Annotated in this window: 54 protein-coding genes and 1 pseudogene (2 of these 55 running past the window's edge); 24 read left to right on the top strand and 31 right to left on the bottom strand. The window is 73.0% G+C overall.

The window, feature by feature from the left end; all coding sequences use genetic code 11:
• From STRCI_RS06130 to STRCI_RS06120, 3 genes are all read left to right on the top strand, one after another.
• Positions 1-51 carry the final stretch of a beta-glucosidase family protein gene (locus STRCI_RS06130; RefSeq protein WP_269657818.1) on the top strand. Its footprint begins 2,418 nt before the window's first position, so only the last 51 of its 2,469 coding nucleotides appear in the window; the start codon falls outside the window, past its left edge; the stop codon is at positions 49-51.
• Positions 48-1,598 (top strand): carboxylesterase/lipase family protein, encoded by a 1,551-nt coding sequence (locus STRCI_RS06125; protein ID WP_269657817.1) that lies wholly within the window; start codon positions 48-50, stop codon positions 1,596-1,598. Before STRCI_RS06130 ends, STRCI_RS06125 begins: the two co-directional genes overlap by 4 nt.
• A 75-nt stretch (positions 1,599-1,673) precedes the next feature.
• Positions 1,674-2,336, top strand: a complete 663-nt coding sequence (locus STRCI_RS06120) for a DedA family protein (RefSeq protein ID WP_269657816.1) — start codon at positions 1,674-1,676, stop codon at positions 2,334-2,336.
• A gap of 3 nt (positions 2,337-2,339) precedes the next feature.
• On the opposite strand, the gene STRCI_RS06115 is transcribed toward STRCI_RS06120, so the two are convergent.
• The gene (locus STRCI_RS06115; RefSeq protein ID WP_269657815.1) at positions 2,340-2,873 is read right to left on the bottom strand and encodes a gamma carbonic anhydrase family protein; all 534 of its coding nucleotides are present in this window, start codon (positions 2,871-2,873) and stop codon (positions 2,340-2,342) included.
• A 140-nt stretch (positions 2,874-3,013) separates the two neighbouring features.
• Here STRCI_RS06115 and STRCI_RS06110 point away from each other — a divergent pair, with 140 nt between their 5' ends.
• Positions 3,014-4,309: a diacylglycerol/lipid kinase family protein gene (locus STRCI_RS06110; protein WP_269657814.1), complete on the top strand. Its 1,296-nt coding sequence runs from the start codon at positions 3,014-3,016 to the stop codon at positions 4,307-4,309.
• A 9-nt stretch (positions 4,310-4,318) separates the two neighbouring features.
• Here STRCI_RS06110 and STRCI_RS06105 read toward each other — a convergent pair whose 3' ends face one another.
• The 3 genes from STRCI_RS06105 to STRCI_RS06095 form a co-directional block, all read right to left on the bottom strand.
• Positions 4,319-6,067 carry a SulP family inorganic anion transporter gene (locus STRCI_RS06105; RefSeq protein WP_269657813.1) on the bottom strand — a complete coding sequence of 583 codons (1,749 nt, stop codon included), beginning with the start codon at positions 6,065-6,067 and terminating at the stop codon, positions 4,319-4,321.
• A 150-nt stretch (positions 6,068-6,217) separates the two neighbouring features.
• Positions 6,218-6,667 carry an RDD family protein gene (locus STRCI_RS06100; protein ID WP_269657812.1) on the bottom strand — a complete coding sequence of 150 codons (450 nt, stop codon included), beginning with the start codon at positions 6,665-6,667 and terminating at the stop codon, positions 6,218-6,220.
• The gene (locus STRCI_RS06095; RefSeq protein WP_269657811.1) at positions 6,664-7,302 is read right to left on the bottom strand and encodes a hypothetical protein; all 639 of its coding nucleotides are present in this window, start codon (positions 7,300-7,302) and stop codon (positions 6,664-6,666) included. The genes STRCI_RS06100 and STRCI_RS06095 overlap by 4 nt, the downstream gene beginning before the upstream one ends.
• Positions 7,303-7,418: 116 nt before the next feature.
• On the opposite strand from STRCI_RS06095, the gene STRCI_RS06090 reads away from it, so the two are divergent.
• Positions 7,419-8,183, top strand: a complete 765-nt coding sequence (locus STRCI_RS06090) for an acyltransferase (RefSeq protein WP_269657810.1) — start codon at positions 7,419-7,421, stop codon at positions 8,181-8,183.
• Between the two features lie 13 nt (positions 8,184-8,196).
• Here STRCI_RS06090 and STRCI_RS06085 read toward each other — a convergent pair whose 3' ends face one another.
• A complete protein-coding gene (locus STRCI_RS06085) occupies positions 8,197-9,054 on the bottom strand; it encodes a DMT family transporter (protein ID WP_269657809.1) in 858 nt (285 codons plus the stop codon).
• Positions 9,055-9,160: 106 nt separating this feature from the next.
• On the opposite strand from STRCI_RS06085, the gene STRCI_RS06080 reads away from it, so the two are divergent.
• Both STRCI_RS06080 and STRCI_RS06075 read left to right on the top strand, forming a co-directional pair.
• A complete protein-coding gene (locus STRCI_RS06080) occupies positions 9,161-9,733 on the top strand; it encodes a helix-turn-helix domain-containing protein (RefSeq protein ID WP_269657808.1) in 573 nt (190 codons plus the stop codon).
• A 30-nt stretch (positions 9,734-9,763) separates the two neighbouring features.
• Positions 9,764-10,321 carry a YbaK/EbsC family protein gene (locus STRCI_RS06075; protein WP_269657807.1) on the top strand — a complete coding sequence of 186 codons (558 nt, stop codon included), beginning with the start codon at positions 9,764-9,766 and terminating at the stop codon, positions 10,319-10,321.
• Here STRCI_RS06075 and STRCI_RS06070 read toward each other — a convergent pair.
• The gene (locus STRCI_RS06070; RefSeq protein ID WP_269657806.1) at positions 10,318-11,358 is read right to left on the bottom strand and encodes a cation diffusion facilitator family transporter; all 1,041 of its coding nucleotides are present in this window, start codon (positions 11,356-11,358) and stop codon (positions 10,318-10,320) included. The two genes, STRCI_RS06075 and STRCI_RS06070, sit on opposite strands and share 4 nt — an antisense overlap.
• A gap of 59 nt (positions 11,359-11,417) precedes the next feature.
• Here STRCI_RS06070 and STRCI_RS06065 point away from each other — a divergent pair, with 59 nt between their 5' ends.
• The gene (locus STRCI_RS06065; RefSeq protein WP_269657805.1) at positions 11,418-11,777 is read left to right on the top strand and encodes an ArsR/SmtB family transcription factor; all 360 of its coding nucleotides are present in this window, start codon (positions 11,418-11,420) and stop codon (positions 11,775-11,777) included.
• A 12-nt stretch (positions 11,778-11,789) separates the two neighbouring features.
• Here the strand turns inward: STRCI_RS06065 and STRCI_RS06060 are convergent, their stop codons facing one another.
• The 3 genes from STRCI_RS06060 to STRCI_RS06050 form a co-directional block, all read right to left on the bottom strand.
• Entirely contained in the window at positions 11,790-13,013 is a 1,224-nt protein-coding gene (locus tag STRCI_RS06060; RefSeq protein ID WP_269657804.1) for a 4-hydroxybenzoate 3-monooxygenase, read from the bottom strand.
• A gap of 7 nt (positions 13,014-13,020) precedes the next feature.
• Entirely contained in the window at positions 13,021-13,965 is a 945-nt protein-coding gene (locus STRCI_RS06055; protein ID WP_418953313.1) for a formylglycine-generating enzyme family protein, read from the bottom strand.
• A gap of 74 nt (positions 13,966-14,039) precedes the next feature.
• Complete coding sequence (locus STRCI_RS06050; RefSeq protein WP_269657803.1) at positions 14,040-14,447, bottom strand: CoA-binding protein; 408 nt, start codon at positions 14,445-14,447, stop codon at positions 14,040-14,042.
• Between the two features lie 190 nt (positions 14,448-14,637).
• Here STRCI_RS06050 and STRCI_RS06045 point away from each other — a divergent pair, with 190 nt between their 5' ends.
• From STRCI_RS06045 to STRCI_RS06025, 5 genes are all read left to right on the top strand, one after another.
• The gene (locus STRCI_RS06045; protein ID WP_269657802.1) at positions 14,638-15,363 is read left to right on the top strand and encodes a hypothetical protein; all 726 of its coding nucleotides are present in this window, start codon (positions 14,638-14,640) and stop codon (positions 15,361-15,363) included.
• Positions 15,360-15,902 (top strand): SixA phosphatase family protein, encoded by a 543-nt coding sequence (locus tag STRCI_RS06040; RefSeq protein WP_269657801.1) that lies wholly within the window; start codon positions 15,360-15,362, stop codon positions 15,900-15,902. The genes STRCI_RS06045 and STRCI_RS06040 overlap by 4 nt, the downstream gene beginning before the upstream one ends.
• Before the next feature lie 24 nt (positions 15,903-15,926).
• Positions 15,927-16,553 (top strand): YigZ family protein, encoded by a 627-nt coding sequence (locus STRCI_RS06035; RefSeq protein ID WP_269657800.1) that lies wholly within the window; start codon positions 15,927-15,929, stop codon positions 16,551-16,553.
• A 122-nt stretch (positions 16,554-16,675) separates the two neighbouring features.
• Positions 16,676-17,839: an exonuclease SbcCD subunit D gene (locus STRCI_RS06030; protein WP_269657799.1), complete on the top strand. Its 1,164-nt coding sequence runs from the start codon at positions 16,676-16,678 to the stop codon at positions 17,837-17,839.
• Positions 17,836-20,829: an AAA family ATPase gene (locus tag STRCI_RS06025; RefSeq protein WP_269657798.1), complete on the top strand. Its 2,994-nt coding sequence runs from the start codon at positions 17,836-17,838 to the stop codon at positions 20,827-20,829. Before STRCI_RS06030 ends, STRCI_RS06025 begins: the two co-directional genes overlap by 4 nt.
• Before the next feature lie 3 nt (positions 20,830-20,832).
• On the opposite strand, the gene STRCI_RS06020 is transcribed toward STRCI_RS06025, so the two are convergent.
• Positions 20,833-21,279: an Lrp/AsnC family transcriptional regulator gene (locus STRCI_RS06020; protein WP_015662012.1), complete on the bottom strand. Its 447-nt coding sequence runs from the start codon at positions 21,277-21,279 to the stop codon at positions 20,833-20,835.
• Positions 21,280-21,404: 125 nt separating this feature from the next.
• Between STRCI_RS06020 and STRCI_RS06015 the strand changes: the two genes are divergently transcribed.
• Complete coding sequence (locus STRCI_RS06015) at positions 21,405-21,887, top strand: rhodanese-like domain-containing protein (RefSeq protein WP_269657797.1); 483 nt, start codon at positions 21,405-21,407, stop codon at positions 21,885-21,887.
• A 79-nt stretch (positions 21,888-21,966) separates the two neighbouring features.
• Positions 21,967-22,470: an immunity 21 family protein gene (locus tag STRCI_RS06010; protein WP_269657796.1), complete on the top strand. Its 504-nt coding sequence runs from the start codon at positions 21,967-21,969 to the stop codon at positions 22,468-22,470.
• 11 nt (positions 22,471-22,481) lie between these two features.
• Here STRCI_RS06010 and STRCI_RS06005 read toward each other — a convergent pair whose 3' ends face one another.
• Both STRCI_RS06005 and STRCI_RS06000 read right to left on the bottom strand, forming a co-directional pair.
• Complete coding sequence (locus STRCI_RS06005) at positions 22,482-24,170, bottom strand: DUF885 domain-containing protein (protein WP_269657795.1); 1,689 nt, start codon at positions 24,168-24,170, stop codon at positions 22,482-22,484.
• 32 nt (positions 24,171-24,202) lie between these two features.
• Positions 24,203-24,694: an Lrp/AsnC family transcriptional regulator gene (locus STRCI_RS06000; RefSeq protein WP_269657794.1), complete on the bottom strand. Its 492-nt coding sequence runs from the start codon at positions 24,692-24,694 to the stop codon at positions 24,203-24,205.
• Positions 24,695-24,754: 60 nt separating this feature from the next.
• Between STRCI_RS06000 and STRCI_RS05995 the strand changes: the two genes are divergently transcribed.
• Positions 24,755-25,978, top strand: a complete 1,224-nt coding sequence (locus STRCI_RS05995) for a trans-sulfuration enzyme family protein (RefSeq protein ID WP_269657793.1) — start codon at positions 24,755-24,757, stop codon at positions 25,976-25,978.
• On the opposite strand, the gene STRCI_RS05990 is transcribed toward STRCI_RS05995, so the two are convergent.
• From STRCI_RS05990 to pdxR, 5 genes are all read right to left on the bottom strand, one after another.
• Positions 25,975-27,384: a GNAT family N-acetyltransferase gene (locus STRCI_RS05990; RefSeq protein WP_269657792.1), complete on the bottom strand. Its 1,410-nt coding sequence runs from the start codon at positions 27,382-27,384 to the stop codon at positions 25,975-25,977. The genes STRCI_RS05995 and STRCI_RS05990 overlap by 4 nt on opposite strands.
• 202 nt (positions 27,385-27,586) lie before the next feature.
• On the bottom strand, positions 27,587-30,208 hold the full coding sequence (locus STRCI_RS05985; protein ID WP_269657791.1) for a DUF7824 domain-containing protein: 2,622 nt from the start codon (positions 30,206-30,208) through the stop codon (positions 27,587-27,589).
• On the bottom strand, positions 30,205-31,629 hold the full coding sequence (locus STRCI_RS05980; protein WP_269657790.1) for an SWIM zinc finger family protein: 1,425 nt from the start codon (positions 31,627-31,629) through the stop codon (positions 30,205-30,207). The genes STRCI_RS05985 and STRCI_RS05980 overlap by 4 nt, the downstream gene beginning before the upstream one ends.
• A gap of 76 nt (positions 31,630-31,705) precedes the next feature.
• Positions 31,706-33,277, bottom strand: a complete 1,572-nt coding sequence (locus STRCI_RS05975; RefSeq protein WP_269657789.1) for an alkaline phosphatase D family protein — start codon at positions 33,275-33,277, stop codon at positions 31,706-31,708.
• A gap of 121 nt (positions 33,278-33,398) precedes the next feature.
• Positions 33,399-34,835 (bottom strand): MocR-like pyridoxine biosynthesis transcription factor PdxR, encoded by a 1,437-nt coding sequence (gene pdxR, locus STRCI_RS05970; RefSeq protein ID WP_269657788.1) that lies wholly within the window; start codon positions 34,833-34,835, stop codon positions 33,399-33,401.
• 47 nt (positions 34,836-34,882) lie between these two features.
• Between pdxR and STRCI_RS05965 the strand changes: the two are divergent.
• Positions 34,883-35,719, top strand: a pseudogene (locus STRCI_RS05965) (EamA family transporter); the annotation flags it as partial.
• Between the two features lie 96 nt (positions 35,720-35,815).
• Here the strand turns inward: STRCI_RS05965 and STRCI_RS05960 are convergent.
• Positions 35,816-36,646, bottom strand: a complete 831-nt coding sequence (locus STRCI_RS05960) for an alpha/beta fold hydrolase (protein ID WP_269657787.1) — start codon at positions 36,644-36,646, stop codon at positions 35,816-35,818.
• 210 nt (positions 36,647-36,856) lie between these two features.
• Here STRCI_RS05960 and STRCI_RS05955 point away from each other — a divergent pair, with 210 nt between their 5' ends.
• On the top strand, positions 36,857-37,741 hold the full coding sequence (locus tag STRCI_RS05955) for an RNA polymerase sigma-70 factor (RefSeq protein ID WP_269657786.1): 885 nt from the start codon (positions 36,857-36,859) through the stop codon (positions 37,739-37,741).
• Between the two features lie 236 nt (positions 37,742-37,977).
• Positions 37,978-38,742: a GntR family transcriptional regulator gene (locus STRCI_RS05950; protein WP_269657785.1), complete on the top strand. Its 765-nt coding sequence runs from the start codon at positions 37,978-37,980 to the stop codon at positions 38,740-38,742.
• A gap of 61 nt (positions 38,743-38,803) precedes the next feature.
• Here the strand turns inward: STRCI_RS05950 and STRCI_RS05945 are convergent, their stop codons facing one another.
• From STRCI_RS05945 to STRCI_RS05935, 3 genes are all read right to left on the bottom strand, one after another.
• On the bottom strand, positions 38,804-39,961 hold the full coding sequence (locus STRCI_RS05945) for an ROK family transcriptional regulator (RefSeq protein WP_269657784.1): 1,158 nt from the start codon (positions 39,959-39,961) through the stop codon (positions 38,804-38,806).
• Between the two features lie 142 nt (positions 39,962-40,103).
• The gene (locus tag STRCI_RS05940; protein ID WP_269657783.1) at positions 40,104-40,766 is read right to left on the bottom strand and encodes a response regulator; all 663 of its coding nucleotides are present in this window, start codon (positions 40,764-40,766) and stop codon (positions 40,104-40,106) included.
• Between the two features lie 14 nt (positions 40,767-40,780).
• On the bottom strand, positions 40,781-41,935 hold the full coding sequence (locus tag STRCI_RS05935) for a sensor histidine kinase (RefSeq protein WP_269657782.1): 1,155 nt from the start codon (positions 41,933-41,935) through the stop codon (positions 40,781-40,783).
• A 108-nt stretch (positions 41,936-42,043) separates the two neighbouring features.
• On the opposite strand from STRCI_RS05935, the gene STRCI_RS05930 reads away from it, so the two are divergent.
• The 3 genes from STRCI_RS05930 to STRCI_RS05920 are packed head-to-tail and all read left to right on the top strand — an operon-like array spanning position 42,044 to position 44,137.
• Positions 42,044-42,979 (top strand): ABC transporter ATP-binding protein, encoded by a 936-nt coding sequence (locus tag STRCI_RS05930; protein WP_269657781.1) that lies wholly within the window; start codon positions 42,044-42,046, stop codon positions 42,977-42,979.
• Position 42,980: 1 nt separating this feature from the next.
• Positions 42,981-43,703, top strand: a complete 723-nt coding sequence (locus STRCI_RS05925) for an ABC transporter permease (protein ID WP_269657780.1) — start codon at positions 42,981-42,983, stop codon at positions 43,701-43,703.
• Positions 43,704-43,759: 56 nt separating this feature from the next.
• A complete protein-coding gene (locus tag STRCI_RS05920; RefSeq protein WP_269657779.1) occupies positions 43,760-44,137 on the top strand; it encodes a hypothetical protein in 378 nt (125 codons plus the stop codon).
• Here STRCI_RS05920 and mug read toward each other — a convergent pair.
• The 9 genes from mug to STRCI_RS05875 form a co-directional block, all read right to left on the bottom strand.
• Entirely contained in the window at positions 44,115-44,666 is a 552-nt protein-coding gene (mug, locus tag STRCI_RS05915) for a G/U mismatch-specific DNA glycosylase (protein WP_269664496.1), read from the bottom strand. The genes STRCI_RS05920 and mug overlap by 23 nt on opposite strands.
• Positions 44,663-46,105: an adenylosuccinate lyase gene (gene purB, locus STRCI_RS05910; protein ID WP_269657778.1), complete on the bottom strand. Its 1,443-nt coding sequence runs from the start codon at positions 46,103-46,105 to the stop codon at positions 44,663-44,665. The genes mug and purB overlap by 4 nt, the downstream gene beginning before the upstream one ends.
• Before the next feature lie 111 nt (positions 46,106-46,216).
• Positions 46,217-46,408, bottom strand: a complete 192-nt coding sequence (locus tag STRCI_RS05905; protein WP_269657777.1) for a hypothetical protein — start codon at positions 46,406-46,408, stop codon at positions 46,217-46,219.
• A 738-nt stretch (positions 46,409-47,146) separates the two neighbouring features.
• Positions 47,147-47,929, bottom strand: coding sequence for an SGNH/GDSL hydrolase family protein (locus STRCI_RS05900; RefSeq protein ID WP_269657776.1), 783 nt, complete (start codon positions 47,927-47,929; stop codon positions 47,147-47,149).
• 69 nt (positions 47,930-47,998) lie between these two features.
• Positions 47,999-49,012, bottom strand: coding sequence for a hemolysin family protein (locus STRCI_RS05895; RefSeq protein ID WP_269657775.1), 1,014 nt, complete (start codon positions 49,010-49,012; stop codon positions 47,999-48,001).
• Positions 49,009-50,418 carry a hemolysin family protein gene (locus tag STRCI_RS05890; RefSeq protein ID WP_269657774.1) on the bottom strand — a complete coding sequence of 470 codons (1,410 nt, stop codon included), beginning with the start codon at positions 50,416-50,418 and terminating at the stop codon, positions 49,009-49,011. Before STRCI_RS05890 ends, STRCI_RS05895 begins: the two co-directional genes overlap by 4 nt.
• Before the next feature lie 147 nt (positions 50,419-50,565).
• Complete coding sequence (locus tag STRCI_RS05885) at positions 50,566-50,991, bottom strand: GNAT family N-acetyltransferase (RefSeq protein WP_269657773.1); 426 nt, start codon at positions 50,989-50,991, stop codon at positions 50,566-50,568.
• 57 nt (positions 50,992-51,048) lie between these two features.
• Positions 51,049-53,616: an ABC transporter permease gene (locus STRCI_RS05880; protein ID WP_269657772.1), complete on the bottom strand. Its 2,568-nt coding sequence runs from the start codon at positions 53,614-53,616 to the stop codon at positions 51,049-51,051.
• A gap of 4 nt (positions 53,617-53,620) precedes the next feature.
• The gene (locus tag STRCI_RS05875) at positions 53,621-54,436 is read right to left on the bottom strand and encodes an ABC transporter ATP-binding protein (protein WP_269657771.1); all 816 of its coding nucleotides are present in this window, start codon (positions 54,434-54,436) and stop codon (positions 53,621-53,623) included.
• Positions 54,437-54,568: 132 nt separating this feature from the next.
• Between STRCI_RS05875 and STRCI_RS05870 the strand changes: the two genes are divergently transcribed.
• Together STRCI_RS05870 and STRCI_RS05865 are read left to right on the top strand one after the other, a co-directional pair.
• Complete coding sequence (locus STRCI_RS05870) at positions 54,569-54,796, top strand: toxin-antitoxin system HicB family antitoxin (RefSeq protein WP_269657770.1); 228 nt, start codon at positions 54,569-54,571, stop codon at positions 54,794-54,796.
• 39 nt (positions 54,797-54,835) lie between these two features.
• Complete coding sequence (locus STRCI_RS05865; RefSeq protein ID WP_418953453.1) at positions 54,836-55,174, top strand: fic family toxin-antitoxin system, toxin component; 339 nt, start codon at positions 54,836-54,838, stop codon at positions 55,172-55,174.
• Between the two features lie 19 nt (positions 55,175-55,193).
• Here STRCI_RS05865 and STRCI_RS05860 read toward each other — a convergent pair whose 3' ends face one another.
• Positions 55,194-55,603, bottom strand: the 3' portion of a protein-coding gene (locus STRCI_RS05860) for a class I SAM-dependent methyltransferase (protein WP_269657768.1). The gene runs 277 nt beyond the window's last position; the window shows 410 of its 687 coding nt (coding positions 278-687); its start codon lies off the right edge, out of view; it ends in the stop codon at positions 55,194-55,196.

Here is a 55,603-nt window from a genome sequence, read left to right as displayed (position 1 = left end):
GCGTCCGCGGGTGATCTGCGGGCACGGACGAACGTGGAGGTGACGCGGTGATACGGAAGACCGTGACAGCCCTGGTGGCCCTCGCCGCCGCGATGACGCTGCCGGTTCCGGCGCAGGCTTCCTCGGCTCCGGTGGTCCGCACCGAGGCGGGCCTGATACGCGGCGAAGTCACCCCGGAGGGACGGCAGTTCCTCGGCGTCCCGTACGCCGAACCGCCGGTCGGCGGGCTCCGCTGGAAGGAGCCGCGGCCGGTCCGGGCCTGGCAAGGGGCGCGTGACGCGGGGGACTTCGGCAACAAGTGTGTGCAGGCGGTGAGTTGGGACCCCGGGTACGAGCGGCCCAGCCACACCGAGGACTGCCTGGACCTCAATGTGTACGTGCCCCACGGCTCCGCCCGGCGCGCGGTCCTCGTCTGGTTCCACGGCGGCGGCCTCACCGCGGGCGCCGGGCAGGACATCGTCCCCGACACCTTCGCCCGAACGACCGGCACCGTCGTCGTCACCGTCAACTACCGCCTCGGCGCGCTGGGTTTCCTCGCCACCGCTGGACTCGACGACGAGGCTACGGACGGCGTCTCCGGCAACTTCGGCCTCCTCGACCAGCAGGCCGCGCTGCGCTGGGTGCGGGCCAACATCGGCCGCTTCGGGGGCGACCCGGGCCGCGTCACCATCGCGGGCGAGTCCGCGGGCGGCCGCTCGGTCTGCACCCAGCTCGCCTCACCCACCGCCGAGGGACTCTTCCGCGCGGGCATCGTCCAGAGCGGCGCCTACGACGACTGCGCCGCCCGGACCCACGACACGGCGGTCGCGCAGGGCGCCGCCTTCGCCGAGCGGCTCGGCTGTCCGAGCGTGGCGTGTCTGCGCGGCAGGACCTCCGCCGAGATCCTGGCCGCCCAGGGCGGCTTCGACTGGGCGCCGGTGACCGGCGGCGCCTTCCTGCCCGAGCAGCCCACGGCCGCCTTCGGCTCCGGCGCCGCGGCCGGGGTGCCGGTGCTGAACGGCGCCAACCTGGACGAAGGGCGGCTGTTCGCCTTCGCCCGGTTCGACGGGGCGGGCGGCCCGCTCACGGCCGGGCAATACCCGGAGGTCATGCGGGCGGCCTTCGGCGACGAGGTCCTCGCCCGCTACCCCCTCACCGCCCATCCCACCCCCACGATCGCGTTCGGCACCGCCCTCGGCGACCTGCTGTTCGCCTGCCCCGCGCTCCGGCTGGACGGCACCCTCGCCGGACGCGGCCCGGTGTACACGTACGAGTTCGCCGACCGCACCTCCCCGCCCTTCGCCTCCCTGCGCGACCTCGGCACCGACTTCGACTTCGGCGCGACCCATGTGAACGAGGTGCAGTACCTCTTCAAGCACTTCGGCCTGACCAGCCCGCTGAACGCCGAGCAGCAGGCGCTCTCGCGGCAGCTGGTCCGGTACTGGGGCTCCTTCGTGCGCACCGGAGTGCCGCGCGCCGACGGACAGCCCGGCATGCCGGGCGGCGGCCCGGAGCGTGTGCTCTCGCTGCGGACCGCGTCCGCGGGCGGCATCGCCGTCAGCACGACCGTGCACCGGGACCACCAGTGCGACCTCTGGGACGCCGGGGTGTCACGGTGAGCAGGTAGGCTGCCCCGGCGCGCGCTCGCGGACGAGCGCGCGCCGGGAACGGCCCGGCTCAGGAGAGGAACGGCGTTGCACGTCCAGGAATGGCTCGAAACGGTGCCCCCGCTCGCCATCTATCTGCTGGTGGGCCTCGTCATCGGACTGGAGAGCCTGGGCATTCCGCTGCCCGGCGAGATCATCCTGGTCTCCTCGGCGCTGCTCGCCTCGCAGCACGGCGACATCGACCCCGTGATCCTCGGTGCCTGCGCCACCGCGGGCGCCATCATCGGCGACTCGATCGGCTACGCCATCGGCCGCAAGGGAGGCCGCCCACTGCTGGCCTGGCTGGGCGGCAAGTTCCCCAGGCACTTCAGCGAGGCGCACATCGCCACCGCCGAGCGCTCCTTCCAGAAGTGGGGCATGTGGGCGGTCTTCTTCGGCCGCTTCGTCGCCCTCCTCCGCATCTTCGCGGGACCCCTCGCGGGCGTCCTGCGGATGCCGTACTGGAAGTTCCTCACCGCCAACGTCCTCGGCGGCATCCTGTGGGCGGGCGGTACGACGGCGGTCATCTACTACGTCGGTGTCGTGGCCGAGTCCTGGCTGAAGCGCTTCTCGTGGCTGGGCCTGGTCGCGGCGGTGCTGATCGGCCTGACCTCGTTCCTGGTCGTCAAGCGCAAGGCGGGCAAGGCGGCCGGGGAGAGGACGGCGGAGAAGTCCGCGGCCGAGCCGGAGGCCGTCCCGGTCGCGGACTGAGCGTCATGGCGTCTCGTACAGTCCGCCGTGCGCCTTCGCGAGGTCGGCGTACAAGGTGCCGTTGAGGGTGACGCCCTGGCGCTCCTCCTCCGACAGTTCCCGCCTGATCTTCGCCGGGACGCCCGCGACGAGGGAGCCCGGCGGCACCTGCATCCCCTGCGGTACGAGCGCCTGCGCGGCCACCAGGGAGCCCGCCCCGATCACCGCGCCGTTGAGGACGGTCGCTCCCATGCCGATCAGGCAGTCGTCCTCGACGGTCGCCCCGTGCACCACCGCGTTGTGGCCGACCGACACCCGCTCGCCGATCGTCACGGGAAAGCCCGGGTCGGCGTGGAGGGTGCAGTTGTCCTGGATGTTGCTCCGGGCGCCGACGGAGATCCGCTCGACATCGCCGCGGACCACCGCGCCGTACCAGACGCTCGCGCCCGCCCGAAGCGTCACGTCCCCGATCACCGACGCGGTGGGCGCCACGAAGGCCTCCCCGTCGATCTGCGGCTCCCTGCCGCCGATGCCCGTGATCAACGCCTTGTGCGCCATTGCCGTCCCACCGTCTCTTCCGCCGTCGGTACACCGGCACCGTAGGCGATGCGCGGCGGACCGAGGCGGTCGGGGCCGCTCGGCGCACATCGCCTGCCGCGGGTGAGGCGGTCCGCGCGGCCGGGCGGGAGGGTGCCTACATGGCATCCACGACGAGACAGCAGCACTGGCTGGCCCGCGTGTCGCTGGCGGCTGCCGTGGCGTCGGTGTGCGTCCTGGCCGCTTTCGCCGGGCTGCGGACCCTCCCCCTGGTGGGCGTCGGACTCGCCGGTACGGCGCTCACCGTCGCGGCCGTCTGGTGGGCGCTGACCCGTCGGCGCCTGTCGCGTGCGCTGGCCGTCCTGCTGGCCGTCGCCGCGCCGGTGTGGGTTCTGGTGGCGTACACCAGCGCCGGTCTCGCCTGGGTCGTCGCCCTGTCCGGGGCGCTGTGGGCGCTCGCGGTGGGCTCGGGGCGGCGGGCCCTCGCCCGTGCCGATGCGCCGGTCGGCATGGTGGAGCGGGCGGCGCCGCGGGTCCACCGCCCCGTCCTGATCATGAACCCGCGCTCGGGCGGCGGAAAGGTGGACCGGTTCGGGCTGCGGGAGAAGGCCGAGGCACTGGGCGCCGAGGTGATCCTCCTGGAGGGCCCGGGCCGGATGGATGTGGCCGAGCTGGCCCGCGGGGCCGCGGCGGACGGCGCCGACCTGCTCGGCGTCGCGGGCGGGGACGGCACCCAGGCCCTGGTCGCCGAGGTCGCCGCCGCGCTCGACCTGCCCTTCCTGGTCATCCCGGCCGGGACCCGCAACCACTTCGCCCTCGACCTGGGTCTCGACCGGGACGATCCGGCGCTGGCCCTGGACGCGTTGCGCGACGGTGTGGAGCTGAGCGTCGACCTCGGCCGGGCCGGCGGGCGCACGTTCGTCAACAACGTGTCGTTCGGCGCGTATGCCGAGGTGGTGCAGAGCCCCGCCTACCGGGACGGCAAGACCCGCACCACCCTGGACCTGCTGCCGGACCTGCTGGTGCGGCACGGGGGCGCCCGGCTGACCGCCCGTGCCGGGGACACGGTCCTCAGCACCCCGCAGGCCCTGCTGATCAGCAACAACCCCTACGGGACCGGCGATATCGCGGGGCTGGGGCGGCGGGCGCGCCTGGACGGCGGGGAGCTGGGCGCCGTGGGCGTGACGGTGGCCAACGCCGCACAGGCCGCCGGGCTGCTGCGGGGCGATCGGGCGACGGGGCTCACCAGGGTGACGGCGACGGAGGTGGTCGTCGACGCCGACCGGCCCACCATCCCGGCCGGAGTCGACGGCGAGGCGTTGACGCTGAGCGTGCCCGTCCGCTGCGTGGTGGAGCCGGGCGCGCTGCGGGTGCTCGTGCCGCGCCGGCGCCCGGGGACCCGTCCGGCCCGGCCCCCGCTCGACTGGCGCGGGCTCGCCCGGCTCGCCCTCCACTGACGCGCGGGCCTACGGGTCCTGCGGGTCCCGCGGGCTGTCGGTGTCCCGCGTCCACTGGGCGCCGGTCTGCGCGCGGTACGCGGCGACCGCGGCCTCCAGCGTCGGGAAGAAGTGGGCCGGGTCGATGGTGCGGGTCAGCCCGTACCGCTCGATCTTGCGCCGCACCGGGTCCTTGAGCTCGGCGAAGACGAGGCTGATGCCGTGCGCGTTGAGGGCCTCGTCCAGTTCCTCCAGCTCGTCCGCCGCGGTGGTGTCCACGTCGGTGATCGGCTCGGCCGCGATCAGCACCCAGCGGAGCGGCGGCTCGGTGCGGGTCAGCCGCATGAGCTCGTTGCGGAAGGACTTGGCGTTGGCGAAGAACAGCGGCCCGTCGAAGCGGTGGATCACCAGGCCGGGCAGCCGTTCGGCCTCGGGGTAGGACCGCACGTCGTGGAAGCCGGGCACGTCCGGCACCCGGCCCAGCACCGTGTTGTACGGCCACCACGCCCGGCGGAAGACGTTGAGGATCGACAGTCCGACGGCGACCGCGATCCCCGGCAGCACCCCGAGCAGCGCCACCCCGAGGAACGCCGCGATCGACAGCAGGAACTCCGCCCGGCGCTGCTTCCACAGCCGCGCCGTACCGCTGAGGTCGGCCAGTGACAGCGAGGCCGTGATGACCACCGCGGCGAGTGCGGGCTGCGGCAGATTGCGGAACAGGCCCGGCAGCAGGACCAGCATCAGGATGATCAGGCCCGCGCCGATCACCCCGGTGAGCTGGCTCCTGGCGCCCGCGCGCTCGGCCACCGCGGTCCGCGACCCGCTGGTGCTGACCGGGAACCCCTGGAACAGGCCCGCTGCTGCGTTGGCCGCGCCGATCGCCGTCATCTCCTCGTTGCCGCGCACCTTCTGGCCGGTGCGGGAGGCGAACGCGGTCGCGTTGGAGATCGTGTCGGCGAGGGACACCAGGGCGATGCCCAGCGCCCCCGCGGCCAGCGGCGCGAGGTCGTCCACCCGGACCTCGGGGAAGGTCAGTGGCGGGAATCCCCGGGGAAGCTCACCGACCAGGCTCACCCCGCGCCCGCCGAGATCGAAGACCGAGGTCGCGGCGATCGACAGGACCACCATCACCAGGACCGCGGGCACCTTGGGCAGCCAGCGCTGGAGGACCAGGATCAGCACGATCCCCGCAGAGCCCACCGCCACCGCGGACGGTACCGTCTCGCCGTCGGCCAGCCCCCGCACGAAGGCGGCCGCCTCGTCGATGAGACCGTCCGCGTCCGTGCTGAAGCCGAACAGCTTGGGCAACTGGCCGATCAGGATGGTCAGCGCCAGGCCGTTCATGTAGCCGATCATGGTGGGCTTGGAGATGAGGTCGGCGATGAAACCCAGTCGGCACACCCCGGCCAGGATCGTGATGACGCCGACCATCAGCGAGAGCATCGAGGCGAGCGCCACCGCCCGCCCGCTGTCCCCTCCGGAGGCCATCAGCGGCACCAGGCTCGCCGCGATCATCGGGCCGAGCGAGGAGTCCGGGCCGAGGACCAGGATCCGCGACGGGCCGAAGACGGCGTATGCCAGCAGACAGAGCACGGACGTGTACAGGCCGGTGATCGCGGGCAGTCCCGCCAGCTCCGCGTAGGCCATGCCCTGCGGGACCAGCAGCATGGTGAGGACCACGCCCGCGACGACGTCCTTGGCGAGCCAGTCGCGCCGGTAGGCCAGGAGCGTGCGCAGGCCCGGCGGGAGGTAGCGGCCCTTCCGGTCGTCACCTGGCATCGCGGTCCTCCGCGGGGGTACGGCGTCTGCGGGACGGAGACCGGTCGTCGGCGTCCGTTCTTCGTTTCCCAGTCCTACCCCGCACGGGGCGCCCCGGCGTCACCTGGTACGGGTGATGCCCGGGAGCGGACGGCCGTCGGTGATCGTACGTCAGAACCGGTGGTGGCGGACCGAGCTGGCGACGACGAGGTCCTGGAGCGAGGCACGGCGCCGGCTGAACGGGACCCAGAACAGGCCCACGGGCAGTGCCAGGCAGAGCACGGCCCGCAGCAGGGCGCGCGGGATGCCGAGCGGCTGCCCCGCGCGTCCGGTGACCCGCAGGCCCAGCAGGCGGCAACCGAGGGTGGCACCGGTCCAGGTCCAGCTCACGACGAGATAGAGCACGGCGAGGAGCCAGCCCAGGGCCCCGGTCGTCCAGAGGGAGAGATCGGGCATCCGCAGCGGCGGACCTTCCACGAGCAGGCGCAGACCGGCGAAGACGAGCTGGGCGGTGAGGCCGATGCCCGCCACCGCCAACGCGTCGATCAGCGCCGCGAGGCACCGTGACACCAGGCCGCCGGCCTCGCCCTCCCGGGCCCGCTCCCGTACCTCCTGCGTCATGGCGCCGGCCCGGGCCCGGTGGCTCGCTCCGGTGCCGCGCCGGGGCGGTGCAGCAGACGGTCGGCCACCCGGTTCACCATCCGGTCGGCCCGCACGCTCTGGAGCCGGAGCGCGTCGACCGTCTCCTCGGCAAGACCGCCGCTCGTCTCCTTCACGATCCGGCCCACATCGATCTCCTCCAGCACGGCTCGGGCGAGGGCTACCAGGTCGACCCGGTCGATCACGGCGTCGAGGTCGAGGCGGGCGGCGATCCGGTCGATGTCGACGCGGGCCACGATCCCGTCGATGTCGACCCGCGCCACGATCTGTTCGGCGTCCACCCGCTCGGCCAGCCGGTTCACATCGACCCGGTCCGTCACCCGGCCCACGTCCACCCTGGCCGCCACCCGGTCCACATCCAGCCGGTCGGCGATCAGGTCGACGTCGACACGATCGACGACGCGCATCACGTCGATGCGGTCGGCGACCCGGTTCACGTCGATCCGCTCGGCGACGTCGTCCAGGTCGAGGCGGTCGAGGACGGCGGCCGTCACCGTGCGGATCACCCGGTCCGTGACGAACTCGGCGGTGCCCAGCGTGAGGCCCACCACGCGTCCGGCGACGTGGAACGGGTTCACGATGCCGTGCCAGCTCATCCCACCACCGCATCACGGCTCCGGCGCCGTTTCCTCACCCGTCACGGGTGAGCGTGGGGCGAAGATCACAACCCCACGACGCCATCAGGGCGCCGCACGCTCAGTACCGTGACTCCGTGCCGAAGAGCAAGAACACGTTCTCATCCTGGCGTCACCGAGTGGCGCAGCGCGCCGTCCACGCGGGCTGGGCCTGGGTGCAGCGCACCGGTTCGGTGACCGCCGAACGCCCGGGCCGCTTCGACTTCGGCTCGATCGGCGAAGCCACCCGCCTGGCCTTCCCGCTCGGCACGGTCTTCGGCGAGCCCTGGATCCATCTGGGCTCGCACTGCATCGTCGGCGAGCAGGTCACCCTGACCGCGGGCCTGATGCCCGACCTCGACCTCGGCCCCGACCCGATCCTGAGCATCGGCGACGGCGTGGTCCTCGGCCGCGGCAGCCATGTCATCGCCGACACCACGGTCACCATCGGCAGCGACTGCTACTTCGGCCCGTACGTCTACGTCACCTCCACGAACCACTCCTACGACGATCCGCACGAGCCCATCGGCAAGCAGTGGCCGCGGATGGAGCCGGTGGCGATCGGCCCGGGGTGCTGGATCGGCACCGGCGCGGTGATCCTGCCGGGCGCGCGGATCGGCCGGAACGTGGTGGTCGCGGCCGGTGCGGTGGTCCGGGGCGTGGTGCCGGACCACGCCGTCGTGGCGGGGGCGCCCGCCCGGGTCGTACGGCGCTGGACGCCCGCCGAGGGCTGGCAGCCGCCGCTCAGGACGCCCGCGCCGGTGCCGATACCGGACGGGGTGACCTCGGAGCAGCTCGCGGCACTGGCGGAGCTGGACGAGGAGTCGGTGGCGCGGCTGGCGCAACTGGACGCCGAGGCCTGAGCCGGGGGTCTGGTCAGCCGGTGGCCAGCAGCAACGTCCCGGCCAGGGCCAGGCTCGCGCCCGCCGCCTGGACTCCGCGCAGCCGTTCGTTCAGGACGAGGCGCGCGGCCAGGGCCGTCACCACCGGGTAGAGCGAGGCCAGTACGGCGGCCACGGTCACCGGGCCGTGCTGGGCGGCGACGGAGTAGGTGCCGTTCGCGGCGACGTCGGCCAGGCCCACGAAGGCGAGGGCGGGCAGCGCGCCCCAGGGGAAACCGCCCTCCGGCAGCGCGACGGAACCGCGCCGCACCGAGACGAACAGGGCCGTGCCGCCGACCACGACATTGGTCAGGCGCTGCACGAACAGGGCAAGGAAGAGGCCGGTCACCGTGGTGGACGCCTCGCTGATCAGCGCGACGCACGCGCCGAAGCCGAAGGCGCCGCCCAGCGTCAGCACGATGGTCCGCCGCTCCACCGAGCCGCCCCCGCGCTGCGGCCCGCCCGCGAGGACCACGCCCGTGACGGCGACCGCGATGCCCGCGACCTGGACCAGGCCGGGACGCTCACCGAGGAGCAGCCCCACGGAGACGGGGACGGCCACGCTGAGCGTGGTGAGCGGGGAGACGACACCCATGGGCCCGCGGGCGAGCGCTTCATAGAAGCAGAGGATCGCCATCGGGCCGATCAGGCCCGCGGCCACCGCGAACCACAGCCGGGGTCCGGCCTCGCTCCAGCCGCCGGTGGCCAGGACGACGGCACCGAGGACGACGACCGCGATCGACTGCGAGGCGACCACCACCGTGAGCGCGGGGGTGCGCCGGGTGAGCAGTCCGCCGCCGAAGTCGGCCAGGCCCCAGAGCAGGCTGGTGGCCAGGGCGAAGAGTGCTGTCACGGACGCCCTCGCAGTACAGTTCGGTGCACGATCATGTGCATCACACCGTAGTGCGGATTGTTGAACTCTTGCATCCAGAATATTGGACTCCGGAACGGGATGAATCGTGTCGGACCTAGACCTGCTGACCCAGTCCCTGGCCCGCAACGTCAAGCGCTGGCGCACCGAGCGCGGCTTCACGCTGGACACGCTCGCCGCCCGCGCCGGGGTCAGCCGCGGCATGCTCATCCAGATCGAACAGGCCCGCACCAACCCCAGCCTCGGCACGGTCGTGAAGATCGGCGACGCCCTCGGCGTCAGCATCCCCACCCTCCTCGACTACGAGCAGGGGCCGAAGGTGCGCGTGGTCCCGGCCGATCAGGTCGTGCGGATGTGGCACACCGACTCCGGCAGCTACAGCCGGCTCCTCGTCGGCACCGAGGCCCCGGGTCCGCTGGAGATGTGGAACTGGCGGCTGATGCCGGGCGAGAGCAGCGCCTCCGACCCGCACCCCGTCGGCACCGTCGAGCTGATCCATGTCACGGCCGGTGAACTGCTGCTGACCGTCGACGGTGTGGAACACCGCGTCCCGGCGGGCGCGAGCGCCTACTTCGAGGCGAGCGCGGCCCACCGCTACGGCAACGACGCTGCCGTCCCTGTCGAGTTGGTGCTGGTCGTCTCCGTGCCGCCCGTGCGCTGAGCGCACGGCCGCGGTTGCTACCGTGCGGCCATGCGCGCACCCATCGGACACTTCGGCCAGGCCGCTCCCGCCCCCGACTGCCTCGACGAGCTGACCGCCCCGGTCGCCGAGGCGGTACGCCGCTGGAGCGGCAGCGTTCCCGCCGACCAGATCATCTACGTCGAGACCGACCCGCAGTGGGCCGACACCGCCGTCTTCGTCGAGCACTACGGCCGGGAACTGCTCGAACAGTCCGCGAACTGCGTGGTGGTGGCGGGCAAGCGCGGCGGCGAGACCACGCTCGCCGCCTGTATCGCGCTCTCCACCACCCGCGTCGACGTCAACGGCGCGGTCCGCCGCCAACTCGGCGCCCGCAAGGCGTCGTTCGCCGCCATGGACACCGCGACCGGCGAGACCGGCATGGAGTACGGCGGCATCACCCCGATCGGACTGCCCGACGGCTGGCCCATCCTGGTGGACTCCGCGGTCGTCGACCTGCCGTATGTCCTTGTCGGCAGCGGCCGCCGGCGCGGCAAGCTGCTGGTACCGGGAAAGGCGTTCGCCGAGCTGCCCGGGGCCGTGGTGCTGGAGGGGCTCGGGGTCGCCTAGACCCCGGTGTGATGGGCCAGGGTCTGGTGGGGATCCGCCTCGCCGGGCACGGGGGCCGGATCCGCGTGGACCAGGGCCGCGGTGAGCCGGGGGACGGCGTGCAGCAGGGCGTGTTCGGCGTCCACGGCGATGGCGTGGGCCTGCCGTACCGTCGCCTCGCCGTCCACCACCACCGCGACCTCGGCCCGCAGCCGGTGCCCGATCCAGCGCAGCCGCAGCTCACCCACCCCGCGCACCCCGGGGACCTCCCGCAGGGCCTGCTCGGCCCGGTCCACCAGGGCCGGGTCCACGGCGTCCAGCACCCGCCGGAACACCTCCCGCGCCGCGTCCCGCAGCACCAGCAGGATCGCCGCGGTGATCGCCAACCCCACGATCGGGTCCGCGAGTTGCCAGCCGATCGCCGCCCCGCCCGCGCCCAGCAGCACCGCCAGCGAGGTGAATCCGTCGGTACGGGCGTGCAGTCCGTCGGCGACCAGCGCGGCCGAGCCGATCGACCGGCCGACCCGGATCCGGTACCGGGCCACCCACTCGTTGCCCGCGAAGCCCACCAGCGCGGCCGCCGCCACGGCGGGCAGGTGGGTCACGGGGCGCGGGTCGAGAAGGCGGTCCACCGCCGTCCATCCGGCGAACAGCGCCGAGGCCGCGATGGTCAGCACGATCACCAGACCCGCCAGATCCTCGGCGCGGCCGTAGCCGTAGGTGAAGCGCCGGGTGGCCGCCCGGCGGCCGAGGACGAAGGCGATGCCGAGGGGGACGGCGGTCAGCGCGTCCGCGGTGTTGTGCGCGGTGTCGCCCAGCAGGGCCACCGATCCGGACAGGGCCACGACGACCGCCTGCACGAGCGCGGTCGCGCCGAGCACCGCCAGGGAGATCCACAGCGCGCGCATCCCGCGGGCCGAGGACTCCAGGGCGGAGTCGAGCTTGTCGGCGGTGTCGTGGGAGTGCGGCTTGAGGAGGTGGGCGATGCGGTGACGGCGAGGGTGCGGGTGATCGTGGTGCGGGTGGTCGTGGTGATGGTGATGGTGCGGGTGGCTCACGGGTCCCCCTTCCGGTGGCGGAGGTGGACTTACCCCGTCCACGACGCCATTATGTGCGTATGAGCGCACGCATGCACCTGTCACCTGCGCACGATGCGCACCCGCGCACCCCCGGCGAGGAACAGTTCGCCCTCGCCGCCGAGCTGCTCGCCCTCCTCGGCGACCGCACCCGGCTCACCCTGCTGCACGCGCTGGCCGGGGGAGAGGCCGATGTCAGCACCCTCACCGAGGCGTGCGGGGCGGCCCGGCCCGCCGTCAGCCAGCATCTGGCGCGGCTGCGTCTCGCCGGTCTGGTGAACACCCGCAAGGAGGGCCGCCGGGTGATCTACTCCCTGGGCGACGGTCATCTGCGGCGGCTGGTGGACGAGGCGCTGAGCGTGGCGGACCACCGGCTCAGCGACCGGCCCGTGCACGAGTGACGTCGGTACGGCTCAGTAGTCGGCGCTCTTGCCGAGGTACTGCTCCGCGAAGGCCAGGGCCGCCGACGGGGAGCCGAACAGGCGGCGCAGCCGGGCCAGGGTGGTGCCCGCGCGGTGCGGGTCGCCCGAGGAGGTGCCGTGGTACACCTCCGACAGCCACTGCGAGAACTCCTGGTAGTCCCAGACCCGGCCGAGACACGCCCGCGAATAGCCGTCCAGGCCGGCCGAGTCGCCCTTGGTGAGGAACGCGACCAGCGCGTCGCCCAGCAGGAAGGCGTCGTGCAGGGCGAGGTTCATGCCCTTGGCCGCGATCGGCGCGGTGAGATGGGCGGCGTCCCCGGCCAGGAAGAGCCGCCCGAACCCCATGGGCTCCACCACGTAACTGTGCATGTCCAGGACGCGCTTCTCGATCAGCCGCCCCTCGGTCAGCCGGGGCGCCCCGGCCGCCCCGAGCCGTTCCTGGAGCTCCGTCCAGACCCGTTCGTGGGACCAGTTCGCCGGGTCGTCGCCCGGCGGGCACTCCAGGTAGTACCGGGTCACCTCGGGGCTGCGCGCCATGTGCCCGGCGAAGCCGCGCGGGTGCATGCCGAACACCACGCAGTCGTTGGACGGCGGCGCCTCGGCGAGCAGCGCCAGCCAGCCGATGCCGTAGTCGTAGCGGGAGACATGGGCGCGCCCCGGCGGCAGCGCGGCCCGGGACACCCCGCGCGCCCCGTCACAGCCCGCGACGAAGTCACAGCGCACGACGTGCCGTTGACCCGACTCGGGGTCGGTGTACGAGACCGAGGGCCGGTCGGAGTCCAGGTCGTGCAGTGCGACGTCCCGCACCCCGAAGCGGATCTCGCCGCCCCGGACGTCCGCGTACTCCCGCACCAGGTCCGTCACCAGCAACGGCTGCGGATAGACGAAGTGGTGATGCCCCGTCAGCTCGGTGTACTCAAACCGGTAGCGCTCCCCGGCGAAGCGGAACTCGCACTCGTTGTGCACCTGGCCGCGCGCCAGCAGATTGTCCGCGAGACCCCGCCGTTCCAGCCCGCGTACGGCCCACTCCTCCAGCACCCCGGCCCGGGGCCGCTGTTCGATGAACTCACGGCTCTCGGTCTCCAGGACCAGACAGTCCACGGACGCGGCGCGCAGGATGTTGCCGAGGGTGAGCCCGGCCGGTCCGGCGCCGACGATGACGACCGGGAACCGTTGTGCGGAACCGGAGTTGGGGTGGGGGGAGGTGGAAGTCACCCGAGCATTATGAGACGTCCAGCGCGCACCGGAACCCGGTGTGGCCGCTGGAGCTGTCCGGGGAGTTGGCGCTGCGGGCCGCCACGCGGTAGCGGTTGCAGTAGGACGCGTGGCACATGTGGGAGCCGCCGCGGATCACCTTGGCGGAGCCCTCGGCCGGGCCGGTGGGGTTCACCGCTGCGCCGCGCTTCGTGGACCACCAGTCCCCGCACCACTCCCACACATTGCCCGAAGTGTTGTACAGGCCGAAGCCGTTGGGCTCGAAGGCGTGCACGGGCGCGGTGCCGCGATAGCCGTCGGCGGCGGTGTTCTTGGTGGGGAAGGTGCCCCGCCAGATGTTGCAGCGGTGTTCGCCGTCGGGGTCGAGTTCGTCGCCCCAGGGATAGCGCCGCTGCTCCAGGCCGCCACGGGCCGCGTACTCCCACTCGGCCTCGGTGGGCAGCCGCTTGCCGGCCCAGGCCGCGTAGGCGGCCGCGTCGTACCAGGACACATGGACCACGGGATGGTCCCCGCGCCCCGCGAGATCGCTGCCCGGTCCCTCCGGCCGGTCCCAGGCCGCCCCCGCGACCGCGCACCACCAGGGCGTCCGCTCGGGCCGCCGGGCGCCGCGGCGCAGCGCGGCGGGCAGGAAACCGGCGAAGACGTACGACCAGTCCAGGCGCTCGGCGTCGGTGACATGCCCGGTGTCGGCGACGAAGGCGGCGAACTCGTCGTTGCGCACCGCGCAGGTGTCGATCCGGAAGGGGGCCAGCCGTACCGCCCGCACCGGGCCCTCGCCGTCGTCGGGGAAGCCTTCGCTGTCGTCGGTGCCCATGAGGAACTCGCCGCCGGGGAGCAGGACCATGCGGTCGGTGGCGGCGGGCCTGCCGGTGAGGGCGACCGGCTCCGCCCTGATCGGGCCGGTCCCGGACGCGGGCATGCAGCACGGGGCCGGGGACGGGGGCTCGGGCATCAGAACTTCCTCGTGGACACGCGGCGGGTGCGGATCCCTGTCTACGGCATGGACCTATGTGCCCCGCGCGAGGGTCACCGCAGCAGCGGTATCTCGATGGCCGGGCAGCGGTCCATCACTATCTCCAGGCCCGCCGCGCGGGTCCGGTCGTAGGCGGCCTCGTCGATCACACCGAGCTGGAACCACACCGCCTTGGCACCCTTGGCCACCGCCTCGTCGGCCACCGGACCCGCCAGCTCGCTGTTGACGAAGACATCGACGACGTCCACCTCGAAGGGGATGTCCGCGAGGGAGGCGTACCCCTGCTCGCCGTGCACCGTCTCCGCCTTGGGGTGGACGGGCACCACGCGCTTGCCGTAGCGCTGGAGCACCGCGGCCACGCCGTACGCCGCGCGCCGCTGGTTCGACGACAGCCCGACCACGGCCCATGTGTCGCCGGACTCGGTGAGGATCTTGCGGATCGTCGCTTCGTCGCCGTACACCGATGGCCTCCTCGACCTCATGACATGCCTGGTCTCCGGACAACGGCCAAGGGGGCGTGGAGATTCCCGCGCGCCGCGTGGCGGTCGGCGGAGTTGACGGTCAGGTTTCCCGGGGCGCCCGGCGGAGCTCCGCTGTCCGGAAACCGTGCCGTGTGCTGCGCCCCGGCGCGCGCCCGCCTAGGCTCGGGGAGTGCTGCGCATCATCGACGCCCGAACGGGCGTGCCCGTCGACGCCGCGCCCGCGCGGCGCGGTCTGATCCGTGTCGAGGCCCACGCGCCCGGCTTCGACACCGGCGCCCTGCGCGTGCTCCTCATCACCGATGTCCTGGTGCGCGCCCTGGAACTCGGCGGCACCCCGGTCTGGGCCGTCCTCCACGGCGACCGGGACCAGCCGGAGCTGAGGGCCGGCGCCGCCGCACTCGGCGTCCGGCCCCTGGAGGACAGCCGGGAGGTCGGCCACGGGCTCGGTGAGAAACAGGTCATCCATGTCGTGGCCGAGGGCGGCGTCACCCCGGACGGCGTCCGCGTCGCCGTCGCCCCCGTGCACGCCGAGTCCCCGGCACCGCTCACCGGCGCCGACCCGGTCGCCCTGCGCCTGGCCCTGCTCACCCCGCGCCGGGACCGGCCGGTACGGCTCGACACGGCCGCCCTGACCGAGGCCCACGACACCCTCGCCCGCTGGCGGCGCGCGGTGGCCGACTGGGCGCGGCACCCCTCCCGGCCCATCCCCGACGACGTCCGCACGGAACTGCGCGGCGCCTGGGAGGACGACCTGGACGTGCCCGGCGTGCTGCGGCTGCTCGACCGGGTCGAGACCGCACCGGACATCCTGGACGGCGCCCGCTTCGAGACCTACGCCTACGCCGACCGGCTTCTCGGCCTCGACCTCACCCGCGACCTGGGATCCCTGGCATGATCGCCCGCGCGGGGACCGGCCCGCTGCGCCGCCTGGTCGTCCTCCGGCACGCCAAGTCCGCCTGGCCCGAAGGGGTCGCCGACCACCGGCGCCCGCTCGCCCCGCGCGGGCGACGTGACGCGCCCGCCGCGGGCCGCGCGCTGGCCGAGTCCGATCTGCTGCCCGACCTCGCCCTGTGCTCCACCGCCGTCCGCGCCCGCCAGACCTGGGACCTGGCCTCCGCCGAGTGGGGCACCCCGCCGCCCGTGCGCTACGTTCCTCAGCTCTACGCGGCCGAGGTCACCGATCTGCTCGCCGCCGTGCACCAGGCACCCGCCGAGGTCGAGACGCTGCTGCTGATCGGGCACAACCCCGGCCTGGAGGAGCTGGTGACCGAGCTGGCCGGGGACAGCCTGGACGACGCCCTGGAGCGGGTGCGGGAGAAGTTCCCCACCTCCGGCGTCGCCGTGCTCGCCTGGCGCGGCACGGCCTGGAGCGCGCTCGCCCCCGGAACCGCCCTGCTGACCTGGTTCACCGTCCCCCGCGGAAAGAAGCCCTGACCGGCCCTGGCATAGGCTGACCGGATGCAGGACGAGTACCGCACAGTGGCCCGCGCGGGTGTGCACGAGACCGAGGTCAACCGCTCCCGCTTCCTGTGCGCCCTCGCCCCGGCGGCCACCGAGCAGGAGGCCCAGGACTTCATCGCCGGCGTCCGCAAGGAGCACGCGGACGCCACCCACAACTGCTTCGCCTACGTCATCGGCGCCGACGCCGCGATCCAGAAGGCGAGCGACGACGGCGAACCCGGCGGCACCGCCGGCGTCCCCATGCTCCAGATGCTCCTGCGCCGTGACATGCGCTACGTCGTCGCCGTCGTCACCCGCTACTACGGCGGCGTCAAACTCGGCGCGGGCGGCCTCATCAGGGCCTACGGCGGAGCCGTCGGCGAGGCCCTGGACAGCCTGGGCACGCTCACCCGCCGCCGCTTCCGGCTGGCCAGCGTGACCGTCGACCACCAGCGCGCGGGGAAGATCCAGAACGATCTGCGCGCCACCGGACGCGAGGTCCGGGACGTGCACTACGGCGAGGCCGTCACCATCGAGATCGGCCTGCCGGACGCCGACGTGGAGTCCTTCCGCGCCTGGCTGGCCGACGCCACGGCCGGCACCGCCGGCTTCACCCTGGGCGGGGAGGCTTACGGCGACGCATGACAAGGCGGGCATAACGGACTCTCCCCGGTGCGGTCATGACGGGCTGACACAGCCGGTCATGACGGGCCGATACGGGAGTAACCGCCCGTGATGTCAGACCCGGCCGTTAGTCTTCGAGGATCATGAGGCTCCTGCACACTTCCGACTGGCACCTGGGCCGGGCGTTCCACCGCGTGAACATGCTCGCCGCCCAGGCCGAGTTCATCCGTCACCTCGTCGGCACCGTGCGCGAGCGCGACGTGGACGCGGTGGTCGTGTCGGGAGACGTGTACGACCGCGCGGTGCCGCCGCTCGCCGCCGTCGAGCTGTTCGACGACGCCCTGCACCGTCTCGCCGAGCTGGGCGTGCCGACCGTGATGATCTCCGGGAACCATGACTCCGCGCGGCGGCTGGGCGTCGGCGCCGGGCTGATCGACCGCGCGGGCATCCATCTGCGCACCGAGCCGTCGGCGTGCGGGACACCGGTGGTCCTCAGCGACACCCATGGCGAGGTGGCCTTCTACGGTCTGCCGTACCTCGAACCGGCCCTGGTGAAGGACGAGTTCGGGGTGGACAGGGCCGGGCACGAGGCGGTGCTCGCCGCTGCCATGGACCGGGTCCGCGCCGACCTCGCCGCACGCGCGCGGGGGACACGTTCCGTCGTCCTCGCCCATGCCTTCGTCACCGGCGGCGAGGCCAGCGACAGCGAGCGGGACATCACCGTCGGCGGGGTCGCCGCAGTCCCGGCCGGGGTCTTCGACGGCGTCGACTACACGGCCCTCGGCCACCTGCACGGCAGCCAGACCATCACCGAGCGCGTCCGCTACTCCGGCTCCCCGCTGCCGTACTCCTTCTCGGAGGCCGACCACCGCAAGAGCATGTGGCTGGTCGACCTGGACGCCGATGGCGCTGTGACCGCCGAGCGGATCGACTGCCCCGTCCCGCGCGCGCTCGCCCGGATCCGCGGGCCGCTGGAGGACCTCCTCGCCGACCCCGCCCTCGCCCGGCACGAGGACGCCTGGGTCGAGGCCACCCTCACCGACACGGTCCGCCCCGCCGACCCCATGGCCCGGCTCAGCGAACGCTTCCCGCACACCCTGAGCCTCGTCTTCGACCCCGACCGGGCCCCCGACGACCCGGACGTCTCCTACGCGCGGCGCCTGGCCGGACGCGGCGACCAGCAGATCGCCGAGGACTTCGTCGCCCATGTCCGCGGCGCCGGACCGGACGAGGACGAGCAGGCCGTGCTGCGGGACGCCTTCGACGCGGTCCGCGCGGACGCGGTGGTCCGGGAGGTGGCCCGGTGAGGCTGCACCGGCTCGACATCACGGCCTTCGGACCCTTCGGCGGCTCCCAGAGCGTCGACTTCGACGAACTGTCGGCAGCCGGACTGTTCCTGCTGCACGGCCCCACCGGCGCCGGGAAGACCTCCGTCCTCGACGCCGTCTGCTACGCGCTGTACGGCTCCGTGCCCGGCGCCCGGCAGTCCGGCCAGGGACTCGCGCTGCGCAGCGACCACGCCGCTCCCGGCACGCGCACCGAGATCCGCCTGGAACTGACCGTCGCCGGACGCCGGTTGGAGGTCACCCGGCAGCCGCCCTGGGAGCGCCCCAAGAAGCGGGGTTCCGGCACGACCCTGGACAAGGCGCAGAGCTGGCTGCGCGAGCACGACGCCACGACCGGCACCTGGAAGGACCTCAGCCGCTCCCACCAGGAGATCGGCGAGGAGATCACCCAGCTGCTCGGGATGAGCCGCGAACAGTTCTGCCAGGTCGTCCTGTTGCCCCAGGGCGACTTCGCGCGCTTCCTGCGCGCCGACGCCGAGGCGCGCGGCCGGCTGCTGGGGCGGCTCTTCGACACCCACCGCTTCGCCGAGGTGGAGAAGCGGCTCGCCGAGCGCCGACGCGCGGCCGAGGCCGAGGTGCGCGAGGGTGACGCCGCGCTGCTGGCCGACGCGCACCGCATGCAGCAGGCGGCGGACGGCGCCATGGAGCTGCCCGAGCTGACACCGGGCGAACCGGGGCTCGCCGACGCCGTGCTGACCGCCGCCGCCGTGGCCCGCAGCTCCGCGCGCGAGGAACTGACCGTCGCCCACTGTCGCCTCGCCGCCGCCGAGTCCGCTCAGGCCGCCGCCGAGCGCGCCCTGGACGACGTACGCGAACTCGCCCGTTTGCAGCGGAGGTTCGCCGAGGCGAGGGAGCGGGCAGGGCTGCTTCAGGAGCGGGCGGACGCTCACCGGGAGGCGCAGGCGCGCATGGAGCGGGCCCGAAAGGCCGAGGCGGTGGCACCCGCGCTGGAGCTGCGGGACGCCGCCGACGCCGAGCACCGGCGGGCCGCGCTCGCCCGGACCCGCGCGGGCGCGCTGCTGCCGGACACTTTCGCCGACGCCGGTGCCGCCGGACTCGCGGCCGCCGCGCGCCGGGCCGCCGAGGAGCTGGGCGGCCTGGAGTCGGCCCGCCGGGCGGAGCAGCGGCTGGCCGAACTCGCCGAGGAGCGTGCCGGTCTCGACCGCCAGGAGCGCGCCGACGAGGACGTCCTTGAGGAGACCGGGGCCTGGCTCGCCGGGTGGGAGGCCACGCGCGCGGACGTGCAGTCCCGGATCGACGCCGCGCAGGACGCCGCCACCCGCGCCGAACAGCTCTCCGTGCAGCGGGAGCCCGCGGCCAAGCGGCTCAAGGCGGCCAGACTGCGGGACCAGTTGGCCGGGGACACCGACACGGCCGCGCACCGGGCCCGGCGTGCCCAGGAGGAGACACTGACGGCAAAGGCGCACTGGCTGGAGGTCAAGGAGCGCCGTCTGAACGGCATCGCGGCCGAACTCGCGGCCCAGCTGACCGCCGGTGAACCGTGCGCGGTCTGCGGTGCCACCGAGCACCCGGCGCCCGCGCGCAAGGACGCCGGGCACGTCGGCCGTGAGGTCGAGGAGCAGGCCCTCGCCGCCTACCAGACGGCGGAGGAGCGCCAGGCCGAACAGGAGCGGCGCCTGGGCGTCGTACGCGAGGCGCTGGCCGCCGCCACCGCCGAGGCCGGGGACACCCCGACCGGTCAACTCGCCGATGAGGTCGCCGAGTTGGAGCGGGACTTCGCGCAGGCCCGCCGGGACGCCTCCGCGCTCCACCCCGCGCACGAGGAACTGCGCCGTGCCGAGCAGGAGCACGAGCGGCGCGCCACGGCCCGTCGGCAGGCGGAGGTCACAAGCGCCGCCCGGGTCGGCCACCGGGACCAGCTGGACCGCGAACGGACCGCGCTGGAAACGGAGCTGGCCGAGGCGCGCGGCGCCCTGGACAGTGTGGCTGCCCGCTCCGCCCAACTGGAACGCCAGGTCGCGCTGCTGACCGACGCCGCCGACAGCGCCCGCGCCGCGGAGGACAGCGCCCAGCGGCTCAAGGACGCCGACGCGCGCCTCGCCGACGCCGCGTTCCGCGCCGGGTTCGACTCTCCGCAGGCCGCCGCCGACGCGCTGCTCGACGACACCGCCCACCGCGAACTCCAACGGCGGCTGGACGCCTGGCAGTCCGAGGAGGCCGCCGTACGCGCCGTCCTCGCCGAGGCCGACACCGCGGCCGCCGCCCAGCGCCCGCCCGCCGACCTCGCGGCGGCGGAGCAGGCCGCCGCCGGGGCGGGCCGACGCCTGCGCGACACCGCCTCCGCGCGGGACGCCGCCGCCCGGCGCTGCACCGAACTCGACCGCCTCTCCGTCCGCGCGACACAGGGTGTACGACGGCTCGCGCCGCTGCGCACCCAGTACGACCGCGTGGCCCGGCTCGCCGCGCTCACGGCGGGCACCTCGGCGGACAACGAGCGCAAGATGCGCCTGGAGTCCTACGTCCTGGCCGCCCGCCTGGAACAGGTCGCCGCCGCCGCGACCGTGCGCCTGCGCCGGATGTCGTCCGGCCGCTACACCCTCGTCCACTCCGACGACCGCGCCGGACGCGGCCGCAGCGGCCTCGGTCTGCATGTCGTGGACGCCTGGACCGGGCGGGAGCGGGACACGGCGACGCTGTCCGGCGGCGAGACCTTCTTCGCCTCCCTCGCCCTGGCCCTCGGGCTCGCGGACGTCGTCACCGACGAGGCGGGCGGGGTGCGCCTTGACACGCTCTTCATCGACGAGGGCTTCGGCAGCCTCGACGACCAGACCCTCGACGAGGTCCTCGACGTGCTCGACTCGCTGCGCGAGCGCGACCGCAGCGTGGGCATCGTGAGCCATGTCGCCGATCTGCGGCGCCGGATCCACGCCCAGCTGGAGGTCGTGAAGGGACGCTCGGGGTCGACGCTGCGGCAGCGGGGCGGCGGCTGAGGGCTACCGGCCCAGGGGGCGGCGGGGGAGCGGCGAGGAGTAGACGACCGACGTGGTCACCGAGCCGAGGGCGCCGATCTTGCCCGAGACCTCTTCCAGATGGCGCATCGAACGGGCGGCGACCTTGATCACGAAGCAGTCGTCGCCCGTGACGTGGTGCGCCTCCAGGATCTCCGGCGTCACGGCCACCAGGTCGTGGAACGGCTTGTAGTTGCCGTTCGGGTACCGCAGCCGGACGAACGCCAGGATCGGCATCCCGAGCCGCTCCGGCGCCACCACCGCGGAGTACCCCTGGATCACCCCCGCCTCCTCCAGCCTGCGCACCCGCTCGGTGACCGCGCTCGGGGACATCGACACGGCCCGTGCCAGCTCGGCGAAGCTGGCCCGGCCCTCGCGCTGGAGGACATCGAGGATGCGCCAGTCGGTGGCGTCCGGTGAAAACGTGGTCATGCTCCCGAGCTAACAGGGGATTCCCCGGCCGATCAAGAGGTGTGCCGGGGATTGACCCTTCAGGGAGTTGATCTTCACGTCGTACATTTTCGGTCAGAAGGAGCCACCACAGAGAGGGCCAGACCATGACCACCACCGCCGCCGCCGCCAACCCCGTCCTGCGCGTGGCCCCCGCCGCTCCAGCCGTGGCCGCCGCCTACTTCCGGGCCGGCCTGGCCTTCCACGCCGATGTGTCCGACGTCGCCGCCGCGCTGGCCGGCGAGGGCGACCCCGGGTTCGTCGTCGTGGACTCCCGCTCCACCGCCTCCTGGGACCAGGGCCACATCCCCGGCGCCATCCACCTGCCGACCGCGCTCATCCCCGAGCAGGCCGAGCAGCTCCTCGACAAGGACGTGCCCGTCGTCACCTACTGCTGGGGCCCCGGCTGCAACGGCGCCACCCGTGCCGCCCTCGCCCTCGCCGAACTCGGCTACCAGGTCAAGGAGATGCTCGGCGGATTCGAGTACTGGGCCCGCGAAGGCTTCGCGTACGAGACCTGGGAGGGCGCCGTCCGCCGCGCCGCCGACCCGCTGACCGCGCCGGTGGACAGCGAGGACTGCGGCTGCTGAGAGCGGCCGTCGGCTTCGCGCCAATAGGTTTCCGGGACACCGAACTTGCACCCGGACCGTCCGTGTAGGTTTCTGCGCCATGGTGCGACACAGGGTGCGATGGGTGGAGTCGGGCGGCGGTCCCCTCATAGCGGTGCCGGAGACGGTGCTCCCGTTCTGGGCGGGCGCCGACGGCGACGAGACCGCCTCCGACTACGACCGGGCCTGCGATATCGACGGACCGGTCGGACTGCTCCCCGTAGGGGACAGCGCGGCCCTGGTCCTGGGCGACGAGCCCGCCGCCACCGCCTATCTGCCGGACCACGGCACCTTCGTCCGTTGGTGCGCCGCCGACTCCGAGGCGGAGCTGCTCTCCGGCGTCCCCGCGGCCCTCGACGCCGCGGAGTGGGGCGAGGAAGTGCGCTGGAAGGTGCCGGGACCGGTGTTCCTGTTCGACTCCGCCTGGCCGGGCACCGAGACCGCGCGTGCCGCCCCACTGTGCGTCACCCTGACTCCGGGCGCGTACGGGGTGCGCGCGGCCTGGGTCCGGCCAGGCCCGGAGACCTGGCTCGGACTGGTCCGACTGCGGGCGCTGGCGGGATAGTTCGGCGCCGGCTACAGCCGGGACAGCTCGTCGACGAGGTCGTCCAGGCCCAGGGAGCCCTGCGACAGGGCCGCCATGTGCCAGGACTTGAGGTCGAAGGCGTCGCCGTGCCGCTCGCGCGCCCGGTCCAGGCCCAGCAGCCAGGCCCGCTCGCCCAGCTTGTAGCCGATCGCCTGGCCCGGGATCGTCAGATAGCGGGTCAGCTCGCTCTTGACGAAGTCCCGCGGGCGGCTGCTGTGCGCCCCGAAGAACTCCTCGGCCAGCTCCGGCGTCCACCGCTCGCCCGGGTGGAAGGGCGAGTCCGCCGGGATCTCCAGCTCCAGATGCATGCCGATGTCGACGATGACCCGGGCGGCCCGCATCATCTGCGCGTCCAGATAGCCGAGCCGCTCCTGCGCGTCCGTGAGGAAGCCCAGCTCGTCCATCAGCCGCTCCGCGTACAGCGCCCAGCCCTCGCAGTTGGCGCTGACATGGCCGACCGTCGCCTGGTAGCGGGAGAGGTCGTCCTTGACGTACACCCACTGCGCGAGCTGGAGGTGATGGCCCGGAACACCCTCGTGGTACCAGGTGGAGACCAGGTCGTAGACCGGGAAGCGGGTCTGCCCCATCGTCGGCAGCCAGGTGCGGCCGGGACGGGAGAAGTCCTCGCTGGGGCTGGTGTAGTACGGGGCCGCGGCGCCGCCGGGCGGGGCGATCCGCGACTCCACCTTCCGCACCTGCTCGGCGAGTTCGAAGTGGGTGCCGTCGAGTGCCTCGATCGCCCGGTCCATCAGGCCCTGGAGCCAGACCTGCACCTCGTCGACCCCTTCGATCTTCCGGCCGTGCTCGTCGAGGTGCGCGAGCGCCACCCACGGCGTCTCGGCGCCGGGAAGAACCTTCTCGGCCTCCTCCTTCATCTCGCCGAGGAGCCGGTGGAACTCGGACCAGCCGTAGGCGTACGCCTCGTCCAGGTCGAGGTCGGCGCCGTTGAAGTAGCGCGCCAGCCGGGCGTACCGCTCCCGGCCCACGGTGTTCGGGGCGTCCTCCACGGCCGGCGCGTACACGTCCCGCAGCCAGTCCCGCAGCTCCACCACGGCCGCCGTCGCCACCCGGGCCGCCTTGTCCAGCTCGGCGCGCAGCGCGTCGGGTCCGGCCGCGGCGAAGTCCTCGAACCAGCCCTTGCCCTCGCCGGTGTCCGCCCACTCGGTGAGCTGCTCCACGAAGGTGGCGGTCGGCCGCGGTGCCGCGTACAGCTTGCGCTCCAGGCCGAGCGTCAGGGACTCGCGGTAGCCGGACAGCGCGGCCGGAACCGCGCGCAGCCGCTCGGCGATGGCCGCCCAGTCCTCCTCGGTCTCGGCCGGGGTGATGGCGAAGACCTCGCGCACACTGTGGGCGGGCGTGCCCATGTTGCCGACCGCGCGCAGGCCCTCCTCGGCCTCGTGCACCGCGAGTTCGGCGGTCAGCCGCTCACGCAGCAGCCGGGCGCACCGGCGCTCGACGGCGCTGTCCCCGCCGGGCCGCCGCTCGGCCTCGTCGAGCCGTGCCAGCGTCGCCCGCGCCAGCTCCGCGAGTGCCTCCTGGCCCCCGGGTGAGAGGTCGGGCATTCTGCTCGAACTGTCCTTGACGCCGAGATACGTACCGGTGACGGGATCAAGGGCGATGAGCTCGTCGACATACGCGTCGGCGACCTCACGGGGCAGCGGGCTCTTCGTCTCAGACATGGCGACCATCCTCGTACGACGGCCACCGTGCGTCACACCGATTGAGCCGAGGGCGAAGGCGGGAGCAGGGGCCCGCAGTCCCACTGCTGGAAGATCAGCCTGGTCTCCACCCGCGCGACTTCCCGATGGGCCGTGAACTCGTCCAGCACCAGACGCTGGAGATCGGCCATGTCCGCGACCGCGACATGGACCAGATAGTCGTCGGGACCGGTGAGATGGAAGACGGTCAGCGACTCCGGCAACGCCCGGATCCGCTCCACGAACGGCCCCACCAATTCCCGTCGGTGCGGCCTGACCTGCACGGACAGCAGCGCCTGGAGCCCGCGCCCGAGCTTCGCCGGATCCAGCCGCAGCTGGTGGCCGAGAATCACCCCGGCCCGCCGCAGCCGGGTCACGCGGTCGAGGCAGGTCGACGGTGCGACCCCGACCTGCGCGGCGAGATCCCGGTACGTCGTCCGGGCGTCGTTCTGCAGCAGCCGCAGCAGATGAAGGTCCACCGGATCCAGTACGACAGATTCGGCCATTGGCCGAACGTAGCACGGCGTTCGATTCCTGTGACCCGGTCGACGTTCACTCTTCCGCCCATGGAGACCCCTGTGCGATCGAGAGCCCTGGCCACCGAAGCCGTGCACGCCGGCCGCGACGACCTCGCAGCCCTTGGCCTGCACGCCCCGCCGATCGACCTGTCCACGACCTACCCGTCCTACGACAGCCGCGCCGAGGCCGCCCGGATCGACGCGTTCGCCGAGACCGGCGCCGATCCGGACGGGCCGCCCGTCTACGCGCGACTGGGCAATCCGACCGTCGCCCGCTTCGAGACCGCCCTGGCGCGTCTCGAGGGCACCGAGTCGGCGGTGGCGTTCGCCAGCGGCATGGCCGCGCTCAGCGCGGTGCTGCTGGCCAGGGCCTCGATCGGCCTGCGCCATGTGGTCGCCGTCCGCCCCCTGTACGGCTGCAGCGACCACCTCCTGACCGCCGGCCTGCTCGGCTCGGAGGTCACCTGGACCGACCCGGCCGGAATCGCGGACGCGCTGCGCCCCGACACCGGCCTGGTGATGGTCGAGTCCCCGGCCAACCCGACCCTCGCCGAGGTCGACCTGCGGGCCGTCGCCCACGCCTGCGGCTCGGTCCCGCTCCTCGCGGACAACACCTTCGCCACCCCCGTCCTCCAGCGCCCCGCCGAACAGGGCGCACGGCTGGTGCTGCACAGCGCCACCAAGTACCTCGGCGGACACGGCGACGTGATGGCCGGCGTCGTGGCCTGTGACGAGGGACTGGCCGGAACCCTCCGCCAGATCCGCTTCGCCACGGGCGGCGTCCTGCACCCGCTGGCCGGCTACCTCCTGCTGCGCGGCCTGTCGACACTCCCGGTCCGGGTCCGCGCGGCCTCGGCGACCGCGGCCGACCTGGCCGCCCGCCTGGCCGCCGATCCGCGAGTGACCCGGGTCCACTACCCGAGCATCGGCGGCGCGATGGTCGCCTTCGAGGTGGCGGGAGACCCCCACGAGGTAATCGCCGCAGTCCGCCTGATCACCCCGGCGGTCAGCCTCGGTAGCGTCGACACCCTGATCCAGCACCCGGCGTCGATCAGCCACCGCATAGTGGACGCGGGCGACCGAAGGGACGCCGGGGTGAGCGACGGCTTGCTGCGCATGTCGGTGGGCCTGGAGGACGCGGAGGACCTCTGGGCGGATCTGGACAACGCCCTGGGGGCAGCACCGGTCAGGGGCGCGGGGCCGCATCGATCTGCGGCTCCGCCGCGGGGCGCGACCAGCCACAACGAACCCGCACCCGCGATGACCCACTAGCCCCGACGGCGAGAAGGCTCCCCCACACCCGACTGCACCTGCACCTCCGAGGCGAGCCGGGCCGTGATGACGAGAGTCCCTTCCTCGATCTGATAGTCGAGCGGAAGCCCCAACCCTCGCATCGCGGCCACCATCCCCGTGTTGGAAGCCTGCGTCACCGCGTACACACTCTCGCACCCGGCAACAACAGCCATCCCCACCAACCTGCGGAGCAACTCCGCGCCGATCCCACGCCGCTGCCACGCGTCCTCGACCAGCAGCGCGACCTCGGTCTCGTCACCGTCCCAGAGCAGATGACCGAGCCCGACGATCCGCCCCGACGCCGTCTGCACCGCGAGCGTCCGCCCGAACCGCGGACTGAGGAGGTGGTTCAGGTAGCGGTCGGCATCGCCGACCGGCCCGTGGTACCGCATGCTCAGCGTCCGTGCCGAGCACCGCTCGTGCATGGCCTTCGCGGCCTCGACATCGCCCGTGTCGGCCCGGCGCACGGTGATGTCGTTGCCCTCCGGCAGCGTCAGCACGTCCTCGCCGGAGGGAACCCGCGGACCGAGCCGCGCGTCCAGCTCCACCAGGGCGCGCGCCCGGGCGAACTCGGTCGGGGTGAACGGCAGATACGGCCGCTCCACGGTGATCACTCCGCCTTCCGGCGCCCGCAGCCGCATCACGGTGTCCTCCAGTACGCCCTCCACCGGCACGCCCTCCGGCGCCCGTCCGGCGACCGGGGCGCCGGGGAGCTGGCGGATCGTGCAGCGGCCCAGCAACTGCCGCAGCGCGAGCGGCATTTCCGCCGCGTCCAGGGCGGTGCGGGTGGCCAGGCCCAGCACCCGGGTCGGCGCGTCCACCAGGTCGTGGGCGTCGGCGCGTTCGATCCAGGTGCTCGTGCCGCCCGCCCGGGAGACGGCGCGGCTGATCTCCGCCGCGGCGAGCTCTTCCGGAGCGCGGAGCAGGAACTCGTCGACCGTGCCGGCACCCAGCGGATGCGTCTGGAGGCTCAGGATGTCGACCCGGCGCTCCGCGAGGGCCGTGCACAGCGCGGCCAGCGATCCCGGTTCGTCCTTCACGGTCGTCCGCATCCGCCACAGCGTGCTCCCGCCGGAGGCGGCCTCCGACGGCTGTGCCGACTGCTCCACGGGCCCGGCCTGCCGCTCAACGGCGGACCGGGCGCCGGTATCGTCAGCCGGCGGCGCATGGCCGTGGCGGCGTGCCCACCAGGTGTGGAAGGCGGCCGTGGCGATCAGCAGCACCGCCGACACCAGCAGCAGTTCCGGCCCGTCCGGGCCGTGCCCGACCAGGTTGGCCACGGCGTCCGCCACCGCCACCGCCGTGAAGAGCGCGGCGAGTTCGATGACGTCCCGCCGCCAGTGGTGGACGGGACGACCGTGCCGCGCACGCGTCACATCAGACATGTCTCGACTCATGCAGCCACTGTGAAGGAACGGTGTTGCGTGATCACGAACGCTTTGTGACCGGGCGGTAAAGATCGCTTCTGCACCTTTTGTCGCTTCCTTTACGGTCGTGTTGCGGGCGCCGCACGACCAGGTTTCCCGTCCTGGTTCCGCCCGCCCACGTCCACGCCGTGGTGTAGGACCAACGGCCCAGGGGACTACGTCAGGCGGCCACCTCCGCGACCAGCGTGCTGCGCAGCCGACGGGCCTGGGCGAGCAGCCGGGAGGAGCCACGCCGGTCCGCCGTCCGGGACAGATGCGGCACGTCGCCCCGTGCGCCGGACCGCTCGGCGCAGTCCGCGGCCACGGCGAGCAGATCGGGAAGCCCGCGCGGTGGTGTGGCCGGTCGTTCGCCGGACTGGTCGGCGAGCAGCGCGGGCAGGGTGTGCCTGAGTATCTCCCAGACCGTGGCGCTCGCCCCGGTGGCCGCGGCTGTCCGCACCGACTCCACCAGCCGCGACGGCTTGACCGCCCCGCTGCCCACCAGTTCCCCTAGGTCCGTACCGAGCCGCTCCGCGTCGAGCTGCCCACGCGCCGCCAGCACCAGCACGGCGTCCACGGCGGCGAGCCGGTCCTCCTCGTGCCGCGCGCCGAGCCCGTACGCCACGCCCAGATGCAGGGCGGGGCCCGCCTCGCCGCCGGACTCGGCGAGCCGGGGGAGGATCTCCGCGGCGCCCCGGTCGTTGTCGATCGCGATGTCCGAGAGGTCCCGCAGCAGCCGCACCGCGATCAGTTCGGGCCGCTCGGGCAGCAGGGCCGACCAGTGCGGACGCAGGCCGCCGTCCCAGTGGTAGCAGTGCCAGCGGTCACCGTAGACGGTCACCGGTCTGCCCAGCGGGTGGAAGTCCGGCGGGAAGTCCCGCTGCAGCTCGTCGAGTTCGCCGAACTCCAGCAGGACGCGGGGGCCCGCGACGCGCCGTCGTGCCGTCGGCAGGGCCGGGCCGTCCGCGGTCAGCCACTGGGCGAGCCGTGTCCCCTCGGGCGTGTCCAGGGCCGCCGCACGCTCGGCGGCCGCCACGGACGCCGCCCGGTCCTGGCGCCGGACCCGGAGCAGTGCCTGCGCGAAGTCGGCGGCGATGACCCGGACATCCGCCGCGCGGTACACATCGAGCCGGTCGACCAGCACCTCCGGTTCGATCAGTCCGGTGTGCCAGGTGGGCGTGGAGAGGAGGAAGGGCGGCGGGTCGGCGCGGACGCGGCGCGCGATCTCCCAGATACGGGCATTGAAGGCCCGTCCGAGGGGACTGTGCACACAGCCCCCCACCGACAGCGGGTCCTGGAGCGGGGCGTGGTAGCTCTCGGGCGGTGTCTTCCTCAGCACGGCGGCGAGGACGAGCTCCAGATGGCGGTGGCCGTAGAAGTCGTTCGGATGGACCGTGTCCGCCGCCGACCAGGGTAGGCGGCTCGCCACCGGCTCCAGGGCCCGCCGCAGTGTGTCCGGATCGCTGTGGGCGTGGCGGACGAGGCCGTCCAGGGTGCGCTCGAAGGCGCTCACGTCATCGCCTGCGGCCAGCAACGCGCCGACCTCCTCGGCGAGTTCGGCAGCCGAGGGCGGGGCGGGCGCCAGCCGCACGGGCATCGGGACCGGCGGCAGGATCTCCTCGTACTCCTGCGCCGCTTCCCGGACCACGCCCAGGGCTTCGGCCACCCGGGACCGGAGCACGGGCGAGAGCTGTTCCGCGGCGGCGGAGAGTTCGTCCCGCACTCCCTGCTCACTGACCTTCGACGCGTGCCGCTCCACCAGCTTGACCGCGCGCTCCTGCATCTCGGAGTCCGGGTGCCCGAGGGCCTGGGACAGGGCGGGCAGCAGGGTGTCGGCGCCGGACGCGTCCTGGGCGAGGACCTTGCCCAGCAGCACGAGCTGGGCCCGGACCAGTGTCTTCTCGGGGCGGAACAGCACCGCCTCGGACATCTCGGCCAGTCGGCGCGGTGGCAGTTCACCGGTCACCGCGAGTCCGGCGAGCAGCGTCTGGGCGTACGCGGCGACCGGCGAGGCGGCGTCCGCGGCCAGCGCCGTCCAGTCGGCCACCCGCTCCCGCTGCTCCTCGGTGGTCGGGGCCAGCGCCTGCAACAGTCGCAGGAACACCCGGACATCGGCCGGTCGGCCGCCCCGCAGCAGACGGGCCACGCAGCCGTCCAGCAGCGACTTGCGGTCCAGGGCGCCTTCCTCGGCGAGCCGGGTGAGGGAGGCGGGCCAACTGTTGCGGCCGTCGCCGGCCACCCAGCCGAAGGTCTGGCCGATGTCGTCGATCTCGAACAGTGCCGCCACCAGCTCCGCCAGCCGCGGCTCCTGACGCAGCCGGTCAGCGAGCGAGCCCACGCGTGCCCAGTCGCCGCTGACATGCATCAGCCAGCCCTGCACATAGGCGTCCGTCGTCGGCACCGGACAGGCGGAGAGCTGGACCAGGCCGGTCATCAGCTCGAAGGGCACGCGGGCGCTCGTCGGACGCCGCGCGAGCCGGTGCGTCACATCGGCGATCCAGTCGAGGTCCCGGTCGGCGAGGATGTCGATCAGCCGCTTCGGGGACGCCGGCGCCCAGAGGAAATCGGTGGCCCCCACCCAGGTCGCCACGGCCGCCGCACCGGTCTGGCAGGCCGCCCCGGCCAGATGTAGGGAGGGCAGGACCCGGCGCCCCCGTTCGCTCCAGCGGTCCGCGCCCAGCTCCTTGCGCAGTGCCTTCAACTCGGGTACGCACAACCGCCGTTCACTGTCCGTCATCCCGTCGAGCAGATTCACCACCTCGGCGATCCGCCCCGCCCGCACCGCGTCCATCAGCGAACTCATCGCACACCCCCGTCGACTCGCGCCATGACCGCTGGCGTCCCCGTGTCCCCTTCGGCCGCGGCTCCCCGCCGCACCATCCGCACCGCAAGCGCGTGCTTGCAGGGCCCGCGCCCGCCCCGGTACTTCGCCCACCACAGGCAGGTGCAGCTGAGCACCCCCGCCTCGTCCCGCACCCGGTGCACATGGCCGTCCTCGGCGGTCACCGTACCGAGCGGGCCGTCCAGGGCGACCGCGCCCGCCGCCACCAGCTCCCGCGCGGAGCGCAGTCTGGGGTTGTGCCGCTCCACGCGTGCGGAGTCGTACGGCAGCTCCCGGTGGAAGTAGGCCGCCTCCGCGGTGTCGTAGCCGACCCGGCCCGAGGTGCCGAGGCGGACCAGGGCCGCCCGGACGCGTTCGGCGGTCAGGCCCGAGGCGGCGGCCAGGTCGGTGATGTCGATCCGCGGCTCCCAGGCGAGGAGCACCGAGACCAGTTCCGCGTCCTCGGCGGCCTCGTCGGTGGCGAGCGCGGCGAGGACACCGCCCTCGCCGGAGAAGCCCCGCGAAACGTCGGGGGACAGGGTGAGGGTGAGCCGCATGCCCGGCAGCACCAGCTCCCAGGCGCTCGCGGTCGCCGCCGAGCCCGCGCCGACCGCGGGTCCGTACACCCGCAGGGCCGTCGCGTGCCGCAGTGCCCGCTGGAGCGCGATCAGCCGCTCGGGGCCCGGCAGACAGACCGCGCCGGGCACCGCCCGGGTGGTCGGGCGCAGTCCGCGCCCCGACGGGACCAGCCAGCGCGGACCTCCCGAGGCGCCGCGCGCTCCGGCCTTCGGCAGGGCGCGCAGGAACCGCACCGCCTCCGCCGCGGGCAGTTCGGCGCGCAGGTCGAAGCCCGCCGCGATCACCTGCGACTCCGCGAAGCCCCGCAGCCAGCGGTCCGGGAGCGGCACCTTCTTCTCCACCACCGGGCCGTCGAGCGTGGTCACCGCCAGCTCGTCGGGTCCGACGCGCAGGTGCAGCGGATCGTCCGTGCCGATCCTCGACAGCGCTTCTCGCAGGGGGTTGTTCACGTCCACGTTCGTCGTGCCGTGGCCCACCTCGTCGCCGTCGAGGCCCGCCGTCAGCACGTCCAGGCGGGCGTACACCCCGCCGCAGCCGGAGAACGACTCCAGGCGCAGCCGGTCGCCGTTGCCGGTGACCACCGGGTCCAGGGAGGCGCGCAGTTGCCGCTGGTAGTAGCGGGCCGCCGCCACGTCGGCCACCGCCAGCAGCCCGGCGGAAGCCGCCTGAGGGCTCGTCAGGAACCCGGCGAAGAAGCGGGGGTTGTCGGCGGCGCCGTTCGGCGTCGCACCCCGTGAGGTCTCCAGGCCCAGGCGTCGGCCGTCCGCTGCGGACTCCAGCACGGAGGGTCGGCGATAGGCCACTGCCAGCAGTGATCGCGTCATGGAAAAACCGTAGACGCGACCACTGACAATCGGCCCTGGCCTGCGGAAACGCTGTTCGCCAGGCGGGGTTGGGCGCCTACTGGCCGACCCGCCCCGGCTGGAGGACCTGCGTGAACAGCACGGTGCCGTCCTGCTCGCGCAGCCGTACCGTCAGCTCCCCGCTGTCCCCGTCGATGTCGACCTCGCCGAAGAACTGGTAGCCCTCGGCGGGGGAGACGTTGGCGACGGTCGGGGCCTTCAGGAACACCCGCTCCGGGCCGAAGGTGCTGTCGAGCGCGTTGGCCGGGAAGCCACCGGCGTTGAGCGGACCCGAGACGAACTCCCAGAACGGCTCGAAGTCGGTGAACGCGGCCCGGGAGGGCTGGTAGTGCTGGGCCGAGGTGTAGTGGACATCGGCGGTCAGCCACACCGTGCCGGTGATCCTGCGGTGCTTGATGAACCGCAGCAGTTCGGCGATCTGGAGCTCCCGGCCGAGCGGCGCGCCCGGGTCGCCCTGGGCGACCGCCTCGATGTGCGGCTTGCCGTCGCCGCCGTCCGGCACCACCAGGCCGATCGGCATGTCGGCGGCGATCACCTTCCACACCGCCCGCGACCGGGACAGCTCACGCTTGAGCCACTCCAGCTGCTCGCGGCCGAGGATGCCGACCGGGTCGGTGGTCTGGTTGTCGGGAGAGTTCGCGTTGCGGTACGTGCGCATGTCGAGCACGAACACGTCCAGCAGCGGCCCGTGGTGCTGGACCCGGTGGACCCGGCCGTCGGGGCGGCGCAGCGTGGAGATGGGGTAGTACTCCGAGAACGCCTGCCGGGCGCGGGCGGCGAGCACGTCGACGTTCTTCTCGGTGTAGCGGGCATCGCCGAGGATCTCGCCCGGGTACCAGTTGTTGGTGACCTCGTGGTCGTCCCACTGGATGATCGAGGGGACCTGGGCATTGAAGGCGCGCAGGTTCTCGTCGAGCAGGTTGTAGCGGAAGTTGCCGCGAAACTCCGCGAGCGTCTCGGCGACCTTCGACTTCTCCTCGGTGGTGATGTTCCGCCAGGTCCGGCCGTCGGGCAGGGTCACGGTCCCGGTGATCGGGCCGTCGGCGTAGACGTTGTCACCGCTGCACAGGAAGAAGTCCGGGTCGAGTCCGGCCATCGTGTCGTAGATGCGGTAGCCGCCGAGCTCGGGGTTGATGCCCCAGCCCTGCCCGGCGAGGTCGCCGGACCAGAGGAAGCGGACGCCGTGCCGCCGCTTGGCGGACGCGGTGCGGAAGGTGCCGGTCACCGGCTCGCCGGTGCGGCGCGGGTCGTCGGGGTCGGCGAGCAGCACGCGGTAGTGGATCTGCTCGCCCGAGGGCAGTCCGCGCAGCCTGGTCGTGCCGGTGAAGTCGGTGTCCGCGCCGAGCAGCGGGCCGTGCCATCTGCGGGGGTTGCGGAAGGACTCGGTGGCCGATGTCTCGACGATCATCCGGGCGGGCCGGTCGGAGCGGACCCACACCAGGCCCGAGTCGGTCGTCACATCGCCGGTCTGCACGCCCCAGCCCGCCTTGGGCCGCCCGGACAGGGCGAACGCGGGCGCGGCGCCGAGCGCGGCGGGCAGGGTCAGGGCCGCGGAGGCGGCGAGCGAGCCGCGCAGAACGCTGCGGCGGCCGAACGGACGGTGTGACATGGGTGCGCCTCCAGGACGGGATCCGGCCAGTGTGCAGAGCCACAACTACTGGTGCGCCGCAGCGCACACGCAAACCACAAGTGAACAACTGACCGACGAGACAAGGGAACCGGTGCCCCGGTCACACCGCCTCGGCCATGAGCCGTACGCCCTCCCGGATCCGTGCCGGCGACAGATGCGCGTACCCCAGCACCAGCCGTACGTCGTCGTGCTCCCCGCGCGCGTGCCCACACTCGGACAGCAGACGCACCGCCACCCCGGCTCCGGCCAGGCGGGCGCGGAAGTCCTCCTCGGGCCCGAACCGTTTCGGCAGTACGGCAATGACATGCAGCCCGGCCGCGATGCCCGACACCCGCGAGCCCGGGAAGTGCTCGTCCAGCGCGGCGACGAGGGCGTCGCGCCGCTCCCGGTACGCGCGCTGGCAGCGGCGCAGCTGCCGGTCGTAGTCACCGCGTTCCACGAACCGGGCGAACAGCGCCTGGTCCAGGGTGGGATGGCCGAGATCCATCGTCCGCTTGCGCTCGACGACCTCGTCGGCCAGCGCCTCCGGGACGAGCAGCCAGCCGAGCCGCAGCCCCGGCGCGAGCGACTTGCTGACCGAACCCGCGTAGGCCACGCGCTCCGGGTCGAGGCCCTGGAGGGCGCCCACCGGAGCGCGGTCGTAGCGGAAGTCCCCGTCGTAGTCGTCCTCCAGGACGAAACCGTCCACCGAGCGCGCCCAGTCGAGGAGTTCGGCACGGCGCCGCGCGGAGTAGGCGAGGCCGGTCGGGTACTGGTGCGCCGGGGTCGTGACGATGGACCGTACGCCCGAGGCGCGCAGCGGGTCGACCGCGAGCCCGTCGTCGTCCAGCGGCAGGGGCACCGTGGTGACCCCGGCGGCGGCGTAGAGCGCGTTGTGCTGCGGGCTGCCGGGGTCCTCCACGCCGACCGTGCGCATCCCGCGCGCGTGGAGCGCGAATCCGAGCAGCGTCGTCGCCTGCGCCACGCCGGAGACCACCACGAGCCGCTCCGGGTCCGCGACCACGCCGCGGCGGCGGGCCAGGAGTTCGGCCAGTGCCGTGCGCAGCCGGGGCAGCCCGCGCGGATCGGGGTAGCCGAGGTCCTGGTGCGGCAGCTCGGCCAGCATCCCGCGCTGCGCCGCGGCCCAGGCGGCGCGCGGGAACAGCGACAGGTCCGGCGTCCCGGGCACGAAGTCGGCCCGCGCGCCCGGGGAGCGCGGCGCCAGATCACGCGCGCGTGGCCGCGCCGACCGTACAGCACCGCCCACCCAGGTCCCGGCGCCCCGGCCGCTGCGCAGATAGCCCTCCGCCGTGAGCTGCTCGTACGCCTCCGTGATCAGACCCCGCGACACGCCGAGGTCGGCGGCGAGGTCCCGGCTCGACGGCAGCCGTGTCCCCGGGGCGAGCCGCCCCGACCGCACCGCCTCGCGCAGCGCCGCCTGCAACGCCCGCCCACGCGCGCGGGCCGGCGCGGCGGCCGCGGGCAGCAACACCTCCCACGCGGCGGAGCCACCGCCGGTGTCCTCGGTCCCGTCCGGATTGGTCTGCGACGCCGTCATGAAAGTGGACCTTAAACCGAGCCGCGCCGGTTCCTAGCGTCGGTCCCATGAACGCCACCACCACGCGCGGGGCCCTGCTCGCCGCGCTCGCCTGTGTCCTCGTCGGAGGCTCCTTCACCGCCAACAGCGTCCTCGGGGACTACCCGTACGCGGGCGGCCAGTTCCTGCGCTACGCCTTGGCCTGTCTGCTGCTCGTCCCGCTCGTCGGCCGGGGCGCCATGGCCCGGCTGCGGGCGCTCAACGCCGGCCAATGGATGCGCCTGGCGTTACTTTCAGCCGTCGGGATGGTGGGGTTCAACCTGGCCGTGATCGCCGCGGAACGCAGCGCGGAACCGGCCGTACCGGGCGTCTTCGTGGGCTGCGCGCCGGTGGTCGTGGCCGTGGTCGTCCCGCTCCTGGACAGCCGCCGACCGCAGCGGGTCGTGCTCTACGGGGCCTCGCTCGTCGCCCTCGGCGCGCTCACCGTCCAGGGGTGGGGCCGTACGGACGGGGCGGGCATCGCCTTCTCGGTGTGCGCGCTGGCGGGCGAGGTCGGATTTGCCGTCCTGGCCGTGCCCGTACTGCGGCCCCTGGGCCCGCGGCTGCTGTCCGCGACGGTGTGCGGGGTCGCCGCCGTGGAGTCCGCGGCCGTCGCGCTGCTCGTCGACGGCACCGGGGCGCTGCGCCGGCCGGACACCACCGAGACCGCCGCGCTGCTCTGGCAGGCGGTGATCGTCACCGTGATCGGCTTCGTCTGCTGGTACATGGGCATGCAGCGGATCGGCGCCGAGCGCGCCACGCTGTTCTCCGGCCTCATCCCGGTCGCCGCGGCCTGCACGGCGCCACTGGTCGGAACGGGCTCCTACGGTGCCGCACAGGCCGCGGGCAGCGCTCTGGTGGGCGCCGGAGTCGCCCTGGGCTCCGGCGCGTTGTCCCGGCGTCGGCCGGCGGCGGCCACCTCAGAACACGCCGCCGCGCCCGCCGCCCCGGAACAGGCCGGCTCAGCGGCTGCCGTCAAGAATGACGCGAGCCACCAGCGCGGGATCGTCGTTCATCGGGACGTGACCGCAGCCGGGCAGCCGGATCAGCCGGGCCCGGGGGATGATCCGCTTGGCGCGCACCCCTTGGCGGCGGATCAGCACGCGGTCCTTGGTGCCCCAGGCCACGGTGACCGGGAGGCCGGGGATGTCGTCGGTGAACTGGACCGTGTTCCCGGCCCGGAGGGTCTCGGCGAAGCCCGTCGCGTTGGCCAGGGCCAGCGTCTCGGCGACCACGGCCTCGGGTGAACGGCGGCCGGGGCGGGCGTAGATGGTGCTCGTCAGGGCGGTACGCCCGGCCGCGCTGTTGGCCAGCTGCCGCACCAGCGGCTCGGGCATGCTGCCGGCGATCCGTCGCATGGTCATCAGCAGGGTGAAGGCGTAGCGGCGCTCGTTCTGCGACCAGAACCCGGCGGGGGACAGGGCGGTGACGGACCGTACGAGCTTCTCCCGGCCCAGTTCCAGGGCCAGCAGTCCGCCCAGCGAGTTGCCCGCCACATGCGGCCGGTCCAGGTCCAGCGCCTCGCACAGGGCGCCGAGCGCGGCCGTCATCGAGGGCAGGTTGTGCGGCAGCCCGTCGGGCAGCGCCGGGGACGCGCCGAACCCCGGCAGGTCGACGGCGATCACATCGCGCTCGGTGGCGAGGATGTCCAGTACCGGGTCCCAGGCCTGCCGGTGGTGACCGATGCCGTGCAGCAGGAGCAGCGGCTCACCGCGGCCCACCCGCGCGTAGGAGAGGGTCACGGACCGCGGGCCCTGTGGGGTGGGGACCTCGAAGGAGACGGTGGCGGACAAGAGTGCTCCTCGGCTGGGACGGATCGCTGGAACAGATCGGCTGGGATGGATCGACAGATGCCATAGACAGCTTGTCAGCAAATGCTACCGACGGGTAGACCCCGGATGGGCGCACCGGCCGGGGTCCAACTCGGCGCGATCCGTGCGCTGTTCTTTGCGTCTGCGACGGCTCGCCTGGACACGATCGGGCACGTCGGCTGGGATGGAGGCGTGAGCACCGACACCGTGACCGACGTCTTCGAAGAGCACCGCCCCGTCCTCCTGGAAGTCGCGTACCGCATGCTCGGGCGCGTCGCCGACGCGGAGGACGTCGTCCAGGAGGCCTGGCTGCGCTGGACGAGCGCGGACCGCGCCGGGGTACGCGACCCGCGCGGCTTCCTGGTGCGCGTCACGACCCGCCTCGCCATCGACCGGCTGCGCCAGGTCAAGGCGCGCAACGAGGCGTACGTCGGCCCCTGGCTGCCGGAACCCTATGTCACCGATTTCGGCGACACCGTTCCGGACACCGCCGAGCGGGCCGTGCTCGCCGACACCGTCTCCCTCGCCGTCCTCGTCGTCCTGGAGTCGCTGTCACCGCTGGAACGGGCGGTGTTCGTGCTCAGGGAGGCCTTCGGCTACCCCTTCGCCGACATCGCCGCGATGCTCGACCGCGGCGAGCCGGCGGTCCGCCAGCTGGCCGGACGCGCCCGTCGGCATGTCGACGACCGACGGCCCCGCTACGACGTCGACCCCGTCGAGCGCCGTGACCTGACCGAGCGGTTCCTCGCCGCCGCCTCCGACGGTGACCTGGCCGGACTGATGTCGCTGCTCGCCCCGGACGTGCGCCTGGTCGGCGACAGCGGCGGCAAGTCCCGGGCGCCGCTGCGGATCGTGGAGAGCGCCGAGAAGGTGGGCCGCTTCCTGGTCGGCGCGGCCGAGAAGGGCGGACCCGGCGAGTCGTTCCGCTTCATGGAGGTCAACGGCGGCCCCGCCCTGCTCGCGCTGGACGACGGCAGACCCGACGCCGTCTTCCAGTTGGAGATCCTGGACGGCCGGATCCAGTCGATCTACGTCATCCGCAACCCCGACAAGCTGCGGTCGCTCAACCTGGATTAGCCGCCGCACTGCGGCCCCCGTTTCGCGACGGGGGCTTTGCCGTCGCGTCACGAAAACGGCCCTGTGCGAACGCCCTGTGAACGCTCCACGGCACCGCCGGTACAGGCCGGGCAAGGGATCGAGGATTGGTATTGACCAAGGGTGGGGGTCGCCCTATGGTCGCAGAGAAGTTCAACAACCTTTAATAAACAAGGGCGCTAAAACGCCGCCGGAACACGGCGATTGCGGAGGACAGGGTGGGGACCCAGCAATTGGAAACGGTGCCGGAACCGAAGTACTGGCATCTCAAGACCGTGCTCAGCGAGGCGCTGGATTCGGAGTTCTCCGTGGGGGAGATCCTGCCCAACGAGCGTGACCTGGCCGCCCGCTTCGGCGTGGCCCGGGCGACGCTCCGCCAGGCTCTGGAGCAGCTCGAACTGGAAGGCAGGCTCCAGCGTCGCCGCGGGGTCGGCACGACGGTGGCGCCGCCGCGCGTGGGGGTCGCGGTCGGCACCACCGAGCAGCACGTGTGGCCGGGCGCCGCGGGGGACGACTGGCAGCCCGTCGACAGCACACCGGAGGTTCCGCCCGCGGCCGTGGCCGGGGTCCTGGAGACCGGCGCCGAGGAGCTCGTGCACCTGGTGCGCCGCTCCCGCGTGACGCACGGTCAGCCCGTCGCCGCCGAGCTCCTCTACGTCCCGGCGTCCTCGGTGCCGGACCTCTCCGCCATCGACGCGCCCGCCGGGGCCGCACGCGCGCGTGCGGTGCTGCGCGAGCTCCAGCGACTGGCGCTGGAGGGCCAGGAGCGCGCCGTGGAACTCGGCTCGGCCCGCGCGGACGACGCCAGGCAACTGGACCGGCTCCCCGGGGCGCCCGTCCTCGTCGTCACCACGCGCTACTTCGCCGAGGGCCGTACTGCCGCCGTCTCGGTCGCCACGTACCGCGCGGACACCTGCCGGCTCACCTTCGGGGACTCCGGCGGCGTGGAGTTCCACGAGGGGCCGGAACGCCAGGCGTCCTGACCCGCACCGCACCTCGACCGCCGCGCCCCGGAACTCCTCCGGGGCGCGAGTCGTCGGCTCGTCAGCGGCGTGCCGTGACCGTCCCCTCGACCGCGAACAGCTGCTCCTCCACATGGTCCAGAGCGAGCCGCAGCGCCCCCGTGGCGACGGCCGCCTCGCCCAGGAGGGACAGGGTGACCTTCGGCGGCCGCAGACAGTAGCGCGCCAACTCGCGGTGCAGCGGCTCCAGTACGCCGTCCAGACCCGCCGCCCAGCCGCCCACGACGACCAACTCCGGGTCGAGGGCCAGCACCAGGGCCGCCGTGTCGTGGACGAGCCGCTGGATGAACCGGTCCACGGCCGCGCGGGCCCGCTGGTCGCCCTCACGCGCCTTGGCGAACACCTCGGCGACCGCCTGTTCGTCGAGCGGGTGCAGCGGCTCGTCCGTGGTGGACAGCAAGGTCTCCGGCGTGGCCTCACGGCCCAGCAGATGCAGCGCGCCGATCTCACCGGCCGCGCCGCCGAACCCCCGGTGCAGCCGCCCGCCGATCAGCGAACCGGCTCCCGGGCTCAGCCCGGCCAGTACGAACACGATGTCGTCGGACTCGGTCGCCGCGCCCTTCCAATGCTCGGCGACCGCGGCCGCGTTGGCGTCGTTCTCGACCAGCACCGGGCACTTGAACGACCGGCTCAGCCGCTCGCCCAGCGAGAGCCCCGACCACTGCGGCAGGGCCGTGCTCAGCCGCACCGTGCCGTCCGCCTCCACGATCCCCGGCGTCGCGGCGCCGACGGCGCGCAGCGAACCGCGCGGCACACCGGCCCGGCGCAGCAGCTCGGCGACGGCCGTGCGCAGCCGCTCCAGGCGTTCGTCGGCGGTGGCCGTCTCCTCCACGTCCTTGGCGATGGAGCCGAGCACCCGCCCGTCCAGGTCGGACAGCAGCGCGGCGACCCGGTGCGGCCCGATGTCAAGGCCCAGCAGATGACCGGCCTCGGCCCGGAACCGGAACCGGCGCGCCGGACGCCCCTGGCGCCGTGCCGCGCCCTCGTCGGCGGCCTTCTCGACGACGTACCCCGCCTCGATGAGGTCCTCGACGACCCCCTCGACGGTCGGCCGGGACAGGCCGGTGACCCGGGTGATCTCGGTCAGCGTCGCGCTGTCGGTGGCACGCAGCGCGTGCAGCACCACAGCGGAATTGATCCTTCGCAGCAGCGAGGGATCCCCGCCGGTCAGCCGCCCCACCGTCCGTCCTCCCAGCTCGTGCGCGTGTTGGCCGGATCGTACTCGGCCCGGCGGACCCCGGCGAGTGCCGGGCGACCGGTGGCCTACCGACCGGTCCGTACAGGCCACGCCGAAGGGCCATGATCGCCCTGGTGAGGTGCGGTCATCCGGGCGCCACGAACCCCGACTCGTAGGCCGCGATCACGGCCTGCGTGCGGTCCCGGGCCCCCAGCTTCGCCAGTACGGCGCTCACATGCGACTTCACCGTCTCCGTGCCGACGACCATCCGGGCGGCGATCTCGGCGTTGGACAGCCCGCGCGTCATCAGCCGCAGCACCTCCGCCTCCCGCTCGGTGAGCTGCGCCCGCTCCATGGCGGCCCGGGCCTCCCGGTTGCCGCCGGCCTCCCCGTGCTCGGCGGCGAGCTGCCGTACCGACGCCGGGAACAGCAGCGACTCGCCCTCGGCGACCAGCCGGACCGCGTTCACGATCTCGGCGGGCCGGGCCCGCTTCAGCAGGAACCCGTCGGCTCCCGCGCGCAGCGCCGCGTACACGTACTCGTCGTTCTCGAAGGTCGTCACCACGAGGATCTTCGGCGGGTCCTCGACCGTCCGCAGCACCGCGCGGGTGGCCTCGATCCCGTCCAGCAGCGGCATCCGTACGTCCATCGCGACCACGTCCGGACGCAGGCTCCGCACCAGCGGGATGACCGCGGCCCCGTCGGCCGCCTCCCCGACGACCTCGATGTCCGGCTGCGCGTCCAACACCGCCCGCAGGCCCGCGCGTACGAGGGGTTCGTCGTCGACGAGGAGAACGGTGACCGGCATCCGGCCAGCGTAGATCAGCGCAACGGCAGCTCCACACGCACCTGCCAGTCGCCGTCGGCGGGACCGGTGTGCGCCCGCCCGCCGAGCAGGGCCGCGCGCTCGCGTATGCCGCGAAGTCCGCTGCCCCGCCCGGCGTTGGGTATGTCCGCCGTCAGCGGATTGCGCACCTCCAGGACGAGCGCGCGGCCGGTGATGTCGACGCGCACGCCGGCCGGTACGGCGCCCGCGTGCCGCAGCACATTGGTCAGCGACTCTTGGAGGATGCGGTACCCCTCGCGGGAGACCGGCCCGGGGACGGTGTCCAGCGGTCCGGAGAACTCGACGTCGAGCTTCGCCCCGGCGGCCCGCGCGGAGTCCAGCAGCCGGTCGGCGTCCACCAGCGTCGGCCGTGCGCTCACGGGCCGGTCCGACTCACGGAGGATGCCGAGCACCCGGTCAAGATCCTCCAGCGCGGCCCGCCCCGTCTCCTCGATGGCCTCCAACGCGCGGTCGGTGAACGCCGGATCGCCCGCCGCTCGCGCGGCACCGGCCTGGACGACGGCGACGGTCAGGGCGTGCCCGATCGAGTCGTGCAGTTCGCGGGCGATGCGATTGCGCTCCAGGAGTTGCTCGGTGCGCTCCTCCAGGGCGGCCAGGCGCTCGGCGGCGGACGGGCCGAGCAGCCGCCGGGCCACGGCGGTGACCAGCTCGCCGAGACCCACCACCGCGCCGTACAGCGCGACGAGCGGAATCGGCGCCAGGAGGGCGTACGCCCAATGCGGCGCCTGATCCCGCAGCACCGGGGTGTCGCCCGGGTGCTGGCCGACCGCGAGCCGCACCAGCTCGACCGCGAGGACGGGCAGCCACACGGTGGCGAACATTGTCACCGCGCCGAGCACCATCCGCACCTGCAGCCACACCACGGTGCGCAGCCGGTCCCGCCAGGTCGCCGACGGCTCGACCGAGATGACCGCCTCCTCTTCACCTCGCATCAGCAGCAGCCGCGCCTGCACGCCCTCGCCCGTCCGTACGGCCGGGATCAGACCGACCGGGAGCAGCACGAGTGCGGGCACCCAGGGCGTCGACAGGTCGATGAACAGCCACACGCTGACGATCAGCATCGGCACCCACAGGTGCAGTACGCGGGTGTACGTCGTCCCTCGGAGCAATGGGCGAAGAAGGCGGACCATTGCGTCATCGTGCCAGCCACCACTGACAACGAGCCTCCCCCGCACGGGGGAGACGATCTCCACGCGCGGGGGAGGTGACGACACCCCGTGCCCGGCCAGGCTGGTGCCATGACCAGCATCGAAGTCCAAGCCCTCACCAAGGAGTACGGCGGTCGGCGAGCCGTGGACCGGCTCACCTTCAGCGTGCTGCCCGGCCGTGTCACCGGCTTCCTCGGCCCCAACGGCGCCGGGAAGTCCACCACCATGCGGCTCGTCCTGGGCCTCGACCGGCCGACCTCCGGCACCGCCACCGTCGGCGGCCGCCCCTACGCCACGCTCCAGGAACCCCTGCGCCAGGTGGGCGCCCTCCTCGACGCGCAGGCCGCGCACGGCTCCCGCACCGGCCGCGACCACCTGCGCATCCTCGCCGCCGCGAACCGCATCCCGGGCCGCCGGGTCGAGGAGGCGCTGGCGGAGACGGGGCTCGCCCCGGTCGCCCGGAACCGGGTGAAGACGTACTCCCTGGGCATGCGGCAGCGGCTCGGCATCGCCGCCGCGCTGCTCGGCGACCCCGAGGTGGTCATGTTCGACGAGCCGTCCAACGGCCTGGACCCCGAAGGCATCATCTGGATCCGCCAGTTGCTGCGCCGGCTCGCCGGGGAGGGCCGCACGGTCCTGGTCTCCAGCCACCTCATGAACGAGACCGCCTCCTTCGCCGACCACCTCGTGGTCCTCGGCAGAGGGCGGCTGCTGGCCGACACACCGATGCGGGACTTCATCGACGCGCGCGTACAGCCAGGAGTCCGCATCCGCACCACGGACCCGCACGCCCTCGGCACCCTGCTCGCCGAGCACGGTCACACCGGCGTGCAGGAGAGCGACGGGCGCTGGACCGTGCACCACGCGCGTGTGGAGGACATCGGGCGGCTGCTCTCCGCCGCGGGCGTCCCCATCCTCGAACTGGCGGCGGAGGAGGCCACCTTGGAACAGGCCTATCTCGATCTGACCGCCGAGGAGACCGAGTTCACCGCCCACTCGTCCGCGCCGCAGCCCCAGGAGGCCTGACATGGCGTTCGCCCCCGCCCTCCACGCCGAGTGGCTGAAAATCCGCACCCTGCGCTCCCTGTACGGGACGCTGCCGGCCCTCTTCGCCGCCACGACCGCCTTCTCCGCCATCGCCGGCGCCGAGACCGCGGAACCGGACACGGACCCGCTGTTCACGGCCCTGTCCGGCGTCCTGCCCGGGCAGATCGCGGCGATCACCTTCGGCGCCCTGGCGGTGTCCGCCGAGTACCACGCGGGCGCGCTGCGGCTGTCGCTCTCCGCGGTACCGCGGCGCGGCCGCTGGTTCGCGGCCAAGGTGACGGCCATCGCCGTACCGGCCCTGCTCATGGCCCTGGCCACCACGACCGCCGCCTTCGCCGTGGCACGCGCCGGGCTCGGCGACGCGGCGAGCGGACTGGGCACCGGCGAACAGGTCCGCGGCGTCCTCGGCGCCGCGCTCTACCTCACGCTGATGACCCTGCTCGCGGCCGGACTCACGGCTGTGCTGCGCAGCGGCGTGGCCACGCTCTCCCTGCTGATCCCCTTCGTGCTCGTCGTCTCCTTCGTCGTCGGTGACACCGCTGGGGGCGTCACCGACTTCCTGCCCGACAAGGCGGGCCAGGTGGTCCTGTACGAGACGCACGACGGGACGCTGGGCCCGTGGTCGGGGCTGGCCGTGACCGCCGTGTGGACGGCAGCGGCCCTGGTGGCGGGCGCGTGGAGCGTGCGACGGCGGGACGCCTGACCGAACGTCGACTGACGCCCCGCCAAATGTCAGTGGTGGCCGCTTTACTGGATCACATGGACATCGCGAAGGACCTCGCCCGGATCGACGGGCTCCGCGCACGGGAGATCCCCGCGGAGCCCGGTTATCACCAGGCCGTCTTAGGGCCGCGCGACTGGCGGAGCGAGGAGGACTGCTACGCCTACGAGGCGGCCCTGGCCGAGCTGCTGACCGCGCGCTGGGGAGAGCCGTCCCGGTGGGGCACCACCACGCTCGTCGAGCGCGGGACCCGCGATGGGCGAATAGCCGAGGCATGGGCCCTGCTCAGCGTCTTCGCGACGGAACTGCGCACATGGGAGGTGGAGGGCAGCTGGGTGGTCCTGACGGTCCTCGACCGTGAACCGGAGGAGACGCCCAAGGTGTTCGTCCTGATCACGCGGGAGGATCCGCCGTGACCCGCAGCCGCGCGAACTCCTCCGCCATCGTCTGAGCCGTCCAATGAGCGTTCAGACCGCTGGGATTCGGCAGCACCCACACACGCGTGTCCCCGATCGTCCGCTCCTGCGGCCCCACCTGAGCCCTGCGGTCGTCGAAAGCCGCCCGGTACGCCGTCACACCCACCACCGCCAGCCAGCCCGGCCGCAGCCTGCCGACCTTCTCGGCCAGCAGCCGCCCGCCCTCGCGATACTCCTCGGCGCTCAGTTCATCGGCCCGCGCCGTCGCCCGCGCCACCACATTGGTGATACCGAGCCCGTACAACAGCAGCTCCGACTGCTCCGCCGGCTTCAGCAGCCTCGGCGTGAACCCGGACAGGTGCAGCACCGGCCAGAAGCGGTTGCCGGGACGGGCGAAGTGGTGGCCCGTCGCCGCCGTCATCAGGCCCGGGTTGATCCCGCAGAACAACACGCGGAGGCCGTCCGCGGCCACGTCCGGTACCAGACGTTCGCGGGCGGCCTCCAGCTCCTCGGCGGTGAAGCGCGTCAGAGGATCGCTCCCGGCGTGTAGCCCGCGGCCTCCGGACGCTGCTTCACGATCTCCTCGATCCGGGCCACGACGACGGCCACCTGGTCGGCGGCGGCGCCCGTGAAGGACAGCTTGTCGGCCATCAGCGCGTCGAGCTGCGCGCGGTCCAGCGGGATCCGCTCGTCCGCCGCGAGCTTGTCCAGCAGTTCGTTGCGCTCGGCACCCTGCTCGCGCATCGCGAGCGCGGAGGCGACCGCGTTCTCCTTGATCGCCTCGTGCGCGACCTCGCGGCCGACGCCCGCGCGCACCGCGCCCATCAGCACCTTGGTGGTGGCGAGGAAGGGCAGGTAGCGGTCCAGCTCACGGGCCACGACCGCCGGGAACGCGCCGAACTCGTCCAGCACGGTCAGGAACGTCTCCAGCAGGCCGTCCAGCGCGAAGAAGGCGTCCGGCAGGGCGACCCGGCGGACCACCGAGCAGGACACATCACCCTCGTTCCACTGGTCGCCCGCCAGCTCGCCGGTCATCGAGGCGTAGCCGCGCAGGATGACCATGAGGCCGTTGACGCGCTCGCAGGAGCGGGTGTTCATCTTGTGCGGCATCGCCGAGGAGCCGACCTGGCCGGGCTTGAAGCCCTCGGTGACCAGCTCGTGCCCGGCCATCAGACGGATCGTCCTGGCCAGCGAGGACGGCGCCGCCGCCAGCTGCACCAGCGCGGTGACGACCTCGTAGTCGAGGGAGCGCGGGTAGACCTGACCGACCGAGGTGAAGGCCTGTGAGAAGCCGAGGTGCCCGGCGATCCGGTCCTCCAGCTCGGCGAGCTTCGCGGCGTCGCCGCCGAGCAGGTCCAGCATGTCCTGCGCGGTGCCGACCGGGCCCTTGATGCCGCGCAGCGGGTAGCGGCCGAGCAGCTCCTCGACCCGCGCGTAGGCGACGAGCAGCTCGTCGGCGGCGGTCGCGAAGCGCTTGCCCAGGGTGGTGGCCTGCGCGGCCACATTGTGCGAGCGGCCGGCCATGACCAGCTCGCCGTACTCCCCGGCGAGCTTGCCGAGACGGGCCAGGACCGCCACCGTACGGTCGCGCACCAGCTCCAGGGAGAGCCGGATCTGGAGCTGCTCGACGTTCTCCGTGAGGTCGCGGGAGGTCATGCCCTTGTGCACGTGCTCGTGCCCGGCGAGGTCGTTGAACTCCTCGATCCGCGCCTTCACGTCGTGCCGGGTGACCTTCTCGCGCTCGGCGATGGAGGCCAGGTCGACCTGGTCCAGGACACGCTCGTAATCGGCGAGCGCCTGGTCCGGCACCTCGATCCCGAGGTCCTTCTGGGCCCGCAGCACGGCGAGCCAGAGCTGACGCTCCAGCTTCACCTTCTGCTCGGGGGACCAGAGCGTGGCGAGCTCGGTGGAGGCGTAGCGTCCGGCGAGGACGTTCGGGATGCGGGGCTTGGCGGGCGCAGAAGTCACGTGTCCAGAGTTTACAGTCCGTCCATACAGGGTCCGTACCGTCCAGGAGCCGTAGGAAACTACAGGTCAATGGCTAGGCGCGGCGGTCCGTCATAGCGCCGACGAGAGGGATCAGGAAGAGTTCCTCCTGATGCCGTCGGCGAGCCTTGCCACCCCGTACACGGGGTGATGCATGATCCGCGTGCCATGCGTGACGATCTTCGCTGCCGCCTGCAGCTCTTCGAACGCTGTAAGCGGTGGGTCTCCTCGCTCCTCCCGCTCACGGTCGGTGTATTCGATCCATTGCGCAGCCACGTTCTCCATGCGCCGACTCCCACAGCAGTGAGGGCTGAATAGCTGGAGCCGCATCGTGACGACCCAGTGATTCGTCGCGATAGCCAGGGAACTGTAAAGACGTAACTCATTTCGCATCTCCCCACACACTGGCATATTCGCCATCAGGAGCCCCCGTTGGCTGCCCATCAGAAGCGACAGAGAACCCGCCGCAGTCAAGACCCACAGCAGGCAGGCCGGCGCCGAACCCACACCCGAAACGCCCCGAGCCCGCGGAGAGACGCTCTCTTGGGAAGGCCGACGTAACCAACCCGTTACCCCTGGCCAACAACGCGCGCTCGAATCGGATCGATTCAGGAACCCACCATTCCGGCGCTCCCGAGCGGGTCTTGCCCACCTCGTTGGCGTAGCCAGGGGCTGCCTCCCGCACCATCGAGGACAGTGCGAAGGCCGCGTCCCAGAGGGCTTTACGCCGCCCGCTTGCTCTGATGCCGGCCGCAGATACGTGGGCTCCGTCTCGCAAGAGGGCTGCATGCTGTACGTGGTCACGGGCCCGTCGGCCCCCAGCAAGTCCTCGCAGATCCAGCTGCACGCCAGTCGGCGGGCCGGGCGGTCGGCTACTGCTGGCTGGAGCACCGGGACGGGAACCGGCACCGCACCAGCCGCCCGCGGCAGCGTTCGGCGGGCCCTCGTCCCGCGTTGGGCCACCCCTGGCGCACACTGCACGCATTCCCCGCCCGCGTGCTCACAGCCCCGTCCAGTGGGAGGTCAGACGGCCGGTCCCTCGTACGGCAGAAGCTCCGGGCGCTTGGCCGGGAGGCCGTCGCCGGAGGAGCGGCCGGTGAGGCGGCGGCCTATCCACGGGAGCAGGTACTGCCGGGCGAACCGTGCGTCCGTGACGCGGCGGCTGACCCAGCCGGGCGGCGCCGAGGCCGGGATCGGGGTGCGCCACTCCGGGTCCTCGGGCTCGTATCCGAGCGTCTGCCACACCGCCTCCGCCACCCGGCGGTGGCCGTCGGGGGTCAGGTGCAGCCGGTCCACGTCCCACATGCGCGGGTCGGAGAGCGAGGGGGCGCCATAGAGGTCGACTACCACCGCGCCGTGGCGTTCGGCCAGCTCGTCGACGCAGGCGAACAGCTCCTCCATGCGCGGCCGGAACCGCTCCAGGACCGGGCCCTGGCGGCCGGGGCTGCGCATCAGCACGAGCTGCTTGCAGGAGGGCGCGAGGCGTTCCACGGCCTCCTCCAGCAGTCCGCGCACCCGGCCCATGTCGCACTTGGGCCGCAGCGTGTCGTTGAGACCGCCGACCAGCGTCACCACGTCGGCCCGCATGGCCGCCGCGACCTCGATCTGCTCCTCGACGATCTGGCCGATCAGCTTCCCCCGCACCGCGAGGTTGGCATACCGGAAGCCGGGGCTCCGGGCGGCCATCCGCGTGGCGAGGAGATCGGCCCAGCCCCGGTAGGAACCGTCCGGGAGCAGGTCCGACATGCCTTCGGTGAAGGAGTCGCCGACGGCGACGAGGCTGGTGTGTGCGGGGTTCGTCTGCATGGCGAGGCAAATGGTATCCCGGGGCGCATACCCGTCGGTCGGTCGCCCCGGGATCCTCCTGACGAGGCCCTACGTCCGCTGCCCGAACAGCTCCCGCAGCACGTCCTCCATCGTCACCAGGCCCGACAGCCGTCCGTCGTCCCCGACCACCGCCGCCAGGTGCGTACGGCCGCCCCGCATCGCGCTCAGCACGTCGTCCAGCGGGGTGCTCTCCCGCACCCGGGCGATGGGCCGCATGTCCGGCACCCGGAACGGCAGGTCCCGCGGCGAGGCGTCCAGCGCGTCCTTCACATGGAGATAGCCGACGATCCGGCGCCCCTCGTCGACCACCGGGAAGCGGGAGAACCCGGACTGCGCGGACAGCCCCTCCAGCTCCTCCGGAGTGACGCCCACGCGCGCGTAGACGACGCGTTCCAGCGGGAGCACGACGTCACGCACCGGCCGCCGGCCCAGCTCCAGGGCGTCGTGCAGCCGCTCCCGGGCCCGCTCGTCGATCAGGCCCGCCTCGCCGGAGTCCCGCACCAGCCGTGCCAGTTCCGCGTCCGAGAAGGTCGCGGTGACCTCGTCCTTGGTCTCCACGCGCAGCAGGCGCAGCAGGGCGTTCGCGAAGGCGTTGATCGTGAAGATCACCGGGCGCAGTCCCCGCGACAGCGTCACCAGGGGCGGACCCAGCACCAGCGCGCTGCGCACCGGCTCCGCCAGCGCGATGTTCTTCGGCACCATCTCGCCGAGCAGCATGTGCAGATACGTCGCCAGGGTCAGCGCGATCACGAACGACACCACGTGCCCCGCGCCCTCCGGCACGCCCAGCGCGTGGAACACCGGCTCCAGCAGATGCTCGATGGCCGGTTCGGCGACCACACCGAGGATCAGGGTGCACAGGGTGATGCCGAGCTGGGCCGCGGCCATCAGCGCGGACACGTGCTCCAGGCCCCACAGCACGCTCTTGGCGCGCCGGTCGCCCCGCTCGACGTACGGCTCGATCTGGCTGCGGCGCACCGAGATCAGCGCGAACTCGGCGCCGACGAAGAAGGCGTTGACGACGAGGGTCGCAAAGCCGATCAGCAACTGGATCGCGGTCACAGCGTCTCCTCCTTGTCGTCAAAACCGTCGTCAGAACCGTCGTGGGAACCGTCGCCACGGCCGCCGTCAGAACCGCCGCCACGACCACCGTCGAGCTGATCGTCGAGCGGCGCGTGCAGCAGCACCCGCGCGGCGCGGTGCCCCGAGGCGTCCGTGACGTCCAGCCGCCAGCCGGCGACCCGCACCGAGTCCCCGGCCTCGGGGATCCGCCCCAGCTCGTGGGCCACCAGACCGGCCAGCGTCTCGTACGGTCCCTCGGGTGCCCGCAGGCCCACGCGCGCGAGCCGGTCGACGCGGGCCGAGCCGTCGGCCGAGAACAGGGCCCGGCCGGAGTCGTCGCTGCCGGCGGGGGCGATGTCGGGCGTCTCGTGCGGATCGTGCTCGTCGCGGACCTCGCCGACGACCTCCTCGACGATGTCCTCCAGCGTGGCCACGCCCGCCGTACCGCCGTACTCGTCGATCACGACGGCCATGGTGCGCTTGCCGGAGAGCCGGTCCAGCAGCCGGTCGACGGTGAGCGACTCGGGGACCAGCAGCGGCTCGCGCATCAGGTCGGCTACCGGGACCCGGGCCCGCCGCCCGGCGGGGACGGCGAGGATGTCCTTGATGTGCGCGGTGCCCACGACGGTGTCGAGGTTGCCGCGGTAGACCGGGAACCGGGACAGGCCGGTCGCGCGGGTGGCGTTGGCCACGTCCTCGCAGGTCGCCGACGCCTCCAGGGCGATGACCTGCACGCGCGGCGTCATCACGTTCTCCGCGGTCAGGTCCGCGAGGTTCAGGGTCCGCACGAACAGCTCCGCGGTGTCCGCCTCCAGGGCGCCCTGCTTGGCGGAGTGCCGGGCCAGCGCCGCCAGTTCCTGCGGCCCCCGCGCGGAGGCCAGCTCCTCGGCGGGCTCCACGCCGAAGCGGCGGACGATGCGGTTGGCCGTGTTGTTCAGATGCGTGATGAACGGGCGGAACGCGGCGCTGAACCAGCGCTGCGGGTTGCCCACGCGCTTGGCCACGGCCAGCGGCGAGGAGATCGCCCAGTTCTTCGGTACCAGTTCGCCGACGACCATCAGGACCACCGTGGACAGCGCGGTGCCGATCACCAGGGCGACGGAGGCGGCCGTGGAGGCGGATATGCCGAGCGATTCCAGCGGTCCCGCTAGCAGGCGCGCGATGGACGGCTCCGCGAGCATGCCGACCACCAGGTTGGTGACGGTGATGCCGAGCTGCGCCCCGGAGAGCTGGAAGGTCAGATTCCGTACGGCCTTCAAGGCCCCGGAGGCACCCCGCTCGCCGCGCTCCACGGCCTGTTCGAGCTGGCCGCGCTCGACCGTGGTGAGCGAGAACTCGGCGGCGACGAAGGCGCCACAGGTGAGCGACAGCAGGATCGCCACCAGCAGCAGGAGCACTTCGGTCATCGGGTCACCTCCGTCCCATGATCGGACAGGGTGGGAAGGAGCGCGCGATGTCGCGTACTGGGAGGCTCGCCCATGGGCGGACGCTCACACACCTTTCATTGGAGGACCGAGAGTGGTCCCCCAATGTTAAAGGATGAGCAAAGAGGGTCAGTCGGTGAGGCGCTTGACCCAGCGCAGCCACTGCTCCTGAGGTGTGTAGCCCGCCGCGCGCCACGCGTGATGGGCCCGCGCGTTGCGCTGGAGCACCATCGCGTCCCCACGGCGGCCCCCGAGCGCCACGAAGCGCTCCTCGGCGGCCGTGAGCAGGGCGGAGCCGATGCCCTGGCGGCGGTGGTCCGGGTGGACCGCGAGCCGGTACAGATGGCAGCGCCAGCCGTCGAAGCCCGCGATCACCGTGCCGACCAGCTCCCCGGCCCGCTCGGCCAGGATCAGCGCCTCCGGGTCGCGCGCGACCAGGCGCTCCACCCCGTCCCGGTCGTCGCTGATGCTGGTGCCCTCGGCGGCGCTCTTCCAGAAGGCCAGCACGGTGTCGAGATCGGCGGGCCCGGCGGTCCGTATCCGTAGATCAGTCATGCGGCGAGCAGACCACGACGGCCGGACCGCCGGCCCGGATTTTCGCCATGCGGACGCTCACTCGTGCGCGATGGCCGCCAGCACGTTCATCCGGGAGGCGCGCAGCGCGGGCAGCAGGGCCGCCACGATGCCCACCACCGCCGAGCCGATCACCACCGCGACGATCGTGCCCCAGGGAATCGCCAGCGCCGTCATGCCCTGCAGGGCCAGCACCTGCTGAGTGCACACCCCCCACACCAGGCCGAGCGCGAGCCCGAGTACCGCCCCGAACACCGCGATCACCACCGACTCGAGACGGATCATCCGGCGCAACTGGACCCGGGACAGACCGATCGCCCGCAGCAGGCCGATCTCCCGCGTCCGCTCCACGACCGACAGGGCGAGGGTGTTCACCACCCCGAGCACCGCGATGACGATGGCTAGCCCGAGCAGCGCGTACACCAGGTACAGCAGCACGGCGATCTGGTCGCGCACCAGTTCCTTGTAGTCCGCGAGATCCCGGACCTGTACCTGGGGGTAGGGCTCGAGCGTCTTCTCCAGGCCGGCGCGCAGGTCGTCGTCGTTCGTGCCCGGTGCGCCGTTGACGTACACCGCGGACTCCTGACCGCCCGGGGCGTACCGCTCCAGGGTGGTCAGGCCGAAGTACATCCCGCCCTGGGTGCCGAAGCCGTCGGCGGACTCCATGTCGGTGAGTGCCCCGACCGTCAGCTCGGCGGTGCGCCCGCCCTGGAACTCGACGGGGATCGTGCTGCCGACGCGCACCCCGTGGTCCTGGGCGAAGTCCCGGTCCATGGCCATGCTGCCCTCGGCCAGCGCCGCGGCCGAATCGCCTTGCGCGTACGTGAAGTTGGCGACCTCGTCGAGCCGCGGATCGTAGGCGGTGGCCGTCGTCTCGACGCGGTCGCCGTCGGGCAGGCGGGCCGCGATCGTGGCGAGCCGGGAGCGCACGACCAGGCCGACGCCTTCGGTGTCGCGGATCTTCTCGGTGATCTCCCGGGGGAACGGCACGAAGTTGGTGTTCTGGACGACGAAGTCGGCGCCCAGCGTTTTGTCGATCTGCTCGTCGAACGACTTGGTCATCGAGGCGCTCGCCACCGACATCCCGCCGACCAGCGCGAGCCCGACCATCAGGGCCGCCGCGGTGGCCCCCGTGCGGCGGGGGTTGCGCAGGGCGTTGCGCTGGCTCATCCGGCCGATCGAGCCGAACAGCGCGGGGAAGGCCCCGCCCAGGACCCGGATCACCGGCCGGACCAGGAGGGGCCCGGCGATGACGGTCGCGACGAGCGTCAGCAGCACACCCAGGCCGAGCAGGGACGCGGCCGACGACGTCTCCGAGGCGGTGACGCAGCCCACGAGCGCCGCAGCGCCGAGCGCCCCGACCACGAGGCCCACCACCGCGCGCACCCTGAGCGGCTTGCCGACCCCGGCGATCTCGGCGTCCGCGAGCGCCGCCATGGGGGAGACGGTGGCCGCGCGCCGAGCCGGGAGGTAGGCCGCGACGAAGGTCACGCCTAGGCCGACCGCGTACGCCGACACGGGCGTCGCCCAGCCGATCACCATGTCCGCGGAGCGGATGTTCATGCCGAGCAGGCCCATCAGCTCTATCAGCCCGATGGCCAGACCGATCCCGGTGGCCAGGCCCAGCGAGGCGCCCACCAGCCCCAGCAGCAGCGCCTCCAGGAGCACCGAGCGCCGCACCTGGCGCCGGTCGGCGCCGAGCGCCCGCAGCAGGCCCAGCTCGCGGGTGCGCTGGGCGATCAGCATCGAGAAGGTGTTGACGATCAGGAACACCCCGACCAGCACGGCGACCCCGGCGAAGCCGAGCATCACGTACTTGATGACGTCGAGGAACCCGCCGAGCTGGTCCAGGTCGGACTCGGCCTGTTCGTCGGCCGTCCGGAAGTCGTAGGTGTCCGCGCCGAGCGCGGCGGCCACCCGCTGCTTGAGCTGCGGATCGCTGACGCCCTCCGCGGCGTCCACCGAGATGCTGGTCCCGGCGTCCGCGTCGCCCAGCAGCCGGGTCTGCGCGGTCGGGGTGTCGAAGAAGATCAGGGCGGCGCCGGGGTTGGTCGTGGTGAACGTGACGATGCCGACGACCTCGGCCTTGAACGAGCCCGGCGCCGCGATCACGGTGAGCGTGTCACCGATGGCCACGTCCTTGCTGTCGGCGGTGTCCGCGTCGATCAGCACCTGCCCCGGGCCCTCGGGGGCATGACCGGAGGTCAGCTCGACCGGGCTGCGGTCGGTGGGGTTCCAGTTGGTGCCGATGGTGGGGGCGCCGGTGGTCGGGCCGACGGACTCGTTGTCCTCGTCGGCGACCGTGATGCCCTCCACGTCCACGTCCAGGCGCGCCGTCTCGACGCCCTCGACCCGGGCCGCCCGGTCCGCCAGCGAGGCCGGCAGTGTGGGGGTGAAACCGGACGGCAGCGACTCGTCGAGGTTCTCCTTCGGGCTGACCGTGACATCGGCCGCTGTCGAGGCGAAGAGCCGGTCGAAGGTACGGCTGACGGTGTCCGAGAAGATCAGGCTGCCCGCGACGAACGCGACCGACAGGAGTACCGCGAGGGCGGAGAGCAGCAGCCGTCCCTTGTGGGCGAGGAAACTGCGCAGGGTCGCCTTGAGCACCGGGTCAGTCCTCCTCGGGGGCGTCGGCGGCGCCCCGGATCACGTCGAACCGCTTCATGCGCTCCAGCACCGCCTCCGCCGTGGGCCGGGCCATCTCGTCCACGATCCGCCCGTCCCCGAGGAAGAGCACCAGGTCGGAGTGGGCGGCGGCGCCCGGGTCGTGGGTGACCATGACGACGGTCTGCCCGAGCTGGTCGACGGCGTCCCGGAGAAAGCCGAGCACCTCCAGACCGGCGCGCGAGTCGAGGTTGCCGGTCGGCTCGTCGGCGAAGATCAGCTCCGGGCGGGAGGCCAGGGCGCGGGCGCAGGCCACGCGCTGCTGCTGACCGCCGGAGAGCTGCGCGGGCCGGTGCTTGAGCCGGTCCCGCAGACCGAGCGTGTCGATGACCTGGTCGAGCCACTTCTCGTCGGGCTTCTTGCCCGCGATGTCCATGGGCAGGGTGATGTTCTCGGCGGCGTTCAGGGTCGGGATCAGGTTGAACGACTGGAACATGAACCCGATCCGGTCCCGCCGCAGCCGGGTCAGCTCACGCTCCTTCAGCCCCGTGATCTCGGTGCCGCCGAGCCACACCTGACCGGCCGAGACGTTGTCGAGACCGGCGAGACAGTGCATCAGCGTGGACTTCCCGGACCCCGAGGGGCCCATGACCGCGGTGAAGCGGCCCCGCGCGATGTCGACGTCCACCGAGTCCAGCGCCAGCACCGCCGTCTCGCCCGAGCCGTACGCCTTGGTCAGACCGCGGGCCCGGGCCGCGATCGAGTCGGCCGGGTCGTGCACCGGAGCAGGAGTGGACAAGGCGGCCTCCTCGGTCCTGGACATCGCGACGTCCTTGTCAGGGCCGAGCGTAGTGTGACCCGGCCCACACCGGGCATCCCCCTGAGGTCCGAGTCGCCCTCCACCCCAGGAATGATTCCCTTGCCTCTGCTAGCACCTCGGCGCTAGCTTCGAGGTATGGCGAAAACCCAGCTGAACGTCCGCGTCGACGAGGACACCGCCCGCGCGGCCCGCGAACGCGCGACGGCGCGCGGCATGAGCGTCAACCGCTACATCGAGGAACTCGTCCGGCAGGACGCCGGCGAGGTCGGCCACACCTTCGTGGAGGCCGCCGCCGACTTCATGAAGCAGTACGAGTCCGTCTTCGCCGAGGAGTTCGGCGCGGAGCGCGAAGGTCGTCGCTGACCCTTGAGCGAAGTGAGAGTCGACCTCGCCTGGCTGCTGATGCTCGCCGAACGGATGACCCCGGGCGACCCCCAGGTCACCGACTGGGGCGCCCTGGTCGCGGCCGTCGCCCGCCACGACGCCGTGATATTCGACGTGCCCGTCTACGACACCCCGCAGGCCCGCGCCGCGGCCCTGCTCCAACTGCTCATCCACGTCCCGGCGCTGGAGCGCTCCAACGCCCTGTTCGCCTCCGCCGTGGCCTACGCCTACCTGATCGCGAGCGGCCTGAAGGTCGTCACCTCGCCGGAACAGGTCCGCGAACTGGCCCGGTTGGTCAAGAGCGGCGAGGCGTCGGTGCAGGACATCGCGGAGCGGCTGCGGGAGTGGTGCGAGTGAGCGGCGGCGGTACGGATGATCAGTCCTCGGCCATGGGCCGCCACGCCGTGCCCAGCACGCAGTACGAGGTGGGCAGCCTCGGCCCCTTCTCCGGCACCAGGAGCCGCCGGTAGGGGCCGAGTTCGAAGCCCGCGTCGCGCAGGGACGCCACCGGCTCCCGGCCGACGTGGCAGCCGCCGCAGAGCAGCGGCCACACCGTCCGGTCCAGGGCCCGCTGGGTGAGGTGCATCGCGGTGCCGCCGCCCCGGCCGTGCTCCAGGAACCGCACGGCCCCGCCGGGCCGCAGCACCCGACGGATCTCCGACAGCGCCCGCGGTACGTCCCGGACACTGCACAGCACCAGCGAGACCACTGCCGCGTCGAACGCCTCGCTCTTGACCGGCAGCGCCTCCGCCGCCCCCGGCACCACGTCCACCGGGACATCTGAGC

The sequence above is a fragment of the Streptomyces cinnabarinus genome (assembly GCF_027270315.1).
GTDB lineage: Bacteria > Actinomycetota > Actinomycetes > Streptomycetales > Streptomycetaceae > Streptomyces > Streptomyces cinnabarinus.
The sequence above is the reverse complement of the archived record's forward strand: the minus strand, read 5'-3'. Positions and strand labels throughout refer to the sequence as shown.

What these genes read in the sequence shown, in the direction of transcription:
- STRCI_RS06115 (WP_269657815.1), bottom strand. Translation starts at nt 2,873, where the DNA reads ATGGCGCACAAGGCGTTGATCACGGGCATCGGCGGCAGGGAGCCGCAG.
- STRCI_RS06110 (WP_269657814.1), top strand. Translation starts at nt 3,014, where the DNA reads ATGGCATCCACGACGAGACAGCAGCACTGGCTGGCCCGCGTGTCGCTG.
- STRCI_RS06105 (WP_269657813.1), bottom strand. Translation starts at nt 6,067, where the DNA reads ATGCCAGGTGACGACCGGAAGGGCCGCTACCTCCCGCCGGGCCTGCGC.
- STRCI_RS06100 (WP_269657812.1), bottom strand. Translation starts at nt 6,667, where the DNA reads ATGACGCAGGAGGTACGGGAGCGGGCCCGGGAGGGCGAGGCCGGCGGC.
- STRCI_RS06095 (WP_269657811.1), bottom strand. Translation starts at nt 7,302, where the DNA reads ATGAGCTGGCACGGCATCGTGAACCCGTTCCACGTCGCCGGACGCGTG.
- STRCI_RS06075 (WP_269657807.1), top strand. Translation starts at nt 9,764, where the DNA reads ATGCGCGCACCCATCGGACACTTCGGCCAGGCCGCTCCCGCCCCCGAC.
- STRCI_RS06065 (WP_269657805.1), top strand. Translation starts at nt 11,418, where the DNA reads ATGAGCGCACGCATGCACCTGTCACCTGCGCACGATGCGCACCCGCGC.
- STRCI_RS06055 (WP_418953313.1), bottom strand. Translation starts at nt 13,965, where the DNA reads ATGCCCGAGCCCCCGTCCCCGGCCCCGTGCTGCATGCCCGCGTCCGGG.
- STRCI_RS06040 (WP_269657801.1), top strand. Translation starts at nt 15,360, where the DNA reads ATGATCGCCCGCGCGGGGACCGGCCCGCTGCGCCGCCTGGTCGTCCTC.
- STRCI_RS06035 (WP_269657800.1), top strand. Translation starts at nt 15,927, where the DNA reads ATGCAGGACGAGTACCGCACAGTGGCCCGCGCGGGTGTGCACGAGACC.
- STRCI_RS06030 (WP_269657799.1), top strand. Translation starts at nt 16,676, where the DNA reads ATGAGGCTCCTGCACACTTCCGACTGGCACCTGGGCCGGGCGTTCCAC.
- STRCI_RS06020 (WP_015662012.1), bottom strand. Translation starts at nt 21,279, where the DNA reads ATGACCACGTTTTCACCGGACGCCACCGACTGGCGCATCCTCGATGTC.
- STRCI_RS06015 (WP_269657797.1), top strand. Translation starts at nt 21,405, where the DNA reads ATGACCACCACCGCCGCCGCCGCCAACCCCGTCCTGCGCGTGGCCCCC.
- STRCI_RS06010 (WP_269657796.1), top strand. Translation starts at nt 21,967, where the DNA reads ATGGTGCGACACAGGGTGCGATGGGTGGAGTCGGGCGGCGGTCCCCTC.
- STRCI_RS06005 (WP_269657795.1), bottom strand. Translation starts at nt 24,170, where the DNA reads ATGTCTGAGACGAAGAGCCCGCTGCCCCGTGAGGTCGCCGACGCGTAT.
- STRCI_RS06000 (WP_269657794.1), bottom strand. Translation starts at nt 24,694, where the DNA reads ATGGCCGAATCTGTCGTACTGGATCCGGTGGACCTTCATCTGCTGCGG.
- STRCI_RS05995 (WP_269657793.1), top strand. Translation starts at nt 24,755, where the DNA reads ATGGAGACCCCTGTGCGATCGAGAGCCCTGGCCACCGAAGCCGTGCAC.
- STRCI_RS05990 (WP_269657792.1), bottom strand. Translation starts at nt 27,384, where the DNA reads ATGTCTGATGTGACGCGTGCGCGGCACGGTCGTCCCGTCCACCACTGG.
- STRCI_RS05985 (WP_269657791.1), bottom strand. Translation starts at nt 30,208, where the DNA reads ATGAGTTCGCTGATGGACGCGGTGCGGGCGGGGCGGATCGCCGAGGTG.
- STRCI_RS05980 (WP_269657790.1), bottom strand. Translation starts at nt 31,629, where the DNA reads ATGACGCGATCACTGCTGGCAGTGGCCTATCGCCGACCCTCCGTGCTG.
- STRCI_RS05975 (WP_269657789.1), bottom strand. Translation starts at nt 33,277, where the DNA reads ATGTCACACCGTCCGTTCGGCCGCCGCAGCGTTCTGCGCGGCTCGCTC.
- pdxR (WP_269657788.1), bottom strand. Translation starts at nt 34,835, where the DNA reads ATGACGGCGTCGCAGACCAATCCGGACGGGACCGAGGACACCGGCGGT.
- STRCI_RS05940 (WP_269657783.1), bottom strand. Translation starts at nt 40,766, where the DNA reads ATGCCGGTCACCGTTCTCCTCGTCGACGACGAACCCCTCGTACGCGCG.
- STRCI_RS05935 (WP_269657782.1), bottom strand. Translation starts at nt 41,935, where the DNA reads ATGGTCCGCCTTCTTCGCCCATTGCTCCGAGGGACGACGTACACCCGC.
- STRCI_RS05930 (WP_269657781.1), top strand. Translation starts at nt 42,044, where the DNA reads ATGACCAGCATCGAAGTCCAAGCCCTCACCAAGGAGTACGGCGGTCGG.
- STRCI_RS05925 (WP_269657780.1), top strand. Translation starts at nt 42,981, where the DNA reads ATGGCGTTCGCCCCCGCCCTCCACGCCGAGTGGCTGAAAATCCGCACC.
- STRCI_RS05920 (WP_269657779.1), top strand. Translation starts at nt 43,760, where the DNA reads ATGGACATCGCGAAGGACCTCGCCCGGATCGACGGGCTCCGCGCACGG.
- STRCI_RS05905 (WP_269657777.1), bottom strand. Translation starts at nt 46,408, where the DNA reads ATGGAGAACGTGGCTGCGCAATGGATCGAATACACCGACCGTGAGCGG.
- STRCI_RS05900 (WP_269657776.1), bottom strand. Translation starts at nt 47,929, where the DNA reads ATGCAGACGAACCCCGCACACACCAGCCTCGTCGCCGTCGGCGACTCC.
- STRCI_RS05890 (WP_269657774.1), bottom strand. Translation starts at nt 50,418, where the DNA reads ATGACCGAAGTGCTCCTGCTGCTGGTGGCGATCCTGCTGTCGCTCACC.
- STRCI_RS05885 (WP_269657773.1), bottom strand. Translation starts at nt 50,991, where the DNA reads ATGACTGATCTACGGATACGGACCGCCGGGCCCGCCGATCTCGACACC.
- STRCI_RS05875 (WP_269657771.1), bottom strand. Translation starts at nt 54,436, where the DNA reads ATGTCCAGGACCGAGGAGGCCGCCTTGTCCACTCCTGCTCCGGTGCAC.
- STRCI_RS05870 (WP_269657770.1), top strand. Translation starts at nt 54,569, where the DNA reads ATGGCGAAAACCCAGCTGAACGTCCGCGTCGACGAGGACACCGCCCGC.
- STRCI_RS05865 (WP_418953453.1), top strand. Translation starts at nt 54,836, where the DNA reads ATGCTCGCCGAACGGATGACCCCGGGCGACCCCCAGGTCACCGACTGG.